The 55,363-nt window shown below is 62.6% G+C and carries 59 protein-coding genes (1 of these 59 cut by a window edge); 30 read left to right on the top strand and 29 right to left on the bottom strand.

Translation table 11 applies throughout. The annotated features are described in order from the left end of the window. A protein-coding gene (locus RBH26_RS16865) for a CocE/NonD family hydrolase (protein ID WP_306759551.1) crosses the window boundary here: on the top strand, positions 1 to 313 show its end. 1,391 nt of this gene lie to the left of the window's left edge; the window shows 313 of its 1,704 coding nt (coding positions 1,392–1,704); its start codon lies off the left edge, out of view; its stop codon occupies positions 311 to 313. 516 nt (positions 314 to 829) lie between these two features. Here the strand turns inward: RBH26_RS16865 and RBH26_RS16860 are convergent. Then, positions 830 to 1,663 (bottom strand): DUF4097 family beta strand repeat-containing protein, encoded by an 834-nt coding sequence (locus RBH26_RS16860; RefSeq protein ID WP_306759550.1) that lies wholly within the window; start codon positions 1,661 to 1,663, stop codon positions 830 to 832. Positions 1,664 to 1,952: 289 nt separating this feature from the next. Here RBH26_RS16860 and RBH26_RS16855 point away from each other — a divergent pair, with 289 nt between their 5' ends. Beyond that, complete coding sequence (locus RBH26_RS16855) at positions 1,953 to 3,107, top strand: recombinase XerD (RefSeq protein ID WP_306759549.1); 1,155 nt, start codon at positions 1,953 to 1,955, stop codon at positions 3,105 to 3,107. Between the two features lie 92 nt (positions 3,108 to 3,199). Here RBH26_RS16855 and RBH26_RS16850 read toward each other — a convergent pair whose 3' ends face one another. The 9 genes from RBH26_RS16850 to RBH26_RS16810 form a co-directional block, all read right to left on the bottom strand. After that, the gene (locus RBH26_RS16850; RefSeq protein WP_306759548.1) at positions 3,200 to 4,669 is read right to left on the bottom strand and encodes a monovalent cation/H+ antiporter subunit D family protein; all 1,470 of its coding nucleotides are present in this window, start codon (positions 4,667 to 4,669) and stop codon (positions 3,200 to 3,202) included. Positions 4,670 to 4,775: 106 nt separating this feature from the next. Continuing rightward, a complete protein-coding gene (locus RBH26_RS16845; RefSeq protein ID WP_306759547.1) occupies positions 4,776 to 6,575 on the bottom strand; it encodes a Na(+)/H(+) antiporter subunit D in 1,800 nt (599 codons plus the stop codon). Further along, a complete protein-coding gene (locus tag RBH26_RS16840) occupies positions 6,572 to 8,248 on the bottom strand; it encodes a proton-conducting transporter membrane subunit (RefSeq protein WP_306759546.1) in 1,677 nt (558 codons plus the stop codon). The genes RBH26_RS16845 and RBH26_RS16840 overlap by 4 nt, the downstream gene beginning before the upstream one ends. Then, a complete protein-coding gene (locus RBH26_RS16835; RefSeq protein WP_306759545.1) occupies positions 8,241 to 8,627 on the bottom strand; it encodes a cation:proton antiporter subunit C in 387 nt (128 codons plus the stop codon). Before RBH26_RS16835 ends, RBH26_RS16840 begins: the two co-directional genes overlap by 8 nt. Then, a complete protein-coding gene (locus RBH26_RS16830) occupies positions 8,624 to 9,247 on the bottom strand; it encodes an MnhB domain-containing protein (protein ID WP_306759544.1) in 624 nt (207 codons plus the stop codon). The genes RBH26_RS16835 and RBH26_RS16830 overlap by 4 nt, the downstream gene beginning before the upstream one ends. Beyond that, positions 9,244 to 9,837, bottom strand: coding sequence for a DUF4040 domain-containing protein (locus RBH26_RS16825; protein ID WP_306759543.1), 594 nt, complete (start codon positions 9,835 to 9,837; stop codon positions 9,244 to 9,246). Before RBH26_RS16825 ends, RBH26_RS16830 begins: the two co-directional genes overlap by 4 nt. Continuing rightward, complete coding sequence (gene mnhG, locus RBH26_RS16820; protein WP_306759542.1) at positions 9,834 to 10,160, bottom strand: monovalent cation/H(+) antiporter subunit G; 327 nt, start codon at positions 10,158 to 10,160, stop codon at positions 9,834 to 9,836. The genes RBH26_RS16825 and mnhG overlap by 4 nt, the downstream gene beginning before the upstream one ends. Further along, the gene (locus RBH26_RS16815) at positions 10,157 to 10,441 is read right to left on the bottom strand and encodes a cation:proton antiporter (RefSeq protein WP_306759541.1); all 285 of its coding nucleotides are present in this window, start codon (positions 10,439 to 10,441) and stop codon (positions 10,157 to 10,159) included. Before RBH26_RS16815 ends, mnhG begins: the two co-directional genes overlap by 4 nt. Then, a complete protein-coding gene (locus tag RBH26_RS16810; RefSeq protein WP_306759540.1) occupies positions 10,434 to 11,516 on the bottom strand; it encodes a monovalent cation/H+ antiporter subunit E in 1,083 nt (360 codons plus the stop codon). The genes RBH26_RS16815 and RBH26_RS16810 overlap by 8 nt, the downstream gene beginning before the upstream one ends. 553 nt (positions 11,517 to 12,069) lie before the next feature. On the opposite strand from RBH26_RS16810, the gene RBH26_RS16805 reads away from it, so the two are divergent. From RBH26_RS16805 to RBH26_RS16795, 3 genes are all read left to right on the top strand, one after another. Then, on the top strand, positions 12,070 to 12,417 hold the full coding sequence (locus RBH26_RS16805) for a (2Fe-2S) ferredoxin domain-containing protein (protein WP_306759539.1): 348 nt from the start codon (positions 12,070 to 12,072) through the stop codon (positions 12,415 to 12,417). Between the two features lie 837 nt (positions 12,418 to 13,254). Further along, a complete protein-coding gene (locus RBH26_RS16800) occupies positions 13,255 to 14,442 on the top strand; it encodes a thiolase family protein (protein ID WP_306759538.1) in 1,188 nt (395 codons plus the stop codon). A gap of 60 nt (positions 14,443 to 14,502) precedes the next feature. Further along, positions 14,503 to 15,573: a quinone-dependent dihydroorotate dehydrogenase gene (locus RBH26_RS16795; RefSeq protein WP_306759537.1), complete on the top strand. Its 1,071-nt coding sequence runs from the start codon at positions 14,503 to 14,505 to the stop codon at positions 15,571 to 15,573. Positions 15,574 to 15,598: 25 nt separating this feature from the next. Here the strand turns inward: RBH26_RS16795 and RBH26_RS16790 are convergent, their stop codons facing one another. Further along, complete coding sequence (locus RBH26_RS16790; RefSeq protein ID WP_306759536.1) at positions 15,599 to 15,820, bottom strand: hypothetical protein; 222 nt, start codon at positions 15,818 to 15,820, stop codon at positions 15,599 to 15,601. A 152-nt stretch (positions 15,821 to 15,972) separates the two neighbouring features. Further along, on the bottom strand, positions 15,973 to 17,340 hold the full coding sequence (gene allB / locus RBH26_RS16785) for an allantoinase AllB (protein ID WP_306759535.1): 1,368 nt from the start codon (positions 17,338 to 17,340) through the stop codon (positions 15,973 to 15,975). Positions 17,341 to 17,525: 185 nt separating this feature from the next. On the opposite strand from allB, the gene RBH26_RS16780 reads away from it, so the two are divergent. From RBH26_RS16780 to RBH26_RS16765, 4 genes are all read left to right on the top strand, one after another. Continuing rightward, the gene (locus RBH26_RS16780) at positions 17,526 to 18,515 is read left to right on the top strand and encodes an NAD-dependent epimerase/dehydratase family protein (RefSeq protein WP_306759534.1); all 990 of its coding nucleotides are present in this window, start codon (positions 17,526 to 17,528) and stop codon (positions 18,513 to 18,515) included. Between the two features lie 117 nt (positions 18,516 to 18,632). Then, the gene (locus RBH26_RS16775; protein WP_306759533.1) at positions 18,633 to 18,986 is read left to right on the top strand and encodes a hypothetical protein; all 354 of its coding nucleotides are present in this window, start codon (positions 18,633 to 18,635) and stop codon (positions 18,984 to 18,986) included. A gap of 513 nt (positions 18,987 to 19,499) precedes the next feature. Then, on the top strand, positions 19,500 to 20,000 hold the full coding sequence (locus RBH26_RS16770; RefSeq protein WP_306759532.1) for a hypothetical protein: 501 nt from the start codon (positions 19,500 to 19,502) through the stop codon (positions 19,998 to 20,000). Positions 20,001 to 20,207: 207 nt separating this feature from the next. After that, positions 20,208 to 20,999 (top strand): hypothetical protein, encoded by a 792-nt coding sequence (locus tag RBH26_RS16765; RefSeq protein WP_306759531.1) that lies wholly within the window; start codon positions 20,208 to 20,210, stop codon positions 20,997 to 20,999. A gap of 43 nt (positions 21,000 to 21,042) precedes the next feature. Here RBH26_RS16765 and RBH26_RS16760 read toward each other — a convergent pair whose 3' ends face one another. Both RBH26_RS16760 and RBH26_RS16755 read right to left on the bottom strand, forming a co-directional pair. Continuing rightward, complete coding sequence (locus RBH26_RS16760; RefSeq protein WP_306759530.1) at positions 21,043 to 21,546, bottom strand: ArsR family transcriptional regulator; 504 nt, start codon at positions 21,544 to 21,546, stop codon at positions 21,043 to 21,045. A gap of 272 nt (positions 21,547 to 21,818) precedes the next feature. Further along, positions 21,819 to 22,010: a hypothetical protein gene (locus RBH26_RS16755; protein WP_306759529.1), complete on the bottom strand. Its 192-nt coding sequence runs from the start codon at positions 22,008 to 22,010 to the stop codon at positions 21,819 to 21,821. Positions 22,011 to 22,597: 587 nt separating this feature from the next. Here RBH26_RS16755 and RBH26_RS16750 point away from each other — a divergent pair. The 3 genes from RBH26_RS16750 to RBH26_RS16740 all read left to right on the top strand — a co-directional run bounded on the left by RBH26_RS16750 (position 22,598) and on the right by RBH26_RS16740 (position 24,663). Then, positions 22,598 to 22,930: a helix-turn-helix domain-containing protein gene (locus tag RBH26_RS16750; protein ID WP_306759528.1), complete on the top strand. Its 333-nt coding sequence runs from the start codon at positions 22,598 to 22,600 to the stop codon at positions 22,928 to 22,930. A gap of 236 nt (positions 22,931 to 23,166) precedes the next feature. Then, on the top strand, positions 23,167 to 23,442 hold the full coding sequence (locus tag RBH26_RS16745; protein WP_306759527.1) for a PadR family transcriptional regulator: 276 nt from the start codon (positions 23,167 to 23,169) through the stop codon (positions 23,440 to 23,442). Between the two features lie 234 nt (positions 23,443 to 23,676). Continuing rightward, entirely contained in the window at positions 23,677 to 24,663 is a 987-nt protein-coding gene (locus tag RBH26_RS16740) for a DUF1616 domain-containing protein (RefSeq protein WP_306759526.1), read from the top strand. Between the two features lie 337 nt (positions 24,664 to 25,000). Here the strand turns inward: RBH26_RS16740 and RBH26_RS16735 are convergent, their stop codons facing one another. Beyond that, positions 25,001 to 25,534 carry a hypothetical protein gene (locus RBH26_RS16735; protein ID WP_306759525.1) on the bottom strand — a complete coding sequence of 178 codons (534 nt, stop codon included), beginning with the start codon at positions 25,532 to 25,534 and terminating at the stop codon, positions 25,001 to 25,003. A 403-nt stretch (positions 25,535 to 25,937) separates the two neighbouring features. On the opposite strand from RBH26_RS16735, the gene RBH26_RS16730 reads away from it, so the two are divergent. The 5 genes from RBH26_RS16730 to RBH26_RS16710 are packed head-to-tail and all read left to right on the top strand — an operon-like array spanning position 25,938 to position 31,302. After that, positions 25,938 to 26,516: an acyltransferase gene (locus tag RBH26_RS16730; protein ID WP_306759524.1), complete on the top strand. Its 579-nt coding sequence runs from the start codon at positions 25,938 to 25,940 to the stop codon at positions 26,514 to 26,516. Beyond that, positions 26,513 to 27,739, top strand: a complete 1,227-nt coding sequence (locus tag RBH26_RS16725) for a DegT/DnrJ/EryC1/StrS family aminotransferase (protein ID WP_306759523.1) — start codon at positions 26,513 to 26,515, stop codon at positions 27,737 to 27,739. Before RBH26_RS16730 ends, RBH26_RS16725 begins: the two co-directional genes overlap by 4 nt. Then, positions 27,736 to 28,722 (top strand): Gfo/Idh/MocA family oxidoreductase, encoded by a 987-nt coding sequence (locus RBH26_RS16720; protein ID WP_306759522.1) that lies wholly within the window; start codon positions 27,736 to 27,738, stop codon positions 28,720 to 28,722. The genes RBH26_RS16725 and RBH26_RS16720 overlap by 4 nt, the downstream gene beginning before the upstream one ends. Next, on the top strand, positions 28,719 to 30,248 hold the full coding sequence (locus tag RBH26_RS16715; RefSeq protein ID WP_306759521.1) for a nucleotide sugar dehydrogenase: 1,530 nt from the start codon (positions 28,719 to 28,721) through the stop codon (positions 30,246 to 30,248). The genes RBH26_RS16720 and RBH26_RS16715 overlap by 4 nt, the downstream gene beginning before the upstream one ends. Next, complete coding sequence (locus RBH26_RS16710) at positions 30,241 to 31,302, top strand: glycosyltransferase family 2 protein (protein WP_306759520.1); 1,062 nt, start codon at positions 30,241 to 30,243, stop codon at positions 31,300 to 31,302. The genes RBH26_RS16715 and RBH26_RS16710 overlap by 8 nt, the downstream gene beginning before the upstream one ends. Here RBH26_RS16710 and RBH26_RS16705 read toward each other — a convergent pair. Continuing rightward, positions 31,287 to 31,490, bottom strand: a complete 204-nt coding sequence (locus RBH26_RS16705; RefSeq protein ID WP_306759519.1) for a hypothetical protein — start codon at positions 31,488 to 31,490, stop codon at positions 31,287 to 31,289. The genes RBH26_RS16710 and RBH26_RS16705 overlap by 16 nt on opposite strands. A gap of 183 nt (positions 31,491 to 31,673) precedes the next feature. Between RBH26_RS16705 and RBH26_RS16700 the strand changes: the two genes are divergently transcribed. Together RBH26_RS16700 and RBH26_RS16695 are read left to right on the top strand one after the other, a co-directional pair. Beyond that, on the top strand, positions 31,674 to 32,051 hold the full coding sequence (locus RBH26_RS16700; protein WP_306759518.1) for a hypothetical protein: 378 nt from the start codon (positions 31,674 to 31,676) through the stop codon (positions 32,049 to 32,051). A 259-nt stretch (positions 32,052 to 32,310) separates the two neighbouring features. Then, complete coding sequence (locus RBH26_RS16695; RefSeq protein ID WP_306759517.1) at positions 32,311 to 32,610, top strand: hypothetical protein; 300 nt, start codon at positions 32,311 to 32,313, stop codon at positions 32,608 to 32,610. 33 nt (positions 32,611 to 32,643) lie between these two features. Here RBH26_RS16695 and RBH26_RS16690 read toward each other — a convergent pair whose 3' ends face one another. Continuing rightward, positions 32,644 to 32,991 carry a thioredoxin family protein gene (locus RBH26_RS16690; RefSeq protein WP_306759516.1) on the bottom strand — a complete coding sequence of 116 codons (348 nt, stop codon included), beginning with the start codon at positions 32,989 to 32,991 and terminating at the stop codon, positions 32,644 to 32,646. A gap of 346 nt (positions 32,992 to 33,337) precedes the next feature. Here RBH26_RS16690 and RBH26_RS16685 point away from each other — a divergent pair, with 346 nt between their 5' ends. Both RBH26_RS16685 and glnA read left to right on the top strand, forming a co-directional pair. After that, a complete protein-coding gene (locus RBH26_RS16685; protein ID WP_306759566.1) occupies positions 33,338 to 33,574 on the top strand; it encodes a hypothetical protein in 237 nt (78 codons plus the stop codon). A 303-nt stretch (positions 33,575 to 33,877) separates the two neighbouring features. Next, a complete protein-coding gene (gene glnA, locus RBH26_RS16680) occupies positions 33,878 to 35,233 on the top strand; it encodes a type I glutamate--ammonia ligase (protein WP_306759515.1) in 1,356 nt (451 codons plus the stop codon). A gap of 261 nt (positions 35,234 to 35,494) precedes the next feature. Here glnA and RBH26_RS16675 read toward each other — a convergent pair whose 3' ends face one another. Then, positions 35,495 to 35,734, bottom strand: a complete 240-nt coding sequence (locus tag RBH26_RS16675) for a MarR family transcriptional regulator (protein ID WP_306759514.1) — start codon at positions 35,732 to 35,734, stop codon at positions 35,495 to 35,497. A 264-nt stretch (positions 35,735 to 35,998) separates the two neighbouring features. Between RBH26_RS16675 and RBH26_RS16670 the strand changes: the two genes are divergently transcribed. Next, on the top strand, positions 35,999 to 36,322 hold the full coding sequence (locus RBH26_RS16670; RefSeq protein ID WP_306759513.1) for a hypothetical protein: 324 nt from the start codon (positions 35,999 to 36,001) through the stop codon (positions 36,320 to 36,322). A gap of 89 nt (positions 36,323 to 36,411) precedes the next feature. After that, positions 36,412 to 36,759, top strand: coding sequence for a hypothetical protein (locus RBH26_RS16665; protein WP_306759512.1), 348 nt, complete (start codon positions 36,412 to 36,414; stop codon positions 36,757 to 36,759). Between the two features lie 29 nt (positions 36,760 to 36,788). Here the strand turns inward: RBH26_RS16665 and RBH26_RS16660 are convergent, their stop codons facing one another. From RBH26_RS16660 to RBH26_RS16645, 4 genes are all read right to left on the bottom strand, one after another. Continuing rightward, entirely contained in the window at positions 36,789 to 37,091 is a 303-nt protein-coding gene (locus RBH26_RS16660; protein WP_306759511.1) for a hypothetical protein, read from the bottom strand. An 84-nt stretch (positions 37,092 to 37,175) separates the two neighbouring features. After that, on the bottom strand, positions 37,176 to 38,024 hold the full coding sequence (locus RBH26_RS16655; RefSeq protein WP_306759510.1) for a metallophosphoesterase: 849 nt from the start codon (positions 38,022 to 38,024) through the stop codon (positions 37,176 to 37,178). Positions 38,025 to 38,036: 12 nt separating this feature from the next. Beyond that, positions 38,037 to 39,842, bottom strand: a complete 1,806-nt coding sequence (locus RBH26_RS16650) for a hypothetical protein (RefSeq protein WP_306759509.1) — start codon at positions 39,840 to 39,842, stop codon at positions 38,037 to 38,039. Beyond that, positions 39,839 to 41,110, bottom strand: a complete 1,272-nt coding sequence (locus RBH26_RS16645; protein ID WP_306759508.1) for a Single-stranded DNA binding protein — start codon at positions 41,108 to 41,110, stop codon at positions 39,839 to 39,841. The genes RBH26_RS16650 and RBH26_RS16645 overlap by 4 nt, the downstream gene beginning before the upstream one ends. A gap of 150 nt (positions 41,111 to 41,260) precedes the next feature. Between RBH26_RS16645 and RBH26_RS16640 the strand changes: the two genes are divergently transcribed. Next, positions 41,261 to 42,115 carry a ZIP family metal transporter gene (locus RBH26_RS16640; protein ID WP_306759507.1) on the top strand — a complete coding sequence of 285 codons (855 nt, stop codon included), beginning with the start codon at positions 41,261 to 41,263 and terminating at the stop codon, positions 42,113 to 42,115. 188 nt (positions 42,116 to 42,303) lie between these two features. Continuing rightward, positions 42,304 to 42,966 (top strand): 2,5-diamino-6-(ribosylamino)-4(3H)-pyrimidinone 5'-phosphate reductase, encoded by a 663-nt coding sequence (locus RBH26_RS16635; RefSeq protein ID WP_306759506.1) that lies wholly within the window; start codon positions 42,304 to 42,306, stop codon positions 42,964 to 42,966. A 96-nt stretch (positions 42,967 to 43,062) separates the two neighbouring features. On the opposite strand, the gene RBH26_RS16630 is transcribed toward RBH26_RS16635, so the two are convergent. Continuing rightward, positions 43,063 to 43,836: an enoyl-CoA hydratase-related protein gene (locus RBH26_RS16630; protein WP_306759505.1), complete on the bottom strand. Its 774-nt coding sequence runs from the start codon at positions 43,834 to 43,836 to the stop codon at positions 43,063 to 43,065. A 255-nt stretch (positions 43,837 to 44,091) separates the two neighbouring features. Between RBH26_RS16630 and msrA the strand changes: the two genes are divergently transcribed. Beyond that, positions 44,092 to 44,616 carry a peptide-methionine (S)-S-oxide reductase MsrA gene (gene msrA / locus RBH26_RS16625; protein WP_306759504.1) on the top strand — a complete coding sequence of 175 codons (525 nt, stop codon included), beginning with the start codon at positions 44,092 to 44,094 and terminating at the stop codon, positions 44,614 to 44,616. Positions 44,617 to 45,236: 620 nt separating this feature from the next. Beyond that, positions 45,237 to 46,466: an FAD-dependent oxidoreductase gene (locus tag RBH26_RS16620; RefSeq protein WP_306759503.1), complete on the top strand. Its 1,230-nt coding sequence runs from the start codon at positions 45,237 to 45,239 to the stop codon at positions 46,464 to 46,466. A gap of 123 nt (positions 46,467 to 46,589) precedes the next feature. On the opposite strand, the gene RBH26_RS16615 is transcribed toward RBH26_RS16620, so the two are convergent. Both RBH26_RS16615 and trxA read right to left on the bottom strand, forming a co-directional pair. Continuing rightward, positions 46,590 to 47,624, bottom strand: coding sequence for an FAD-dependent oxidoreductase (locus RBH26_RS16615; RefSeq protein ID WP_306759502.1), 1,035 nt, complete (start codon positions 47,622 to 47,624; stop codon positions 46,590 to 46,592). Beyond that, positions 47,621 to 47,980, bottom strand: a complete 360-nt coding sequence (gene trxA / locus RBH26_RS16610) for a thioredoxin (RefSeq protein ID WP_306759501.1) — start codon at positions 47,978 to 47,980, stop codon at positions 47,621 to 47,623. The genes RBH26_RS16615 and trxA overlap by 4 nt, the downstream gene beginning before the upstream one ends. An 808-nt stretch (positions 47,981 to 48,788) precedes the next feature. On the opposite strand from trxA, the gene RBH26_RS16605 reads away from it, so the two are divergent. Next, on the top strand, positions 48,789 to 49,787 hold the full coding sequence (locus tag RBH26_RS16605) for a TFIIB-type zinc ribbon-containing protein (protein ID WP_306759500.1): 999 nt from the start codon (positions 48,789 to 48,791) through the stop codon (positions 49,785 to 49,787). A 158-nt stretch (positions 49,788 to 49,945) separates the two neighbouring features. After that, positions 49,946 to 50,878 (top strand): hypothetical protein, encoded by a 933-nt coding sequence (locus RBH26_RS16600; protein WP_306759499.1) that lies wholly within the window; start codon positions 49,946 to 49,948, stop codon positions 50,876 to 50,878. A 41-nt stretch (positions 50,879 to 50,919) separates the two neighbouring features. On the opposite strand, the gene RBH26_RS16595 is transcribed toward RBH26_RS16600, so the two are convergent. After that, positions 50,920 to 52,410, bottom strand: a complete 1,491-nt coding sequence (locus tag RBH26_RS16595; protein WP_306759498.1) for a dihydrolipoyl dehydrogenase — start codon at positions 52,408 to 52,410, stop codon at positions 50,920 to 50,922. Between the two features lie 376 nt (positions 52,411 to 52,786). Between RBH26_RS16595 and RBH26_RS16590 the strand changes: the two genes are divergently transcribed. After that, positions 52,787 to 53,233: a pyridoxamine 5'-phosphate oxidase family protein gene (locus RBH26_RS16590; protein ID WP_306759497.1), complete on the top strand. Its 447-nt coding sequence runs from the start codon at positions 52,787 to 52,789 to the stop codon at positions 53,231 to 53,233. A 148-nt stretch (positions 53,234 to 53,381) separates the two neighbouring features. Here the strand turns inward: RBH26_RS16590 and RBH26_RS16585 are convergent, their stop codons facing one another. From RBH26_RS16585 to RBH26_RS16575, 3 genes are all read right to left on the bottom strand, one after another. After that, a complete protein-coding gene (locus tag RBH26_RS16585; RefSeq protein ID WP_306759564.1) occupies positions 53,382 to 53,825 on the bottom strand; it encodes a helix-turn-helix domain-containing protein in 444 nt (147 codons plus the stop codon). Positions 53,826 to 54,077: 252 nt separating this feature from the next. Then, positions 54,078 to 54,500 carry a CBS domain-containing protein gene (locus RBH26_RS16580; RefSeq protein WP_306759496.1) on the bottom strand — a complete coding sequence of 141 codons (423 nt, stop codon included), beginning with the start codon at positions 54,498 to 54,500 and terminating at the stop codon, positions 54,078 to 54,080. 220 nt (positions 54,501 to 54,720) lie between these two features. Further along, positions 54,721 to 55,125 carry a helix-turn-helix domain-containing protein gene (locus RBH26_RS16575; RefSeq protein ID WP_306759495.1) on the bottom strand — a complete coding sequence of 135 codons (405 nt, stop codon included), beginning with the start codon at positions 55,123 to 55,125 and terminating at the stop codon, positions 54,721 to 54,723. Between the last annotated feature and the right edge of the window lie 238 nt (positions 55,126 to 55,363).

Below are 55,363 nucleotides of genomic sequence, written 5' to 3'. Positions count from 1 at the left end.
TTTTACACCTGGTGGCCAAACCCAAGGCGGACTCGTCCTCGAGAAATCCAACGGTCAGCCCGTCGAAGAGAGTTTTGTCGATAACCCGGATATTCATATCAATAGCCACGCCAATGCTGACGAATCCGAACACCGACTCGTCTATACGACCGATCCACTCGAAGAGGACATCCGCGTTAGTGGAAGCGTCTTCCCAGATCTAACACTTTCATTTGACGAACCAGCTGCGAACGTCACAGCACTACTGGTCGAATACGACGAAACTGGTGGGGCCGATATCGTCAACCGAGGCTGGATGAACCCACAAAACTGAAAATCGGTCAGCGAGACGTTCGCCCTGAATTCACCAGGCAGACCGTACCATGTCGGCTTCAATCTTCAGGCGACCGATCGGGTCTTTGAAGCTGGTAATCGACCCGGGATCACATTCTTATTGACTGACTCTGGCCACGGAATGTTCCAGCCACCTGAAATTCGAGTCGAGATTACAGTTAATCTCAACGATAGCTCGGTGCGGATTCCAGTTGTTGGTGGTGAGGAACGCCTAGCATCGGCACTTCCTAAGCAATCGTCAAAGTCAGGATCGAATAGCGGACAGCTGTAAGCACTGGCGCTTACAGACGGTTAAGGCGAATGCCACGGAGTCGTCCGGAAATCGGAGATTTCCGTGGTCACGAGAATCTTCGATTCTCGAGCAACTTGCCCCCGTGGCACTTCACTGGCTTCTGTTCGAATCCCCTCCCCTATACTCGATCGATGGATCACCAGTTAACTCCATGTCATTGACCGTCACTGAACTACACTAGTAGCCCGGTGTCGTTTAGAAGGATCACTGCTCTCGTCCCGTCACCATCACGTCGCCGCGTTCGGTCGTGACCTCGAGTCGATGCGTTCCGTCCCCGATGACGGCCTCGATCAACGAATCACCTGCCATCTCCGGGAGGTCCGCGACGTCGGAGACCGTTATCTCACCGGTGTCGGTCGTGAGGTCGAGCGTCAGATCGAGTCGGTCGGGCAGTCGGAGTTCGACGGCACCCGTGGTCGTCTCGATCGTCGCATCACCGTCGAGACCGGGAATCGACGCCGTGACGTCTCCAGACTCGTTCGTTAGCCGATCGATCGACGCGGGATCGGAGACGGTGATCGCTCCAGTCTCGCTCGCGACAGAGACGGTTCCGTCGACGGCGGCCAGCGTGACGTCGCCGGTCTCCGTAATCACGGTTAGGTCGCCGACGACGTCGGTCGCATCGACCGCACCTGAACCCGACTCGACGCGCTCAACGGAGAGTTCCTCCGGAACGGCGACGGACAGATCGAGGACTGGATCGGGTCGGAGACCGAACAGCGACCGTGACTCGTCGTGGTCGACCGACAGTTCGAGGACGCCGTCGTCGACGGTCGCCTCGAGTCCGACCATCTCGAGGTCGTCCCGACTGATCGCCGCCTTCTGGCCCTCGATGTCGATCCCGCCGTCAGAAGCCGTCTCGACGGCGACGTCGCCGATAGTCGTCTCGACGGCGATCGCGGTCAGTTCGTCGGCGGTGTAAGTCTCGGTAACCGTCCGCTCGACGTCCCGATCGCCGGAAAGACAGCCAGCGAGCCCACAGACACCCACGACGGCACCGCTGGCTACCATCGAACGCCGTGAGGTCGAGTAACGCATACGGTGGCGTACCTCAGGGGGCGACATAATGCCGACAGTTAGTGGAGCCAACAGTCACGTCGAACCGACTATCGACGTGTTCGTCCGAACTGTTTTTTACACGTTCTGCGTATCGAAACACAGATTTAGGGTGGTGGACCAGTACTGTACGAGTAGATGATCCGCGGCGTCGATCTCAACAGGCGTTCTCGTCGACTCGTCGACAGCCGCGAGCGACCGGGAGACGACGGCGTCCGGACCGGACAGCGGCCGAAACACGTCGAACAGTCCCGAATGGGGGTGTCAAACCGTGAGTGACTCCGAGGCGGGATCGAACGGGGAGATTACCGTCGTTGATGCGATCGATACCTACCTCCAACGCAAGGCTGTCGGCAATCCCGACGGCACGGGCGCGGGCACGTACGCCTCGAACGCAGAATCGATCCTGCGACGGTGGGCTGACTGGCTCGAGCGCGATCACGGCGTCTCCTCCCTGTTCGCTCTCGAGGTCGCGCACATGCGGGCCTACGCCGACGAGTTACGCGCCCGGGCCGACCGCGGCGAGTACACTGCCTCCACGGCTGGCACCTACTACGCGGTCGTCCGTGCGTTTCTCTCGTGGTGCGTTCGCGGCGGCATTCTCGAGTCGAATCCGGCAGCGACCGATGCAGCCGAAGCCACACTGCCGACTGCCGAGGAGCGGTCGAACGGTGACTACTGGACGACCGACCAACGCCGTCGACTCGAGGACTACGTCCGCACTCGCGCTCTCGAGGCCGCGTCGGTCGACGACCGCGACGAACGGATCTCTCGACTTCGGGAGTACGCCATGGTAGCGTTGCTCGCACACTCCGGCGTGCGCGGGTCGGAACTGTTCCGCGTCCCTGACGACGACCGGCGCACCGGTGCCACCTGGGACGACGTCGACTTCTATACGGGGACGATCCGCGTTCTCGGCAAGTCCCAGCGCCTGGAGGAAGTCGCCGTGCTCGCGCCGGCCCGGACGGCACTGCGGCGGTATCGTGTCGTGCTCGATCCGCCCGCCAACGACTGGCCGCTGTTCCCGACCCGCCATGCGCCTTCGATCGCCCGGCAAGTCCGGGAGACGCTCCGGGAACGGGGCCACGACGAGGAGGCTGTCGAGGAGTTACTCGAGTCACGGACGGCGACGGAACTCGCCCGCGAACGGGCGATCGCCCCGCCGGCGATCACGACCGAAGGCGCCCGATCAGTGCTCAAACGCCTCTGTAAGGAAGCCGGCGTCGACATCGACGGCGACTACCTGACGCCTCGTGGCGTCCGCGGCGACCGAACCGACGAGCAGACCCGACAGGAAGCGAGCCCCTCGAAACCACAACTGCGATCACCACCGTCCGAGCGAGCGATCGCCGTCCCACGAGAGCGGCCGCTCGTCGAACGACTCGACTCGACGACCGAACCCGACGACGCGACGGACTCCGAGTAACGACGACTGTTCCTCCCGCTCGAGTAACGCTGTACAATCGTTCCGGACAGCGGGTTATTGCAAGCCGTTCCAGGAAAAGAGGAGCAGCCGGATCAGGCCACCATGTCCTCGACGGCACTCTCGAGGAGGAGCTGGATCTCCGCCGAGAAGAACCCGAGGATCAACCCGAGTCCGGCACCGAGGACGATGGCGATCACCATCCCGTAGGTGATCGAGGCTCGGTCGACGTCCTCGCCGTCGAAGGGATGGAAGTAGATCCGGTTGATAAACGGTAGGATGTACCCTGCCGACAGCAGCGTGCTGCCGAGGACGAGCAGGGTGACGAGCCACATTCCCTCCTCGAAGGCACCGAGCGCGATGTACCACTTCCCGACGAACCCAACCGTCGGCGGAAGACCGATCATCGCGATCCCGAGGACGGCGAAGGCACCGGCCATCACCGGAGCACGTTTCGCGAGGCCAGCGTACTCGTCGACGGTCCGGATACCGCCAAAGCGCAACGCGAACATGCCTGCCAGGATGAACAGCGAGGCCTTGACGATGCCGTGACCGAAGATATGAAGCATCGAGCCGAAGAGCGCGGTCTCGTTCGCGACGGCGATCCCGATAAGGATGAGGCCGAACTGCGAGACCGTCGAGTACGCCAACACGAGCTTGATGTGATCCTGTAGGAGCGCAAAGAGGCTTCCGGCGAAGAGGCTCAAGAGCGCACCGACGAGCAGGAGCTGTGAGATCATCGGGTTCGCCTCGAGGAACGCGGGCGTGAAGACGGTGAAGATGATCCGCGCGAACGCATACACCGCGACCGCGGGCATCAGCGCCGAGATGACGGCACTGATCCCGTCGGGTGCCGAGGCGTGAGCGTCGGCCAGCCACGTATGGACCGGGAACAGCGCGATTTTGATCGCGAGTCCGACACCCATCAACACGAACGCAGTGACGACGACGGGTTCGGTGTAGCCGGCCGCCGCGAGCTGTTCGGGCAGCTCGTTCATCGTCAGCGTCCCCGTCGCCGCGAGCACGAGCGCGACGCCAAGCAGGTAAAACGACGCCCCGACGGTACCGACCAGCAAGTACTTGAACGCCGCGTAGGTCGACCAGCGGTACTTCGAAGACGAGACCAGGGCGTACGAGGAGATCGCCATGATCTCGAGGAAAACGTAGAGGTTGAAGATGTCGCCGGTGAGCACGACACCGAGCATTCCACCGGTCAACAGCAGGAAGCCGCCGTAGAAGGCGTTTCCACGTGGCCCGCCGATACGGGTGTAGACGAGGACGCCAAGGCAGATCAGCAAGACGAGGACGACGACGAGCATCGAGAACTCGTCGGCGAACAGTTCGATACCGAACGGAACCTCGATGCCGGCGACTTCGTAGCGGATCGATCCGTTCTGGTAGATGTTCCACGCGACCGTTACAGCGAGGGCAAACGTCGTCGAGAGGATCACCGCGGCGAAGCTCCAGCCGACGTTCTTCCAGCGGAGGCTGGCAGCGATGGGGATCGTCGCCGTCAGCAGCGGTAAGAGGACGATGGCGCCGACGAGCCAATCGAGTTCCGACATGATCAGCTCACCTCCCCCGGAACACACAGTGTGTCCGCTCCGTACTCGCTCCGGCTATCCGTCCGTGTCGTAAGGGTCGTCTCGGGAAGTGTACTCCTCGTCATTGTTAGTGGATGAACAGCGCGAATCCGAGTGCGAGCATGAGCACGCCGGTCGCGACGTAGATCGTCAGTCCGATACCGAGTTTCCCGCCAGTCTTTCCGGGAGTTCGCTCCAACCGCTGGTCGTACCGGTCACGCCAGCCGGTCGGAACGGCCGTTCGGATCGTCCGACTCGGGTCGTGGGCGGTCCGGACCAGGGCCCAGCCGGTGTCGACGACGGCGTCGTTGACCCGGTTGTACGTGCCGCCGATGCCACCGGACAGCCCCTTCGCGCCGTAGAACGCGAGCGGATCGTGACCCCGGTTGACGTCGATACCGCCGTGGAGCCGATCGAACAGCGGCTTTCCGACGACGAAGACTAACAGGCCGCCGGCCGCGAGGAGGGACGTTTTCGTGAACTGATAGAGGGTGTACGGTTCGGCCCCCCACGCGTCGCTGAATGGAACGATCGCGTACAGCGCCGGATAGTAGAGCCCGAAGCCGATACAGCCAGCGGCGACGCCGCCGGTAACCAGCCCGTGGCCCCAGTCAGCATCGGGCATATCGATCGGCTTGCCATCGAGGAAGGCGTAGTAGCCGAACTTGATGAACGAAGCGAAGGTACCGACGCTGCCTAGATAGAGCATCCACTCGAGGACCCCGAGCTCCCGGGCGATGACCGCGTCGGTCAACATCCCCTTGCTGACGAAGCCATTGAAGCCAGGAACGCCGGAAATCGACAGCGCACCGACGAGGAAGGCGCCAAGCGCGATCGGCGCGGTCGTACCGATGGCACCGAACTGATCGAGACCCTCCTTGCCGATCTTGAGGATGATGATCCCCGCGGCCATGAACAACAGCCCCTTGTAGAGGATGTGGTTGAACAGGTGGGCGAAGCCGCCGGCGATGCCGAGTTGCGTCCCGACGCCGATGCCGACGAGCATGAACCCGACCTGTCCCTGGATGTGATAGGAGAGGAGTCGGCGCATGTCCTTCTGGGCCAGCGCGAACGCCGCCCCGTAGATCGCCATCGCGCCGCCCATGTACGCGAGGTAGAGGTTCCCTTCGGGGAACGCGCGGTAAGCGGCGTAGACGGCAGTCTTGGTGGTATAGCAGGCAAGGAACACCGACGTCGCGACGTGTGGGCTCGGATAGGTGTCGGGCAGCCAGGCGTGGAAGCCGATGATCGCCGCGTTCAGCCCGATCCCGACGCCAGCCAACAGCGCCGGCACCGAGACATCGAGGCCGAAGATCGGAACCTCCATCCCACCGATTCCGGTGCCGTCGAAGTGGAGTGCGGTCGGACCCGGATCGAGCGTGAACAGATAGAGGACGATCCCGGCCAGCAGGAGACTACCACCGATGGCATGAGCCAGCGCGTATCGGAACCCGGTCCGAATCGCACGGCCGCCGGTGTGCCAGATGAAGATCGTGCTGGCGATGGCCATAGCTTCCCAGCCGACCAGCAGGCCGAGCCAGTCGCCGACCATGACCGTCCACAGCGAGGCGGTGACGTAGCCGAGCCCCCACATGAGGTGACGGTTGTTCGTCTCGGCGAAGTAGGCATAGGCGACCGCGAAGGCACCGAACCCACCGAAGATGATCGCCATCAGCCGCGAGAACTGATCGACCTCGAGGACGATGATCTCGAATCCCATGAACGTCGCCGTCGGGCCGACACCCTCGGGTGCGAGCAGCCCCCAGGCGACGACCGCGATCAACGAGAGCGTGGCGACGCCGTGGGCCAACCGCCGCGATAGCAGCGGGACGAGAGCGATTGCGACGGCGACGATCAACGCCGGGGGAACGGTGAGTAGTTCGTTCATTCAGCACTCACCTCCCCAGCACCGTCGACGATTCCCTGGATCAGGTCGAAGAAGACCATGTGATCCGGCACGATTCCGAACAGTAGTACGAGCGTCGCAGTCGTCATCAGTGGTACGAGCATCAGCAGCGTCGTTTCGGAGAAGCGGCCGTCCGGATGGCTCCAGCCGTCACTCGGCGGGAGTTCGACGTGGCCGTGACCGTGACCGTGATCGTCGTCGTGGTCGTCGCCACCGTCGGTACGGAACTCCTGGGATTCGGCCGGCGTGCCGCCGAACGGGCTCTCGAGCACCGGCTTCTCGCCGTGGTACGTCGCCGTCTCGAAGAACGCAGTGTAGATGATCGGCCAGAAGTACGCGACGTTCAGCGCACCCGACGTGACGAGCACGGCTGCAACCAGCAGGTTGCCGGCCTCGGCACCACCCCAGATGAGGTGCCACTTGCTGACGAAGCCAGCGAGAATCGGGATCCCGGCCATACTCAAGCTCCCGATCGTGAACGCCGACATGGTGATCGGCATCCGTTTCGCGACGCCGGGCATCTCGCTGATGTACTTGATGTCGAGTTGGACGTACAACGCACCGGCACAGAGGAACAGGGTAAGCTTCGCGAACGCGTGTGCGGGAATGTGCAGTAAGCCGCCGGTCAGCGCCATCGGATACAGCAGCGCCATCCCGAGGACGATGTACGACAGCTGTGCAATCGTCGAGTAGGCGAGTCTGGCCTTGAGGTTGTCCTGACGGAGCGCGAACAGACTCGAGATGACGATCGTCGCACCGGCGAGGATCGCCAGCGGCGTTCCCATCCCGATCGCGTAGACCGTCTCCGGTCCGAAGACGTCGATCACGGTCCGGGCGACGCCGAAGGCGCCGGCCTTGACGACCGCGACAGCGTGGAGCAGTCCCGAGACGGGCGTCGGCGCGACCATCGCGCTCGGTAGCCAGGCGTGGACCGGCATGACACCGGCCTTCACGGCGAAGCCACCCGCCAGCAGTGCGAACGCGGCTCGTGCGGCCCACGGATCGTCTTCGGCGAGCGTCGCGAGTCCTTCGATCCCGCCGCGGGTAAAGGAGATGTCGCCAGCGAGCCAGAACACTGCGACCAGTCCGCCGAAGACGGCGAGACCGCCGGAGAGCGCGTACGCGAGGTACTTATAGCCCGAGACGCGGGCTTCGGTCGACTCGTCGTGAGCGACCAGCGGGTAGGTCGCAAGCGTCAGGACCTCGTAGAAGACGAGCAACACGAAGATGTTCGCGGCAAAGGCAACGCCGAGTGCGGCGCCGACGCTGGCACACAGCATCGCGAAGAACCGCGTCTGATACGGCTCGTGGTGACCGCGCATGTAGCCGATGCTGTACAGCGCCGTAACCACGTAGAGGCCACTCGAGACGAGTGCGAACACCATGCCGAGCGCGTCGGCACGGAGGGCCAGTTCGATCCCTTCGACGAACATCCCGAACTCGGTCACGTGGACGCGACCATCGAGGACGTCCGGGACCATACTGGCGACGATGGTAAACATCGAGATGGCCGCGAGCAACGACCACGCCTCACGGACGTTTGGCCGACTCTTCGAGAGGAAGATCAGGGCCATCGCCAGGATCGGGATGACCAGGACTGCAGCCGGCCGGAGCGACGAGACTTCCGTCGTACTCGCGAGAACGGCCTCAGTCATCGCTTCCACCCCCGTTGTTCGACGACGTGGTATCGTCGGCGGCGATCGCCGCCTCGATCTCGCGGGCGTCTAACGTGCCGAACTCGGCGTAGAGCCGGATCGTCAGCGCCAGTGCCAGCGCCGTTAGCGCGACACCCACGACAATCGCGGTCAACACGAGCACGTGAACCAGTGGGTTCGCATGGGGTTCTTCCATACCGATGATCGGCGGCGTAGCCCCGTCGACGTAGCCGATGGTGACGAGCATCAGGTAGACCGCGATCTGGGCGAAATTGAGTCCGATTACCTTCTTGATCAGGTTCGGATTGTCGATCATCATGTACAGCCCGATCAGGAACAGGGCGAACGACGTGAAGTAGTAGTGATAGGCTTCGATCATATGGATTCACCTCCGTCCTCGAATCCCGAGGCAAGCCAGACGATGAGGCCGATGATGACGCCAGCGACGAGCGCGGCGATAGCGACCTCGACGAGTTTGACCATGTCTTCGACCGTCAGCGGGAAGACGAACAACTCGAGGACGTCGCCACCGAGCACGATGGCACCGAACGCGACACCACCGAAGATACCGGCACCGAGCAGGAACAGGCCGGCGAGCGCTCGTGCGTCGAGCCACTTCTGTGTCGGCTCGAAGCCGAATGCCATCGCGACCAGGACGACCGACGTAGCCATCACCACACCACCCTGGAACGCGCCACCGGGGAGGCTGGTACCGAACAGCGTCAGGTAGATCCCGAACGCGACGACGAACGGCGTGATCGTCCGCGCGGCCGTCTTGACGACGGGACTCTCGACGACGTCGGTCGTCTGCTTCAACTGATCGGCGCCCTGTTCGGGACCGATCGGCGCTGCGTCCTCGGCGGTATCGTGTGCAGCAGCTCCTGGATCCTCGTGGGATTCGTCCTCGACGGGGTAGCCGTGGATCTCGTCGGAGGAGTTTGGATTCCGTCCCCCGTCGGACTCGACGTCGTTGTCGGCGTCGTAGTCGTCTCCCGTCATAGGATATCCTCCCGTTCGAGTACGATGAGGATGCTCACCGCCGCGGCGAAGGCGACGATGAGTTCACCGAGCGTGTCCAGTCCACGATACACGACCAGCACTGCGACGACTGCGTTGGGGAAGCCGGTCTCCTCGAGCGTCTCCGCGACGTAGTAGCCATACGGCGTCTGGTCTCCGTTCGCGTAGGTCTCTGCGACAGCGGGAGCGGTCTCCGTGCCGATCTCCGGCAGCGACAGGAACGTGTAGGCGAGCGGAATCGCGAGTGCGCCGATGACCATCATCGCGGGAACGTTCGGGGATCGGAACGATCGGAGACGGCTTCCGTCCGCTTCATCCTCATCCTCATCCTCGTCGCCGGACATGCCGACCGTCCGGACGACGGCGATGAGAAACAGCACCGAGGTGACCCCGGCGCCGACAGCAGCCTCGATCAGCGCTACGTCCGGCGCAGCCAGCAGGACCCAGATCACCGCGATCCCGAGCGTAAGGGCGGCGAACGTAACGATTGCACCGACGACGTCGTTCGCGAAGGCGACGAACAACGCGCCGATGATAACGAAGGCAATCAGTGCGAGTTCGAGCCAGATCATCGTGATCCCTCCTGTGAGCTATCGTCAGTCGTCCAGACATCGACACCGCGGCTGTATGCGGCCCGGGTGATCGCGTGGGCCGCCGTCGGATTCGTGTAGTAGATGAACACGAGCAAGAGCGCCGCTCGAAGCACCTCGCCGACCGTTCCGAAGTAGATGGCGACGGCGAGGATCGCGAAGCCGGCACCGAGCGTGTCCGCCTTCGTTGCCGCGTGCGATCGCGAGTAGACGTCGGGAAGTCGGATCATCCCCACGGCGGCGACGAAGGTGAAAAAGACTCCGAGGGCGACGAGGAGCACGATGAGTGCGGTTACGAGTGTCATCGCCACTCCACCCCCTCGCTACTGTACGTAAACCGGCCGACGACCAGGCTCAACACGAAGTTGAGCAGGGAATAGACGATCGCGATGTCGAGATACTCCGGTCGATCGGTACCGGCAGCGATCAACGCGAGCACGATGACGATACTCGTTCCGATCACGTTGACGGCAACGACGCGATCGTGGGTCGTCGGTCCGGCGACGACCCGGTAGAGGACGATCGCTGCAAGGACCACGACGATCGCAGCCCCAGCCAGCAAGGCAGTGTTTGCGAGTTCACTCATCGTCATCACCTCCCGTAGACGGTTCGGCGGCGACGGCGCCGCCGTCCTCGGACTCCGGAGCGTCCGGGCCGATGATGGGACTGGCGTCGCCTCGTTCGGCTGGTCCCGGTAACTCGAGGCCCTCGCGGCCATAGAAAAGGTACCGGACGGCGCGTTCGTGGACGCCGTCGAAGAGGTCCTCCTGTGCGCTCGCGTTGAGCGAGTGAACGAGCAGGCAATGACCGTCGGCGTCGACGGTCAGCGTCCCCGGCGTCAGCGTGATGCTGTTTGCAAACGCCGTCACCGACATGCCGCTACCGACGGCGGCGTCGACGCGATCCAATCGCGGATCGATCGGGAGTTTCGGGTGTAACACGACGTAGGCAAACAGGACGTTCGCCTTCGTGATCTCCCACAGCAGGTACGGAACGAACACGATGCCGCGCCCGATCGTCGAAAGAAGCGGGCCGGCAGTCGGTGTCGTCTCGAACGCGACGTTTCGCAACAGCCCCGCGGCGATGAGCGCGGTGACCACGGCCGAGCCGAGCACGAAGGGATCGAGCAGTCCGTAGACCGTTCCGCCGAGTGCGAGGTAGAAGCCGAAGGCGACGATACCGACCACGCCACCACGGACCAGTTCGTCCCACGTCGGCCGCACGCTCGGTTCCGCGACCGGCGCCCGTTCGTACTCGATAGCCGCGTCGTCTAGCAGTGACTCGAGTGACTGCAGTGTCGGTGCCGTCGCATCGATCGAGTAATCCGGATCGACGACGATTCGATCCAGCGCGTGCCGATAGGCGTACTCGAGAAACAGTTCGACGTGCTCGGCTGGGCCGGCGATATACTGGTCTGCCCCGAGCAGTGCCGACGTCACCGGAAACTCATCCGGTGCAGCCTCTCGAGCGCGGCGTTCGGCCCGCTCTAGGACCCGTTCGTCGGTTTCGAGTGTGCCCCTGTCGACGTGGTGGCCCGGAACGGTCCGGACGAGATGAATACCGCCGTCGGTCTCCCGCGCGACGTCGACGGCGTACGACACCGTCTCCTCGAGCGTCGACGACGGTGCGACCGGAACGAGGATCCCGCCACGGTCGCTCATCTCGGCCACCTCCGGTTCGGTGTGGCACACAGAACGGGTTCTGCGAGCCGTATGACTGCTGATCGCCGGTCGAGCACGTCACACGACTCGAGCGTGTCCGCGGCGGCGGCCCGAACCGACTGCTGGACGCGACCGTCGTCCAGCAGCGGTGCGAGCGGTCGATCAACCGCCACGGTCTCCCCCTCCAGGTGACCGTTGTTTACTACTCATGACTCACTTCTCGTTAGTCGACCCAAGCGTTACCCGTAGGAAAACTATTTCGTTATCCGCCAGTTAGCCCGTAGGATCGATAAATTGCCGTCTCGCATTCATGTATCTTTGTATACGTTTTAGTTTTCGGCAATAGTCGAAACACACGTTCAATACCGGACCTCGATTACGGGGGAGCACCATCGGGATTATGGCGAGAGGCGGCAGAATCGGGCCATGAGTCGACACAGACCACAACGTTTACAATCTAATTTTCAGTAGAAAAAGTAGAGTTTATGGCGACGAACGAAACCGTCGAAACTGCTGAGACACACGACGAACTCCTCGCGAGCCCCTGACGCAGATGAAACGACGAACCGAACAACAGCGCGATCGACTCGCGGCCCACGTCTTCGTCTGTACGAACGACCGCGACTCAGAGTACGCCTGCTGTGGCGACGCTGGTGCGGACGAGACCGTCGACGCCGTCAAATCCTGGCTCCGGGAGCGTAACGCCTTCTGGTCGCCGATCGGCGTCTCGACGACCGACTGTCTCGCCCTCTGTAGCGAGGGTGGTACCGCGATCACGATCCAGCCCCGAAACGAGTGGTTCTCCGATGTCCGACCCGAGGACGTCCCGGACCTACTCGAGGCCGAGTTCGGACCGAACGCCCAGCGACTCGCCGGCGACACCGGACAGACACGCGACTGACCGACGGTAGAGAACCGAGAACGGCCGCGTGATCCACCGGTTCTCGGATATCGCGTGTGCCGATACGTTCGTGACCGTCACCTCGGCGAGTCGACGAGAGACACGACTCACCAAACTAGTGATTTTCTAACGCCCGCGTGTGTAAAGCGGAGTCGTATAGGACAGCAGTGGAATCAACTGACGAGCAACTCACAGCCGGTCGCGGTATGTCGGTGCTGACGGACAGAGTCCACACGGCGGATACTCCGTCAACAGTCACACTGCAACCGAGTCCACGAGATATCAGAGGGAAATTGTCACGATGTCGCACGATCCACAGGACGGACAGGTCGTCTCGGCCCCCGAGACCGTCGTCCCACAGCGGCGACACTCGTGGTGAACCCGTGCTCCAGACGTCTCACTACGAGCGCCGGAAACCCAGTCGGATAGTTTCTCCAGTATTGTCATTCGTAATCGTGACTATCGTTGAAACCTGATTATCGAACCCATAAATACTTTCCGCCTATTCCTGGAATTTATAGACTAGTTCTAGTTATTTACTTCCTAGTAACAATATCTGTCGTGTAATTACTATCACTACCATCGAAACAACCATTCAACTGACAAGCCACGGGCCACCGCGCCCGTGGCAGTTGACACACGACCTCGACGAACACGGCTGCCCACCGTAACCGGTCGAATTTTCATCCCTGTACGTCGGGTGATACGGACTGCTGTACCGAGTGACCGCAGATCGCCGACCCCGTCCTGGTGATCGGCGGGACGTGACGACAGTAGACTGTATGAGTAGCTAATCCATCACAAACTTTCATCCTGTTCCACGTAGGCGGCTTACACATGTCAAGTGCAGATACTGACACTGACGTGGTGTTCGTCGACGGGGCACGCACGCCACACGGAACGCTTCTCGGATCGCTCGCGGGCGTCGACCCGGTCGAACTCGGCCGGACGGCGATGGACGGACTCCTCGAGCGCGTCGATATCGACGAAACCGCAGTCGACTGGGTCGGACTCGGTAACGCGATCCAGGCCGGTATCGGCCAGGTGCCGGGACGGCAGGTCGTCGTGGAGTCGACGCTCCCAAACGAGACGCGGGCGACGACGATCAACGAGGCCTCGGGGTCAGGTATGAGCGCGATCTCCCTCGCAGCGGATCGGATCGCGACCGGGCGCGCCGAACTGGCGATCGCAGGCGGCTTCGAGTCGATGACGAACGCACCGTGGGTCCTCCCCGACTACCGGAAAGGAAAACGCCACGGCGACGTCAAACTCAAAGACTCGATGCTGTTGGACTCGCTGTGGGACGTCAACCTCGATCTCCACATGGGCGAGATCACCGAGCGGATGGTCGGCCGCGAAGACATCAGCCGGGAGGAACAGGACGAGTATGCACTCGAGAGTCACCAGCGAGCGGCCGACGCCATCGAGTCGGGCGCGTTCGACGAGGAGATCGTCCCCGTCGAAACCAGTGACGGGACGGTCGACACCGACCAGGGACCCCGACCCGACTCGACGCTGTCCGATCTGGCCGCGCTCCCGACACCGTTTCGCGAAGACGGCACTATCACGCCCGGCAACGCCTCGAAGCTCAGCGACGGCGCCGGAACCGTCCTGCTGGCCGACGAAGCGACGGCCGTCGACCGCGGCCTCGAGCCGATGGCACGACTCGTCGACTACGCCACCGCCTACCGTGATCCCGCGGCGTTCAACGAAGTCGTCGTCGACGCCGTCGAGGCAGTCCTTGAGGCGAACGATCTCGCGGTCGACGACGTCGACGCCTGCTGGATCAACGAGGCCTTCGCGGCCCAGTCGGTGTACGTCATGGACCAGCTCGGAATTCCACGCGAGAAGATGAACCCCAGCGGCGGTGCAATCGCGTTCGGTCATCCGATCGGCGCCTCCGGCGGCATGCTCGCGGCGAGTCTCGCCTCCCAACTCCGGGACGACCCTGACGTCGATCGCGGGCTGGTCGGCATGAGTATCGGCGGTGGCGGAGCGATCATGGGGCTGCTCGAGGCGCCCTAACAGGGGAAGCTGGCTCGTCCTTCGAGACGTTTAGGTAGCAGCCGTTACGAGGTGTGTCAAATGACGCTGTATTCGCGAGTTCGCCCCCTCGCATTCAGACTGCCGGCCGAGACGGCCCACGACCTCGGCAAACGGACGCTCCGAGCGACTCAGTCGACGTGCCCGACCCGGAAAGCGCTCGCTGCTGCGTATCGGTACGAGCATCCAGCCCTCGAAGTCGACCTGTTCGATACGACGTTTCCGAACCCTGTCGGCATCGCGGCTGGCTTCGACAAGAACGCCGAAGTGACCCACGCTCTCGAGGCGCTTGGCTTTGGCTTCGTCGAGATTGGCACCGTCACCCCGTACCCACAGGAGGGCAACGACCGACCGCGACTCTTCCGACTGCGGGAGGACGAAGCGATGATCAATCGAATGGGGTTCAACGGCCAGGGCATGGAACGAGTCAAGGAGCGACTCGAGGCCGACGGGACGCCCGCGTTCCCGCTGGGCGTCAACATCGGCAAGATGAACTCCTCGACGAAGGAGGAAGCGATCGAGGACTACCGCCGCGTTTTCGATCGGCTCTCACCGTTTGCCGACTACGTCGTCGTCAACGTCTCCTGTCCGAACACGCCCGACGAGTTCGACGAAGCCTCGCCCGACCATCTCCGGACGATTTTCGAGACTCTCGAAGCCGAAAACGACGCGGACGTCCCGATGCTGGTGAAGATCGGGCCGGACGAACCAACGGACTCGATCCTCGATCTCGTCGACATCGTCCAGGAGTTCGGCCTCGACGGCATCGTCGCGACGAACACCTCGACGAGCCGCGAGGGACTCGAGTCACCAAACCGCGAGGAGTGGGGCGGACTCAGCGGGAAACCGGTCGAGGACCGATCGACCGACGTTATCCGAACGATCGCCGACTATACCGACGGCGAGTTGCCCATCATCGGCGTCGGTGGCGTCGACTCACCGGGCAGTGCCTACGCGAAGATCCGTGCCGGTGCCTCGCTCGTCCAGTTGTATACCGGGTTCGTCTATCGGGGACCATCGACGGCAAAACGGATCAACCGAGGCCTCGTGGCGCTGCTCGAGCGCGACGGGTTCGAATCGATCGAAGACGCGGTCGGGGCCGACCTCGAGTAACCGCGATAAGCGAGGTCAGCGGGAGTCAGCCCGGTTCGTGGTCGTCGATCGCGTCGTCGAGACCGTGATGTTCGGCCGGACCGACGACGTCGGAGGGTGTATCGTCCGGGATCTCACGAGTGTTCGAATCAGGTTCCTGTCTCTCTACCACCGGCTCCGTCTCGCCGCCGGTAACTGAGAGATACACCGATTTGAGTCGTTCCGTCTCGTTCGGCTCGGTATCGAGTTCGGTTCCAGTTTCGGACATGTGACAACCCGCATCGGTCTCGACGGATGACGAGAATATATACTCTCTCACGAATTTCAGAATTTGTAACTGGTCGGTGGAACGGAGATGGTCAGCCGGCACGACCGCAGCCGGATCGTGGTCGCGTCGGCACTGACGGACAGCAGTCCGGCTCAGTTGACGTCGACTCGAGTCCCGTATCCCGACTCGCCGACGACGTCGCCGTCCTCGTAGACGACCTCGCCGCGAACGACCGTCGTGACTGCCGTCCCGGTAAAGGACTCGCCGACGAACGGTGTCACGCAGTTTTTCGAGTGGAGTTCGTCGCCGTCCTCGAGGGTCCACTCGACGTCGGGGTCGACGATCGTGAAGTCGGCGTCGGTACCGATCTGCAGCGATCCCTTCTGGGGGTACATCCCCCACACCTGGGCGGGCCGGGTCGAGTGGCGACGGACCCACTCCTCCAGCGTGAGTCGCCCGTCGTCGACGAACGTAAGCATGGCTGGCACCTCGGTCTCGAGGCCGACGAAACCCGAGATCGCGTCCCAGGTGTTCCCGAACGGATCGTCGACTTTCTTCTCCTCGGGTGTATGGGGTGCGTGGTCGGTCGCGATGCAGTCGATCGTGCCCTCGTCGATCCCGACGTCCCAGAGTTTCTCGCGCTCGTCGGCGTCCCGAATCGGGGGCTGGATACGAGCCGGATTACCCTTCTCACGCATCACCTCCTCAGTAAACCAGAGGTAGTGGGGGGTCGTCTCGGCGGTGACGTCGACACCCCGTTCTTTCCCGCGGGCGACGGCCTCGGCGGCCGAGCCAGAGGAGACGTGGAACATATGGATCTTCGCGCCGGTCTCCTCGGCGAACGTGATCATGCGCTCGACGGCCTCCCGTTCGGCGACGACGGGCCGCGAGTGGGAGTGATCGATGGGGTCGTTTCGTCCTTCGGCCTTGAACTGCGCCGTGTAATGGTCGATGATCTCGCCGTTCTCCTCGTGGAAGCCGAGCCGTTTGCCCGTCTCGCGGATCCGCTCCATCGCCTCTATGATCTCGCCGTCGTTCGGCGGCGGAACGTCACCGACCGTCGACCCGAGGAAGATCTTATAGCCGAGTGCACCGGCCTCGTCGAGGTCGGGGATCAACTCGAGGTTCTCGCTCGTGACGACGACGTAGCTCTGGAAGTCGACGTGAGCCGAGGCCTCACCGCGTTCGAACTTCAACTCGAGGTTCGCCGGGCGGTCGATGACCGGATCCGTATTCGGCATCCCGACGACGGTCGTCACGCCGCCGGCGGCCGCGGCCCGCGTGGCCGACTCCCAGTCCTCCTTGTACTCGAGGCCGGGTTCGCGGTTGTGGATGTGACAGTCGACGATTCCGGGAACCAGAACCTTTCCGTCACCGTCGACGATTCGGTCAGCGTCCGGAAGCCGGTCACTGCGTCCGACGGCGACGATGTCCCCGTCTTCGACGGCGACGCCGGCGTCGGGCGTCCGTCCGGCAGGGGTGACGACGGTACAGTTGTGCACGACGAGATCGACAGTCATTGGCGGGAATTGCCGAGGGGCCGGCATATAGCTTCTGTTGGGCGACCAGCACGTGTCCTGTCGTAGCCACCGCAACGGTGCTCTCTCGAGGGAGGGACGGTCAGCCAACGGTCATAGCTCTAGGGGCGGGATACGACGGGGTACGAATGCTATACTAAACGGCAAAGAGGTGGTTCGGCGAGTAAATGGATTCGCAAGCGATCCGCGACAAGACGGTGCTCGTGACCGGTGGCGCGGGCTTTATCGGGAGTCACCTCGTCGAAGCGCTGGCCCCCCACAACGAGGTCCGGGTCCTCGATAACTTCTCCTCGGGTGATCGATCGCACCTCCCCGACGACGTGACGATCGTCGAGGGGGACGTCGGCGATCCGATCGCACTCCAGGAAGCCGCCCGCGGCGTGGACGTCATCTTCCACCACGCCGCGGTCGTCAGCGTCTCCCGTAGCGTCGACGCCCCACGCCGGAGCAACGAGACGAATCTCGAGGCGAGTCTCCTCCTGCTCGAACAGGCGCGACAAGAGGACGCTCGGGTCGTCGTCGCCTCGAGTGCGGCAGTCTACGGGCATCCCGACGAACTCCCGATCTCGGAGAGCGCCTCGACCGAACCGACCTCCCCCTACGGCATCCAGAAGCTCGCCGTCGATCAGTACACCCGTCGCTACGCGGAACTGTACGATCTGGAGACGGTCGCACTCCGCTACTTCAACGCCTACGGCCCACGTCAGCAGGGCCCCTACAGCGGTGTCATCTCGACGTTTCTCGAGCAGGCCCGTGCGGACGAACCGATCACGATCGAAGGCGACGGCGAGCAGACGCGGGACTTCGTCCACGTCAGCGACATCGTCCGGGCGAACCTGCAGGCGGCGACGACCGAGGCGACCGGCGAGGCGTTCAACATCGGGACCGGTAGCCGAACGTCGATTCGATCGCTAGCAGAGACGATCAAAGCGGCGACCGACTCCTCGTCGCCGATCGTCCACCGCGATCCTCGACCCGGGGACATCAGACACAGCGGTGCGGACATCTCCAAAGCCAATCGGAGGCTCGGGTTCGAGTCGCGAGTGAGTCTCGAGAGCGGCATTCAGTCGCTCGTCGACGGGACCCGACTATCACCGATGGAAGCGAACGCCGAACCGGCCAGCGATTCGATGCGCGAAGGGAATCCTGCGCGTTGAGGCCTGAACATTAGAACCCGATGAATCTCTCGTAAACCGACGTCTGAGGCCCTATACGGGACTTCTATGAGTGTAGGTGAGAGATAACTAACGGTATGCGGAGGCTCACAGAGCCACATGATCGAAAGCCTCATCGTCTTCGCCGTTAGCCTCCTGATCGGCGCAGCAGGGATCTACGTCGGTGCGAAAGTCGTCGTCGACACCGAAGACTACACGTACGCGATTATCACGGCGTTACTCGGAGCGATCGTCTGGGGAGTCGTCGGATTCTTCTTCGGTTGGGTCCCGCTTTTGGGTCCGCTACTCGTCTTCATCGCCTATCTCGCAGTCATCAACGCCCGGTACCCCGGTGGCTGGATCGATGCAGCCGCGATCACGATCGTCGCCTGGCTATCGGTGCTGATCGTCCTGTATGTCCTCGCGCTCATCGGTGTCACCGGATACGAGGCCGCCGGCGTGCCGGGCGTCTAGTGGCTCGCTGTCGGTCCCGACGGGTGACGGCCGCGAGTTCGCCGGACAGGAACGACGACAGCTCACACTCGTTTTGTCCGGTAGTGTATTATTCTCCTCGATCAAGACGGTCACAGAATAGATCGATTACCGACTGAATCGGCCCGAATCCGTGCTAACCGTATCGAACGTCCGACCGAGTTTATTCGAACTCTCGAGCAACGGTCCGCTGTACCACCCCCTGACAGGTTTCGGCGACGGCAACAGTCAACGAGGTGGCCGAAGTATCCGTCCACACGTCCGGGGACCGGACCGATAGCACTCACCGACGCTGCGTCTGCAGGGTACGGATACGAAACGGTAGGCGTCGACTGACCGTACTGCCGTCTCCGACCTTCCGACAGTCAGAATCAGTGAAATACATCATATCAAGAACAATGATACAAGAAAAGCAAGATGTTGATAAAAAACACTTTGTGGAGCCGTCACGACGCTACAGAGAGACGTGAGTGAGTCCAGCCTACTCCAGCCGACATGAGCACTCGAGTCCACATCACGATGCGCGTCGCTCCCGACTCGCCCGCCGAAATCGCAGTGTCGACAGCCGAGAGCATCGAGCCACTCATTCCGATCATCCCACCGGGCCACGTCCGACCGTTCCAACTCGACTGGAGTCCGCATCTGGCGGCCCTGGTCGGCATTCTGGCACTCGTGTTTCTCGGCGGCGTGCTCGTCGCACGGAATCGGATCGACGAACAAAACGCGTTCGTTGCCGATCCGGAACCACACCACGAGGAGTTTCTGACCGATCGGGAACGCGTCCAGCAACTCATCCGCGAGAACGGCGGCCGGATGAAACAGTCGGCGATCGTCGACTCGGTCGACTGGTCGAAGGCGAAAGTCAGCCGGCTGCTCGCCGAACTCGAGGAGGAGGACCGAATCACGAAACTACGACTCGGTCGGGAGAACCTGATCTGTCTGCCAGGTCACGAACCGACCGCGTCTCAATCCCCCGAACAGCCGAAAAACGAGTGATACGGTCCCCTGTCGTCACGTCCCGTCGCTCGCCAGAACGGGTCAGGGGGCACTCGGGACAGCAGTCCGTATAACAGTTGTTTTCCGACGGCGACCGACGGTCGTGGTCGGCTGTGTGCCGCCATAGTTGTCCGTTACGGGTCGAAATAGTTCCGCTGGTTTATCTACCGAACTGGTGAGTAGCCGTTGCCTTTCGAGGGCAGAGACATGAACGCACGCAATCAGCTACTCGTGGTACTCACCGCGTTGATGATGGCCTGTGCAAGCGGTGCGATGGTCGCCGGCGCAGCCCCGGCGGCCGCAGACGACACGGAAGCCGTACCAGACGACCACGACACGGAACCGAACGATACTGCCGACGGGCCACCGGAGAACGTAACGGACGAGGAAGAACCGATCGATGACGAGCCGATGAACGAGGAGACCGCCGAAACGGCCCCACCCGAAGCGGCCGAGTTCGACGCAGCCATCACGTTCAGCGACCAATCCATCGAGGACGACACCGTCGTCGTCGACGACGTCGAACTCGAGGACGGCGGCTTCGTCGTGATCCACGACAGTAGCCTGCTCGTGGGCAACGTCATCGGAAGCGTCATCGGCGTCTCGGAGTATCTCGAGCCGGGTGAGCACGAGAACGTCGAAGTGGCTCTCGACGAACCGCTCGAGGAGGACGAGACACTGATCGCGATGGCTCACCTGGACACGAACGACGACGAGGCGTTCGACTTCGTCGAGACCGACGGTGAAGAGGACGGCCCGTATCTAACTCCCGAGGACGAACCGGTAACTGACCGCGCCGTCGTCACTGCCGATCCCGAAGCGGAACCGATCGAGGAAGAGCCGGTCGATGAACCCGACGCTCTCGAGGATGACGTAATCGAGGTCGGTATCGAGCAGGCGACCGTTTTCGTGTTCGTCGAGCCACCGGACGAAGCCATCGACGAATCGGACGACGGGACCGAAAACGAGTACGGAGAAGACGCTACCGACGGTCGATAGCGAGCAGTGGAACAGTTCCGACAGACGAAACCGTTCGATGTTTTCAACTCAACAGCTGATAGAGGCTACTCGCGGCAACGATCGACAGGACGAGGACGCTCGAGAGCACGGGATCGAGATCTGAGAGCAGCGGAATCCCGAGGCCGGTGAGCGCGATGACCGCGAGTCCAAGGATACAGAGCCCCAGATGCAACTGGAGGATCGTCGACTGCGCCTCGTTGTGGCCGTCGATATACTGTAAGACGTCATCGAAGTGCTCACCCGGCTGGATCGTCTTCGCGTCCGAATCGTACTCGATGACGGCGTCTTCCTGTAACTGTGGCAGATGTGTCTGTTGGAGGGAAACGTAGACGCTTTTGTAGAGATTGTTCGGAACGGGCGTGGTATCGGTTTCACTGGCGGCGATCTCCGAAGCGATATCCGAAACGTCGACCTGGCCGGACTCCTCGGCGAGCAGTTGCACGATAGCCCGTCGCCTGTCGTTGCCGAGGATGTGAAACACCTCACTTTCCTCGAGAGAATCGGTACGATTCGTTTGGACGGACATCGGTCAGACGGCGTGTGCATTAGCGACGGACAGTCCACCACCAGTTACCATACACGACGGCGTTTCGCAGACCACTGACTTTAACTTTTGCAGGCTAGGCCAGAGTCGGATGGACGACGAGGCGGCCGAGGAACGATCCCGTGGCGTAAGGGCAGGATACAATCGGCACCGACGTTCATACTGTCGGACAGCAGTATCAGTGGCGACTACAGTACGGGAACGACAGCAAGGGCAAAAGTAATCGGAAGCAGGAGCGATCCCAATGGCGGGTACTATTCACCCGGCAGGTGTCCACCGGACTGCATCTCGCGATAGGTCGTGCAGGCCGGACAACCATGGACGACGTCACCGTTATCACCGAAGACGCGTGCGAACTGCTGGGTAACGTGTGTCCCGCAGTTTCGACAGCGAGCGCCTGCTGACGACGATTCCATGGGTTTCCAGTCTTGTTGCGTGGATTTCATGGTTGAGGGGGTGTACGCGGACAGTCCTGGAGACCACAGCGTCTCGCGTGGACGGGTCGACCGGTCGGTCGTAGCAAACCGAGACGAGCCATCCACGACGAACGTGGTCGCGTGTTCTCCGAAGACGTCCAGGCGTCATCCTACCGAGGGGGTCTGACGTGAATAAAGGACGGAGACCGTTCAGCCGGCGACGGGCCGTGAGAACCGCGAAATACGCAGTTTCCGGGCGTTAGCAACTGGTATTCCCCGGTGAAACGGCCAGTAACGGAATTTCGTCCCTTCGAGAACGACACCGGATTCAGGCGGCTTTGCCAGTATTCGGCTTCCAAACGAGGACTTGACACCGTTCGCGTGGTCGGAAAGGTATCATTTATTACCCGAAACGAGATGTTTAGCCACCGAATTATCTTATTTCCGTTGTATAAGGTACATCGTTATAAAATACCACTATCGCTTACCGATCGTCGTGCTGGAATGTACAAGCGGTGCTCGCGGCAGCGGTGGACCGTGCTCCCGGCCGACCCCCCTCGTCTCCGCTCCCGCGAGAGCGACTCGAGTCGACCTCCCCGAACCCGGTGAATACGACGATGTCAATGCAAGCAAGTAACACGCGATCGGAATCGACGGCTGACCCGTCCGCCCAACTCGACGTTCTCGGCGATGAGTGTGCGCGGACGATCCTCGTCGCCACGAGCGACGGTCCGAAGACGGCAAAGGAACTAACCAAGCGAACGGACAGCTCGTCCGCGACGGTGTACCGCCGGATCAACAATCTCCTCGAGAGCGATCTCCTGTCGGAGTGCGTTCGGTTCGACGACGATGGATCACACACGACCGCCTACGAGGCGACGATCGAATCGCTTCACGTGCAGATCCAGTCGGACGGTATCGACGTCTCGATGTCGACGGCTGACGAGTAAGCGAGCCGGTAGGATCGGTCCCGATCGACTCGATCGGACTGGCGAGAGACTACTACGGTGACGTATACCGCTCGTACTGTCCTCCTGGCGTCGCGGTGGGCTTCGTTCTCACGTGAAAGAGAATCTCCGGAACGTGCACTTTAGTTCCGTGAACATATATTGAAAGAAGGGCTAACAATGCTGTATGATACGGATAACAAATATCTACTCAATGGAATGGTCACTGTGATTGAGCAATGCACGATCTGACCGGCTTCCAACGGGACCTCCTGTACGTGATCGCAGGCGCCGATCAACCGTCGGGACAGACCGTCAAAGACGAAGTCGAGAAGTACTATAGTTCGGAAATCAATCACGGTCGCCTCTATCCGAATCTCGACACGCTCGTCAACAAGGAGCTGGTCGAGAAAGGGCAACTCGACAGACGAACGAACTACTACGCGATCACGGAGACTGGTCGGGAGCGAATCGATGAACGTCGCGAGTGGGAGGAGCAGTACGTCGATTTTTAGGGTCGCGTTCGAGGCCGCGCAGTCGAAAACTGTCCTACCGATCGTTCGGAGCGGTGTCGCCGGCCACGCGATCGACGGTCGGTCGCGGTGGGACCGTCGTCTCTCGAACGATCAGATCCGATAACCCGGCCATAACAAAGCGGTACAGCGTGCACTGAGCCAACATCCGAGAATGCTCTGCGTGTCGTCTCCAGTTAGGTCGGTTACTACCACACAACGTCCGGTGTCCAAGCGATGAGTCACGAAACGAGTACGCTGACACGATTCAGTGTCGTTCGCCAGTATCCGTTCGATCTCGCTGTCGTTTCCGTCGGCGCGATACTGGCCTACGGAGCCGTAACGTCCCTTCAGGAGGGAAGCGTGGCGCGACTGCTAGCGACCTTCCCGTTAGCGCTTTTTCTTCCGGGATATGCGCTCGTTTCCGTTCTGTTTCCGGCAGGCAACAGGAGTGCTCGAGAGGCGACGGCAACCACGATCGAACGAGAGCCACGCGGTATCGACGTTGTCGAGCGCCTGGGGTTGTCGGTCGCACTCTCACTGGCGGTCGTGCCGGTCGTCGGGCTCGTCCTGCCGCTGACACAGTGGGGTCTGGCAACCGTCCCGGCTGCAGCAACACTCACCGTACTCACGGTGGTGCTCGCACAACTCGGCGTCGTTCGCCGACTCAAAACGCCGACCGCCGAGCGGTTTACTGTCTCCCCACTGCAGGCAATACGGAGACTTCGGCGCGAGGAAAATGCCGTCGCGACGGCTTCGTCGATCGTACTCGTTCTCGCGATCGGGCTGGCGGCCGGTGCGTTACTCGTGGGCTTTCTCGCCCCGGTATCGACGGGCGGATTCACCGAACTGGCACTCTACACTGAAGACGAAGACGGTGAACTGATCGCCGACAACATCGATGGCGAGATCGGCCCGAACGAATCCATCCCAGTCACCGTCTCGATCGATAACCAGGAAGGCGAGGAGACCGACTACACGGTCGTCGTCCAGGAGCAATCCCTCGAGGACGACGAGATCGTCGAGCAGACGGAACTCGAGGAACTCGAGACGACACTCGACGATGAAACGACGGGATACGACGACCTGAACGTCGCACCGACCGCAACGGAGGGCGAAACCGTCCGTATCAGCGTTCTGCTGTTCGAGGGAGAGGCACCGTCGGAGCCGACAAACGAGAACGCGGATGAAGACACGTACTTCTGGGTGACAGTCGAGGGCTGATACTGGCGGACAGAACTATTCACCATCGGTCGCACTACTGCGGCCGTCGCCGGCGGTGACAACCGCGAATTCGCGACCGACGGTTCACTGACTGCTGTCCGCCAGTATGACCGTCTGCACTGACGATCGCAGTTCGGTTCCTGTACCGACACACCCGCGACGGCGTCTCGAGTGCGATCGGTGTGTACAGTATGTTGTCCGGCAGTGATACGGACTGCTGTAATGACGACAGGAGACCGTATGAGAGAGCAGTTCTCGGCGAAGCGGGAACAGTGAGGCGGCGAGAATCAGTGCTCGAACACGGCGAGTCTCGTACGGTCCGTACGGACTCTACGCATCAACTCGCGAGTCCGAACGGCAACTCGAGATCGGGTCGGCGCGAGACGTGCTGGACGATCGAGACGACGAGGACGAGTAGACAGAGTCCCAGCGCAACGGCCGGCGCGACCGTCGCCGTCAACGGGCCAATCGAGAACCACGAGAGTGCAAGCGCCAGGACACCGACGCCGGTCATCGCGACGTATATCTGGTCCCACTGCCGATCGTTCTCGAGTCGCTGATCGAGATACGGATCGAAGACGTCCTCGCGGGGCAGCAGTTCGATCGCGTGATCGTCGGGATCCCAGTCGACGATCCCGTGATCTTCGAGCATCGGCAAGTGGGTCTGGTACAGAGAGATGTACACTCGCCGACGTTGCGTGCGCGTTACGTCGTCCGTGTCGGTGTCGTTCTCCCAGGCAGCGACCTGTTCGACGAGCGGGGCGAGATCACAGCTCCCGCCCTGTTGTTTGAGGTACTGGACGGCCCGTCGCCGACGAGCGTTGCTAAAAACGTCGAACAGTTCGGCCTGTGTTAGTTCGTGGTCAGACATAAGCGTCCTCGCGCTCCCAAATCCGATCTACAGGGGTGTTCGGATACCTCACGCCACCGAATGCCAGACTCTGACACTTTACTATCACTCGGCTACCCACTCGAAATGGAATTGTACCAGTTGACGGCCGTAACTGACATCTATACTGATATGTATCGAAGAGGAAGCAGTGATATCCGACTAATCGCGGACTCTAACGGCTGTATCGCCGTTTCACATAACGCGATCGAACGACCACGGTATAGTTCCTGACTACGAGCCCGTCAGGTCGGGGATAACAAAGCCGTGTTACCGGCTGTAACAGCACGATTGCCCACGCGGGTGTCGAGTAATCGATGATGCATCAACGAAAACGAACGTTCGGATCCGACGGTACGGACTCGAGCAACGGAGGTGTCGCTCGATGAATGGATTCGTTCACGGCGACGACTGTACAGTCGACGACGACGCGACGGTCGGACACGGCGAGTTCGACGAGCCGACCCGTATCGGCGATGGAGCGACGATCAGGGCCGGTTCGATCGTCTACGGCGACGTCACCATCGGTGACGAGTTCACCACGGGCCACGACGTCTTGGTCCGGGAAGGAACGACGATCGGTGACGACGTCCTCGTCGGGACGAAGACGGTCATCGATGGCCAGACGACGATCGGCTCGCACGTCAGTCTCCAGACGAACGTCTACATCCCGACAGAGACGACTATCGAGGACAACGTCTTCATCGGGCCGAGTGCGGCACTGACCAACGACGAGTATCCGATTCGGACGGACAACGGCCTCGAAGGGCCGACGATCGAGGAAGGCGCATCGATCGGCGCCAACGCCACGCTGTTGCCCGGCGTCACGGTCGGTGAGAACGCCTTCGTTGCGGCCGGGTCGGTCGTCACGGAAGACGTTCCGCCGAACACGCTCGCCGTCGGGACACCGGCGACGACCCAGGCGTTGCCCGAACCGCTCGAGGGAGCAAACCAGATCGCATGACGGTCGACGACACCAATACGGAGACCGCGTCCGACACGGAACCGGCCGAGACGGACGGCGGTGTCTCGGAGGCGGAGTCGTCGAGCACCGGCTCAACCGAAGCGACGGGAACGACGACCGACGTCTCGATCGCGGCTCCCGAGCTCGGTGCCGGTGCCGTCGAGCGCGTCGAGTCGGTCCTCGAGAGCGGCATGCTCGCCGACGGACCCGAAGTTCGGAGCTTCGAGGACGAGTTCGCCGCCTACTGCGGGACCGATCGAGCCGTCGCGACCTCGAACGGGACGACCGCCCTCCACGCCGCGCTCGAAGCACTCGGTCTCGAGGAGGGACAGGCCGTAATCACGTCACCGTTTTCTTTCGTCGCCAGCGCGAACGCGATCAGGCTCGCCGGCGGCAAACCTGTCTTCGCCGATATCGATCCCGAGACGTACACACTCGATCCGAACGATGTCGAGCGGACGCTCGAGGAACGCGACGACGTCGTCGGCCTGCTCCCGGTCCACCTCTACGGGCTGGCAGCCGAGATGGATCGACTCCGTGCGATCGCCGACGCCCACGACCTGTTCGTCCTCGAGGATGCCTGTCAGGCACACGGTGCGACGATCAACGGCGACCGCGTCGGCTCACTCGGTGACGCCGCCTGCTTCTCGTTTTACCCGACGAAGAACATGACAACCGGCGAAGGCGGGATCATCACGACCGACCGCGACGACGTCGCCGACCGGGCCGCAGGCTACGTCAACCACGGCCGAGACGTCGGCAACGGCGGCAGCTACGAACACGTCGACCTCGGGCACAACTTCCGCATGACGAGTCTCGCCGCCGCGATCGGTCGAGCGCAACTCGAGCGGCTCCCCGAATTCAACCGGAACCGGCGAGAAACCGCCGCCTACTACGACGAGCAACTGGCGGAACTCCCCGTCGAGACACCGACCGAACCCGACGGGTATCGGCACGTCTACCATCAGTATACGATCCGGACCGACGACCGAAAAACGCTCGCAGCGACGCTCGACGACCACGGCGTCGATACCGGTGTTTACTACGGCACACCGATCCACCGTCAGCCGGCCTACGAGACGGTGAGTTCCGCGGCAGCGTCGCTGCCAAACGCCGAACGGGCTGCCGAGACGGTCCTCTCGCTTCCCGTCCATCCGAATCTCTCCGAAGCGGGTCGACGAACCGTCGTCGAAGCAGTGCAGGGTCACTTCAACTCCCAATGAACGAAACACCTTCACGACCGATTCGAGCCGGCGTCATCGGCGTCGGCTCGATGGGTGAGAATCATGCGCGCGTGTATAGTGAACTCTCCGACGTCGAACTCACCTGTGTTACGGACCACGACGGCGACATCGCCCGACGGGTCGCCGTCGAGTACGGAACCGAGGCCGTCGGGTTCGAAACCGCTCTCGGGCGCTGTGACGTCGTCACGGTCGCGGTGCCGACGGCGGCCCACTACGACGTCGTGTCGGACTGTCTCGACGCCGGCGTCCACGTCCTCGTCGAGAAACCGATCGCCGAGACGATCGAACAGGGTCGGGACTTAGCCCAGCAGGCCGCGGCAAACGATCTCGTCTTGCAAGTCGGTCACATCGAGCGGTTCAACCCGGCCGTCCGGACCGTCACCGAGTTGATCGACGACGTAGACGTCATCAGTCTCGAGGCCGAACGGCTCGGGCCACCGCTCGATCGTGACGCGCTTGGCAACGTCGTCTCGGACCTGATGGTCCACGACATCGACATCGTCGGCGCATTACTCGACGACCAGCCCGATTCGGTGACCGCGATGGGTACCGAATCCGGCCAGTACGCGACGGCGACGATGGAGTTCGACGACGTCGTCGCCTCGCTGACGGCGAGTCGCGTGACCCAGAAGAAGGTTCGAAAGCTCACCATCACCGCCCGCGAGTGTCTCCTCGAGGTCGACTACCTCGAGCAGTCCGTCCTGATCCACCGCAACTCCTACCCCGAGTACGTCGTCGACGACGGAAAGCGCCGGTATCGACACGAAAGCGTCATCGAGCGCCCGCGGGTCGACAACGGCGAACCGTTGCGCCACGAACTCGAGGCCTTCCTCGAGGCTGTCCGGACCGACTCCGAGCCCGTCGTCACTGCGGAAGACGGTATCGAAGCCCTCGAGACGGTCACGACGGTCGAATCGCTCATCGGAGAGGGAACACAGCGACGGGAGGTGGAAGCCCGATGAGCAGCGAGACGAACGAAACGGAGACACCGAGTCGCGACGGCTCGAGCGTCGGGCTCTACGGCTCGAGCGAGTCGCTCGCTCGTCAGCGCGAACTGCTCACGGCGGGCGAGCTTCCAGTCGCCGTCTACGGCCTCGGGAAGATGGGGCTCCCGCTTGCCGGTGTCTACGCGGAGACGACGGGCAACGTGACCGGCGTCGACGTCGACCCCGACGTCGTCGAGACGATCAACGACGGCGAGAGCCACGTCGTCGGCGAACCGGGACTGGACGGCCTCGTCGCCGAACAGGTCGCTGACGGACGGCTCGAGGCGACGACCGACGGCCCGGCGGCGGCCACTGACGCAGCGATCCACGTCATCATCGTGCCGACGCTGCTCGACGACGAGAACGAGCCCAACCTGGCAACGGTCGAATCTGTCGTCGACGACATCGCAGCCGGACTGGCTCCGGGCGATCTGGTGATCGCCGAGTCGACGCTGCCGCCGACGAGCTGTCGTGACGTCCTCGAGCCCCACCTCGAGCAAGAGAGCGGCCTCGCAGCCGACGAGTTCGGGCTCGCGTTTTGTCCCGAGCGGACCTCGAGCGGCCGCGCACTCGAGGATATCCGCGGTGCGTATCCGAAGGTCGTCGGCGGCGTCGACGACGAGAGCACGCGCGCCGCCGCGGTCGTCTACGACGAACTCTCGGACAACGAGGTCCATCCGGTCTCGGACGCGACGACGGCGGAAGCCGTCAAGGTGTTCGAGGGCGTCTACCGCGACGTCAACATCGGATTGGCCAACGAACTCGGTCGGCTGGCCGACGAACTCGGTATTTCGGTCCGCGAAGCGATCGAGACGGCCAACGATCTGCCGATGTGTCAGCTCCACGATCCTGGCCCGGGCGTCGGGGGCCATTGCATTCCCTACTATCCACACTTCCTGCTCTCGCAGAACGAAGCGCCGATGGATCTGACACGGACCGCCCGACGGATCAACGACGAAATGCCGGCGGTCGTCGTCGATCGCCTCGAGAGCGAACTGTCGACGACCGGAACCGAACTCGAGGGCGCGTCGGTGGTCGTCCTCGGCATTACCTATCGACCGGGCGTCGAGGAAACGCGTGCCTCGCCCGCGATCGGCGTCATCGACGAGTTAAACGACCGCGGCGCGGACGTCGCGGGTGTCGACCCACTCGTCGATCCGGCCGAGTACGGCGCTCGAGCCGTCGACGTCGACGACCTCACCGAGATGGCGTTCGACGCCGCAGTGATCGTCACGCCCCACGAAGCGTTCGAGGAAATCCCGTGGGCCGACCTCGAGCCGATGGTCGTCGTCGACGGCCGAGACGCAGTCGACCTCTCAGAGACGCCACATCGGGAGTACACCCTCGCGGGGACCGTGGACGGTCGATCACCGACCGAAGCCGACGGCGGAAGCGAACGGATCCCCCCGGACGATCGGTCGGTGACTGCGGACGGCGGCGTCGTCGGGCAAGCGACCGATTCAGACAGCAACGACGAGACGACCGACGGAAACGATGTATAAGGACAACCGAATCGGCGTCGTAATCACGGCCTACGACGAGGCGGCGTTCGTCGGCGAGGTCATCGAGACGGTTCCCGACTTCGTCGACCGGATCTACGCCGTCGACGACGCCTCGCCGGACGACAGCTGGGCCGTGATCCAGCAGGTCGCATCGCGGGTCAACGAACACGCCGAACCGGAGCCGGAGCTTACGGTCACCGACGGCGGTGACGCGCGTCGTGTCGTCCCGATCCGTCACGAAGAAAACCGTGGCTACGGCGCGGCGGTCAAAACGGGGTACAGACACGCCGCCGACGACGGAATGGACGTCGTGGCCGTGATGAACGGCGACGGACAGATGGATCCCGACATCCTGGATCGGATCATCGACCCGATCGTCGAAGGTGAGGCCGACTACGCGAAGGGGAACCGCCTGCTTCACCCCGACGACCGCGAGGGGATGTCGACGTTCCGATTCGTTGGCAACTCCCTGCTCACTGGTCTCTCGAAGTTCGCTTCGGGCTACTGGACGATCAGCGACCCACAGAACGGCTATACGGCTATCTCACGGGAGGCGATCGAGGAGCTCGACCTCGAGTCGATCACCGACCAGTACGGCTTCCTCAATCATCTCCTTACACACCTCAACGTCAACGACTGTCGGGTCGCCGACGTCGCGATGTCGGCCGTCTACGGCGACGAGACCTCCAGTATTCGATACGTCCCGTTCGTCCGGTACGTCTCCCTGCTGTTGCTCCGGAGTTTCCTCTGGCGACTGAAACAGCGGTACGTCGTCCAGCGGTTCCACCCAGCCGTCGTCTTCTACGGCGCCGGCAGCGCCGGACTGGTCGGTGGCAGCGCCGGCCTCGGTGCCTCGCTGGCCCGGTCACTTCGCGGGAAAGACGGCTTTTCCGGTGCGATCGCTTCGTTCGTGGCCCTCGTCGTTGGACTGGTCGCGCTCGGTATCGCGATCTACTTCGACGCCGAGGAGAACGAGGAACTCGAAGTGACCAGATACGAGTACAGCGGGGTCGGTTCCAACGTCGAACGATCGCCGAGTCAATCGATCGAGTAGCGAACGATATCCTCGCCCTCACAGGCCGGACACCGGGTCGTATCGGCCGAGACAGTCGTCCCGCAGTTGCGACACTCGTAGATGACCGTCACGTGATCGTTCTCGCCATCGTCTGCTGTCGCCGCCGGCGAGTCGGTGTCGGGTTCCGATCCAGCGAAGAGGCCGGACAACAGGCGAGAGAGACTCATAGAACTCGGATACTGGCAGTTATTGCGATTCACTGATAAGTGTTTCGCGATCGGTCACAATCGAGTAACGACTCCTAACACCAAAAATCCGTTCTGATCGGCACGAGATCGTATATTTCACCGAATTCAACCATTAGTTGAGTGAGAAGGTTTACGTTTGCATACTGGACTTCATCTCAGTATATGGAATACGAAGCGACGGACCACGACGCGGAACCGGACGAGGGACGTACAGCGACGGCGACGATCACAGCGACACGGACGCGACGGGACGGCACTGCCGAACCGGCAAACGTGGTGACGATCATCGGACACGAGACGCCCTCGAGTTTCGAGATCACCGTCGACGGCGAAATCGACGTCCTCGAGGCGGAGCGTTCCGCCACCTCGACCGTCGTATCGGGGTCGACGGTCGAAGGAACGATCGAAAGCGACACGATCCGCTTTGCGTTTACCGGCGAACTCACGGACATCACGTTCGTCGATCGGCAGATCACGGGCGTCTCGCCGGCGACCGCACCGAACGTCCACGTCGACTACGCCGCCCCCGAGCAGTCCTGATCGTAACAGTATCGGAGACGTCGATACCGGGTCGAACGCGAGTTCGTGGCCGCCACCGTCGGAGACGATCCGTTCATACTGTTGGACAGCACGATTCGACGATCGGTCGCGCGACTGCGGCCGTCCCGACGGTGATGGCCGCGCGTTCGCGACCGACGGCTCACTGACTGCTGTCCGACAGTATCAGGTAGGAGACAACAGTATCTTGTAGCGTGCGCGGTATCTATCGGACGACCGTTCCGAACGAAACGAGCAAACTATGACCGATACGAATCCGGACGAACGCGACGACGAACCGGACGACAGCTGGATGGAGCCCGTCGACGACGAGATCCTCGAATTGATGCAAGATCCGGACGTCTTCGAGCCGTCCCACATCGACGACGCGGGGATCTGTCGCGGCCCGGACGCGGCCAACCGGTGTCGGGCGCTCGCAAAACACGGGCTACTCGAGCGGCTAGCCATCGGAATGTACGACATCACTGAAACCGGCGAGCGATACCTCGAGGGCGAGGTCGACCCCGACGAACTCGAGAAAACCGCCTTCGAAGACCTCTAAGTTGGAACCGTCTAGCCCACGAGGGCGTCACCGTTATCCGTCGACGGCGTTCGGGACGTGTGTCTCGAGCATCTCGGTGACGTCGTCGGCACTGACGAACCCCTCGGCACGGCGATCGATCACCTCGCCGTCGGCAAACAGGAGCAGTGTCGGGACCGAACTGATATCGAACCGTTCGACGAGCCCGATATCGTCACCGGGGTTGAGCAGGCCGACCGGCACGTCAGTCGCCCGGGCGACGTTTCCCAACACCGGTTCCATCGCCTGACACTTCGAGCAGCCGTTGGTGTAGAACTCGACGAGAGCGACCTCGTGTCGTTCGAGGAACGTCTCGAGTTCATCACTGTCTGTGAGTCGTGTCGGTTTGGCTGTGTCTTCCATACGATACGTAGTGGCTGTACGCTGATACGGATTGCTGTACCCACCCCTCATACGGACTGCTGTGCCGCTGTCCCGCCGATCACCAGAGAGGGGTCGGATCGACCGCGATGAACGAACTCGGCGTCGATCCACTGGAATGAATTCACCTGAAGCGATCGAGAACGGGGAGCGAACACCTCTCAGCCGATACGCCGTCGAATCGACGGTCGATGCGCCACTAGCCGACGGTGTGACCGGTTTTCGTCGATCGGTATCTCACTGTTTCGACCGAAACCATCCGTATAATCGATCGGCTGAAACGAACCGTCGAGGGGGGCTTTATGTTCCATCCACATACGACGGTCCGATGACTGTACCGACTCTCGATGGACACACATCGCGACGGAAATCGACCCTGTTCTGCTGGGAGTGTGACCACTCGAGCCCGATCGACGGCGACTGGGTCCTACGAACCCGTGATCGTCACATCGAGTACGTCTGTCCCGACTGTGAGACGACGCTCACGAGACGGCCGCGTCGCGAAAACGCCGACCGCGACGGAACTGGCGACGATCGATCGACGGCCCGATCGGCCACACCGTAGCGACGAGTGCCTCTCGCGATGCCGTGAGTCCGATGTGAGCAGCGACGTCCGACGACAGCGAGGGGCTCGAAAACCGCCAGTAATGTCACGCCGACCACCGTCGGTCCGGACGACTCATGTCGAGGTTCGAATATATTCCAGACAGCCATACAGTTTTTCCCGGTGTTTTTCTATCGTTGTCATTCACACCCATGATATTCGATTTATTAAACCACATATGGCCAATTCTGAGCCCCTATAGGTATATTCGCCCACAACAGTAGAGCTTTAGTAGTAGAATCCAATGTCTTACTCGAGCAAAAGATGACAAGCGGAAAACTGACCTCCGCGGAACAGGCCGTGTTGGACGAGATCGAAGAGCAGGACGTCGACTTCCTGCGCTTGCAGTTTACCGACATCCTCGGAACGGTGAAGAACGTCTCCGTTCCGGCCCGCCAGGCCGAGAAGGCCTTCACCGAAGGGATCTACTTCGATGGCTCCTCGATCGAGGGCTTCGTCCGGATCCAGGAGTCGGACATGCGTCTGGTTCCGGACCCGGAGACGTTCGCGGTCCTCCCATGGCGCCAGAAGGAAGACAGCGCCGCGGCCCGGATGATCTGTGACGTCTACGACACCTCCACGGGCGAGCCGTTCGAGGGAGACCCACGATACGTGCTCAGGCAGGCGATCGAGCGCGCCGAGGAGATGGGGTACGAGGTCAACTTCGCGCCCGAGCCCGAGTTCTTCATGTTCGAGGAAGACGAGGACGGTCGCGCGACGACCGAGACCGCCGACCACGGCGGCTACTTCGACGTCGCGCCGAAGGACCTCGCCTCGGACGTCCGCCGTGACATCATCTACGGGCTCGAGGACATGGGCTTCGAGATCGAAGCCAGCCACCACGAGGTCGCCCGCGGCCAGTACGAGATCAACTTCGAGTACGACGATGCGCTGTCGACGGCTGACAACGTCGCGACCTTCCGGACGGTCGTCCGCGCCATCGCCGCCGAACACGACCTTCACGCGACGTTCATGCCCAAGCCGATCCCGAAGATCAACGGCTCGGGGATGCACACGCACATGTCGCTGATGACCGAGGACGGCGAGAACGCCTTCCACGACGAGGACGACGAGTTCAACCTCAGCGATACCGCCCACTCCTACCTCGCCGGCATTCTCGAGCACGCACCGGCGATCACGGCCGTCGCGAACCCGACGGTCAACAGCTACAAGCGCCTGGTGCCCGGCTACGAGGCGCCCGTCTACGTCGCCTGGTCGGACCGCAACCGCTCGGCGCTGGTCCGCAAACCCGCGGCTCGCGTCCCCGCGGCCTCACGCGTCGAGTTGCGCTCGCCGGACCCCTCGTGTAACCCATACCTCGCCTTCGCCGTCATGATCCACGCTGGTCTCGACGGCATCGAACAGGATCTGGACTGTCCGGATCCGATCCGCGAGAACATCTACGAGTTCGACGAACAGAAACGCGAGGCGTACGGTATCGACACGCTGCCGTCGAACCTCGGCGAAGCCGTCGAGGCCCTCGAGGAAGACGAAGCCATCTACAGCGCACTCGGCGAACACGTCGCTCCCAAGTTCGTCGAAGCCAAGACTCAGGAGTTCGAGGAGTACCTCGTCGACGTCTCCCAGTGGGAACTCGACCGCTACCTCGAGACGTTCTGAGGACGGCTCCCGGCTGAGACGCTGATCGGTTTTTCGTTTACCGATATCGAGAGCCAATAGCAGTTGCTGGTCGAGCGCGATAGTGGCCAACCGTCCGTCAGACTGTCGGACAGCAGTCACTGCAGCGGGGTCGCCGGACGGAAGCGGCGACTGCTCACGATAGTGCTGTCCGGCAGTATCAGCTTCGGCACAACCGCGAGTGTTCTGCGATCGAAGTGGCAAACAGTGACGGCGATCCGTCTCAGTGCAGCCAACCGAGTACTATCGAACTCTCGTGACGACGTACTCCTCGCCGCGCTGCTCGATCAAGCCGGCATTCGAGAGCGTCTGCAACAGCGTCAGGACCGAGAGCTTCTCCATCGCCAGGAACTCACCCAAGTCGTCGACCGTCGCACCACCCGTGGCCTCGAGACAGAGGTAGACGAGTTTGGCCTGGGCGGACTCGAGTTCGTCTGGAACCGGTTCGACGTCGGAACTGAGTCGATACTCCTGTGAACTCATTGTCACCACGACCGTCCACCGTTTTCGTATATAAATCTGTACGTATATTGAGTATATATCCATATGAGGGAATTAGTATAATCCTTCGTTATAGTTAGTATACATTATACGATGTGGCGCTCGTACAGTCTTTTGTTCGCCAATATCGGCGAGATCTCGGAGAGGTCGTGATTTCGCCTGGACAGCAATACAGTCTCCCAAGACCGGTCGTCTCCGTCTCGAGACCGGCAGGCATTTTGGCTCCGTGTCGTGACTCTCGACTCGATGACGACGACCGATCGCGATCGGCCGACACCACCGACCGAGCTGGACGACGACGCTCGAGCGGCGCTTTCGACCCTCGAAGAGCGGGACGTCGACCAGCTCCGAGCCGCCGGAGAGTATCTCAAAACGCTCGCAGCATGGAAGGTAGCGACAAACGGCGAGCAAGATGACGGAGACGAGACGGACGAAAGCGACCGCGAGTATCCCCCCGGCGTTCCAGAGCGGGCGAGTGTCACGATCAAAGAGATCGCCGGCACGACCTACACCTACTACCAGTGGCGCGACGGGGATCGGATCGAGTCGAAGACGGTCAAACGCGAGTGAGTCGTCGACGGTAGTTGTTCGGATTTGGGTGTCTCGTTCGATCCGTTCCCGTCGCAATACCTAACTGATATCGTGAGAGACAATCCCCCATGCTACGCGTTTTTTACGGTATCATCGCACTTGTAGCCGCCTTCGGTGGCGTCTTCGTCGTATACGAGGCAGTATCGTATACCGACGAACAACGGGCTCGCGCACCACGATACTGGCTAGCCTTCGCCGGCAGCGGGGCGGCTCTCTGTCTCGTCGGCGTCGGAACCATCGCGTGGCTACTGGTCGGTGGCGACGTCCCGTCGGCCGTTGGTGTGTTGGTTCTGGCCACAGCGCTCCCGAGCCTCGTTCAGGCGCTTTTGCACCGCTGGCTCGATGCCGAGCGAAGCCCGCTGCTCGAGCGACTCAGTCGCGTCGCGGCGCGGCGATTCGGCGACTCTCAAGATTGATACTGGCGGACGGCACTATTGGCACACCGTTACTGGAGATCCCACTCCTCGTCGTCGACCCGAACACGCGTCAGTTCGTCGCGATCACCGAGCAAGCGAAACTCGAAGCCACCGTCGTCGCGTTCGTACTGCAAGGACAGCGTCGTCACGTCGGCGGTAACTTCCGCCGTATGAGACGGCTGTTCGTCCCGTGATTCGGGCGGCTCGAGATCGTAATCCGTGTAGGAGACGCGAGTCGATGCCTCGATAACGTCGTCGGAACCGTAGACGTCGGCGTCGATTCCCTCCGTTTCCGTCTCTCGTACCTCGAAGTGGTACGTTTCCATCGGCATACGACCCCTTGACTCGAGTGAGGGATGGCGGTTCGGCCTACATACGCTTGCGGCTGGCGCGTGCAGATGGCCGAAGAATCACCGCTACACCGACTCGTATGGCCCGAGTCGCGTTCCGTCCAGCAGATACGCCTCAGCGTCGACCAGTCCTCCGGGCAGAAACGGCGCCAGAAACGACTGCTCCGGAACGTTCACCCACGTCCCGCCGACGAGGTCGTTGAACGCGGGCACGACGACGACTCGCGGTGATTCGCCGCCGCTCTCGAGCCACGACACGTCTTCGTACTCGGGTCGCTCGAGAAACGGCGCCGGATCGAGCCGGCCGCGGAGCCACGCTCGTTCGACGCGGCTGCCGCCGATCTCGTCCTCGAGGCGGACACAGGGATGTTCGTGGCCCAGACAGACGACGTCGCACTCGAGAACTGCCGGCGCGGGCCAGGTGTGGCCGTGACAGACGCCGACGGCGCCGTCGCCGAGGGCGACACCCCGTCCAGGAGCCACGGTCACCGTGTCCGGATCGAACTCGAGGGCCGCGGCCTCGCGCTCGTCGTCGGGCGTGAGCCAGGACTCGATCCCGCCGTCGTGGTTACCCTTCACGACTGTTATCTCGAGCGATCGCGGAATCGCGTCGAACAGGACCTCGAGTTCGCCGCGTTCGGCGCCGCCGGGGTCACCGATCGAGTGCATCAGATCGCCCAGCACGACGAGGCGGTCGGGATCGGTTCGCTCGAGCAGTGCGAGCAGTCGCTCCCGGCGGTCGGGGGCCTGGCTAGGGACGTCGACGCCGCGTTCGTACCGCAGTCCGGCCTCGTAGCCGGCGTGGTAGTCGGCGACGAGCAGCGCACGTTCGGCACCGAACGTGGCGGTCGCGGCCGGCTCGCCGGGAACCGGTTCGACGCGAGCGGGGGACACACGACGGGACACGGGCGACATCGGTCGACCGCGTTAGATCGCTTTCAGCGTCTCGTCGTCGGGTTCGTAACACTGGCCGCCCATCAGCGCGTCCTCGATCGCGTCCTCGATCGCCGATTCGTCCGCGCCGGTGTCGGCGGCGACTGTCTCGACGAGTTCCGTCCGGTCGGCACCGCTGCCGTCGTCTAGCGCCTCCATCGTCTCGATAACGCAGGACTGGAGGTCGACGTCAGCGGCGAGTTCGTCGCCTTCGTCGTCTTCCGAGTCCGCGGCCTCGTCCGATTCCGGCTCGGGAGCCTCGGTACTCTCGTCGACACCGGCCTCCTCGTCCTCGACGTTCGACGGTTCTGCTTCGAGGTCGGGCGTGGCTTCCGGCTCGGCGTCGGTCGGTTCGAACTCGGTGTCGGCCTCGAGACCCGACTCCGGCGGCGCACCGAGATCGTCGTCGACTGCGTCGACCGTGCCAGTGTCGTCGGCGCCGGCGGGATCGTCGGTCGCCGCGGCGTCGGCGGCCGCCTCGCTTTCGGTCTCGAAGTCGTCGGCAGCAGGCGTTTCGTCGGGTTCGGGCACGTCGATGTCAGCCCCGCCGGGCTCCTCGACCTCCGTCCCCGTCGTGAACTCGGCGCCGAACTCCGCCTCGAGTTGCTCGCGCTCCTCGTCGTCCATCTCGTACATACCGGTGTCGTCGAAGTCGCCGAGATCGTCCGGCTCCTCGTCGACGGAATCGGACGGCTCGGCCTCGGAGACGTCGGACGACTCCGAGGACTCGTCGAACGTCGCCGTCGGTTCGTCCGGCTCCGGATCGGACTGGGTTTCGACGGTCGAACCGGCGTCTTCGGACGTCGATTCAGCCGATGGGGCCGTCTCAAGCGTCGCCTCGGCGACCTCGGTGTCGGCCGCAGTGGCGGACTCGCGATCCGTTCCCGTCGCCGTACCGGTGGCCGAATCGGTCTCGAGTGATTCGGTCTCGGTACCGGTGTCTACGGCCGCTTCCCTTTCGCGTTCTCCGGCGCCCGAGACGGCAGCCTGTGCCGGCTGTGTGTCAGGTTCGTCCGAGACGGACGACTCGGGGCCGGCGAGATCGACGTCGGTGACGGCAGCCAGTGAGTCGAACGTCGCGTCGCTGTCGGGAGCGGACGCGTCGGGGGCAAGCGAGAGGCCGCTGACCTGATCGCGCTCGTCGGCGACGACCTCGACCGCCTCGATGGCAACGTCACGCAGAGCCTCGAGGTAGGCCGGCGTCGTGCCGTAGTGGTCCTGTGCGAGCGCCACTCCGGCGGCGAGGCCGGATTCGACGCCGGCCTCGCAAAGCGCATCGGTCAGTTCCTCGCCGCTTGCGTCGCTCGTGGCAGCTTCGGCGTACGTCCCGACGCGCTCGAGGGTCTGTTCGGCCGCGCTGACGACCCAGCGGTCGCGGGTGTCGGCGTCGACCGTCGCGATGCTTTCCGGACGAATAGAGGTGTAGACCTGCTCGGCGTCCTCGGGCTGGAACGTCCGGGCTTTCCCCGTGACCGCGACGAACGCGGGCGGCTCGAGTCCCTCCAGGGTCGCCAGTTCGTCGGGTTGGTACTGGCCGGCGTAGACGACGAACGCGCCTGTCGGATCGACCACGCGAGCCCGGACCATCTCGTCGTTGACCGACGTAACTTCGGTGAGCGTCCCGACCACGAACAGCCGGTTGAGTCGCGCACCGGTCGGCGAGATGACGTAGTTGGGCGCACGCTCCTCGTCACTCTCGGCGTAGGACAGTGAGGCGTCGTCGTACTCGGCGGCGAACAGCCGATAGGCGATTTCACGTCCCGGAACCGCCTCGTCCTCGCCGTCGTCGGTCGCGCTCATGCGTTCACCTCCTCGAGGAAGGCAGTTGCACGCGCTTCGGGATCCTCGGCGCTCTCTTCGAACTGTTCGGCGTCGAGATTAGCACCGTATTCGTCGACCGAGAGGTGCCCACGCACGCGGAACTCGCGGCCGACGATCTGCTCACGGATCGTGTCGGCGACGACTTCCTGATCCATCGCCTCGCGGGCTTGCTCTAAGGCGTCCTCGAGAGTGCCGCCGTAGACCTGTTCGGTCAGTTCATCGTCGAGGACGACCGTGAGCGCGCCGGTGCCGTCGTCGAGGATCGCCTTCACGCGCAGATCGTCGATGCCGTCGACGTCGCCGTGGGTCCGGCACTGTCCTTTCTGGATGACACGGTAACACTCCGGACAGCGCTGGATGAGTCCCGAGCCGTCGCGTACGGCGAGGACGTTACCGACGAGTTCGACGTCGTAGATGCCGCCAGTGCCGACGGCCTCGCCGACGTCCATCGTCGTCGTGTCGGCCCCAACCTCGATCTCTCGGTCGATGGGCGTCACCGTCGAGAACTCCGAGACGTTCACTTCGGGGACGCCACGGAACTCCTGGACGTAGGCGTTCTCGATCCGGACTGGACCGCCGTCCTCGATCGCGGGCGCGGGATCCCAGTTCGTAAACGGAAGGCGGCCGCTCTCGTCGCCGAAGACGCCGCTCAGAATTTCGGTCTCGCCGTCGCGGCCGTCGATCGTCCGACGTTCACACTCGATGACGTCGACCTCGACGTTTACCGCACGGTCACCCGTCTGGAGGTCGGCAAGCTCCGCGTCGCCGCCGATTTCGGCGGCGATTTCGAGCGAGTCCTCCTCGAGTGACAGCGACGTGCTCTCGCCGAGGTTGAGTTCGGGCTCGCCGTCCCACTCGCGGACGCCCGCGTTGCCCGCGGTGATCGTATCGCCCGGCGTGAGACCGAAGTCCTCCCAGGCGGTGTAATCGATCGTTCCGCTCTCGTCAGCGAGTCGCCCCTCGACGATGACGTGATCGGAGCCCTGATATCGGATCGATCGCTTGCCCGCGGTGAGGACGACACCGGTTACGGTGACCGATCCGTCCTCGGGCGTGATCTCGGCGATCTCCTTGCTCGAGGGCGCGGCGCTGCCGCCACCCCCGTCGCCGTACTTCCGGCGAAGGCTCCCTTTGGCCTCGTCGATAGGAACGCTGTACTCTACCAGATTCTGCAGGTCGGATTTGACCTCCTCTTTGTCGACACCGAGGTCGGAGGCGAGATCCTCGGCATGGTCGTCGAGTTCCATCACCGGCCTTTCGAGCGGAGGCTTAAAAAGCGTTCCCGAGAGAACCGAACGAAGAAAAGACGACGTCGTCCGAGTGGTCGTCCGATTGCGGTACGTTCATGTCGATTTCGTGCGAACGCTTTTCACGACCGCCCGAAAACCGGAATCGCAGTGGTCTCGATCGGCGAAGTCGTCGTGATCGCGGGGTTGGCCGGCGCGGCGACCGGACTGGGTGCACTCCCGATATACGTCACCGATCGAATCAGCCACCGGCTCTACGATGCCGCAGTCGGTCTCGCGGCGGGGATCATGTTCGGCGCGGCCGTCTTCGCGCTCGTCGTCCCGGGACTCGAGGTCGGTTCGCTCCTGGAGGTCGTCCTCGGCGTCCTTCTCGGCGCGGTGTTTCTGCTCGCCGTGAATCGATTGCTCCCGCACGTCCACCTGCTCATCGCCGACGAAGCCGACCGGACCTATCCGTCGACGACTGCCGAGGAGACCGTCGAAGCCGACGAACTCACGGTCGCGTCGGACGGTGTCGAGACCGAGGATGCAGACGATACCGACGATCCCGCCGAAAACCGACGGCGAGCGATACTGGTCGGGAGCGCCATCACGATCCACAACGTCCCCGAGGGGCTGGCGGTCGGGATCGCCTTCGCGGGCGGCCTCGAGGGCGTCGGAATCGCACTCGCGATCGCCATCGCGATCCAGAACGTCCCCGACGGGTTCGCGATGGCCGTTCCGGCGAGTCGAACGGGACTTTCGAACGCGAAGACGACCCTGTATACGACCCTCTCCGGTGCAGTCCCCGAGCCGATCGCCGCAGCCGCCGGATTCGGACTCGTCGTCCTCGTTACTGGGATTTTTCCGATAGCTGCTGGGTTCGCCGCCGGGACGATGATGGCCGTCATCTTCCGGGAACTGATTCCGGCCAGTCACGGCCACGGGTACGCGGACGACGCGACGCTTACGTTCGTGCTCGGCTTCGTCGTGATGGTGATCGTCGACGTCGGGCTCGCGGTGTGATACTACCGGACAACAGTCAGTAAACACCCGATCGCGTCTCGACGTCTGTCGCGTTCCGCGACAGCGTCTCGAGTGCGATCGGTGTGTGCATCGTTTTGTCCGGAAGTATGAGATGGACTCCTGTCGATCCGGCCGACGCTCGAGTCGCCGACGGGTGTTTTCTTTAGGGTTGGCCACACAGCAGGCGTATGCACGTCGTCGTCAACGCCGCCACGAGCGCGGACGGGAAACTCTCTTCGCGCCGTCGCGAACAGATCGCGATCAGCGGCGAGGAGGACTTCGCTCGCGTCGATCGACTCCGGGCCGACAGCGACGCCGTCGTCGTCGGCGTCGGCACCGTCCTCGCCGACGATCCCCATCTCACCGTCAAAGACGAGTCGCTGTGTGAACGGCGACTCGAGCGCGGCGAGTCGGAACATCCCGCACGCGTCGTGATCGATTCGAAGGGACGGACGCCGACCGACGCCGCGATCCTCGACGACGCGGCGACGACCTACGTCTGTCTGAGTGAGGCCGCCCCCGTCAGCACGCGGATGGATCTCGCCGATCACGCACAGCTCGTGACCGCCGGCGACGATCGCGTCGACCTCCTGCGGGCGTTCGCGGCGCTACAGGAACAGGGCATAGAGCGACTCATGGTCGAGGGCGGCGGCGAACTCATCTTCTCGCTGTTCGAGGCCAGGCTGGTCGACGAACTACGTGTCTACGTCGGGGCGAAGATCATCGGCGGCCGCGACGCACCCACGCTTGCCGACGGCGACGGGTTCGTCGACGAGTTTCCGCTGTTGAGTCTCGAGCGCGTGGAACGACTGGACGATGGGGCGTTGTTGTGCTGGTCGGTCGATAGCTGACTCGAACGAAGACGCTGGTTCGACAGGGCTCTACAGTCCTGTCGATCGTCTCAGCGATGTTCTCCGTCCGCGAACGGATCGGTAAGCAGTGCCGAGCTACTCGAACTCCGGCTCTCGATCCTCGAGGAACGCCGCCATTCCCTCGCGCTGGTCCGCCGTTCCGAACAGGCTGCCGAACGTCCGCTTCTCGAAGGCGAGTCCGCTGGTCAGGGAGCCCTCGTGGCGCTGGTTGAGCGTCTGTTTGGCTGCACGCATCGCGACGGCCGGCTTCGCGGCGAGTCGATCGGCCAGTTCGTCGACGGTTGCCTCGAGTTCGTCGTCCGGGACGACGTCGCCGAACAGGCCGGCCTCGGCGGCCGACTGGGCGTCGAGGCGCTCGCCTAAGAAGATCATCCGGCGTGCGGTCTCGTCGCCGACGAGTTCCGGCAAGCGCTGGGTGCCGCCCCAGCCCGGAATGATACCGAGATCGATCTCCGTGTTACCGATGAGTGCCGACTCGCTTGCGACTCGCAGGTCACAGGCCAGTGCCATCTCGCAGCCGCCGCCGAACGCGTAGCCGTTGACCGCCGCGATCGTCGGTGCCGGAAACTCAGCCAGCGCGTCCGCGACGTCGTGACCGAGTTCGCCCCACTCCTGGGCCTCGGGTGTGTCGAGATCCTGCATATACGCGATATCGGCGCCGGCGATAAACGCATCGTCGCCCGCACCGGTAACTACGAGCACGCGGGCGTCCTCGGCTGCGGCCTCAGTGATCGCCTCGCCCATCACCTCGAGGGTCTCGACGTTCAGCGCGTTCATCGCCTCGGGACGGTCGACGGTCAGCGTTGCGACGTCACCATCCCACTCGAGTTCGACGGTATTCCATGACATACCCCGGCGTTCGAGCCCTGCCATGAAATACCTTCGGAAAGTGTCAGGTCCGGCCGGACTCGAGCGATCGAATCGAGTGGTGTATCCCGGACGGACCGAACGAACGAACCCGTCGGTTCGACGAGCGGACGAGTTCGAGCGCGAGGGTCCGGGGCGAGCAGTGGCGGACGTCGGCAACCGCTGTCGACGAAGCCACGCCGAGCGAGGCCGACACGTCCCGTCACACCTTTCCTCGAGCGAGGTCTACACTTGAGTATGGAACGCGCAACGTTTGGCGGTGGCTGTTTCTGGTGTGTCGAGGCCGCTTTCAAGGAACTCGATGGCGTCGAATCGGTCACGTCGGGGTACGCCGGCGGTCATACGGACGACCCCACCTACAAGGAAGTCTGCTCGGGCCAGACGGGACACGCAGAGGTCGTCCAACTCGAGTACGATCCCGACGTGATCGCATACGAGGATCTCCTCGAAGTCTTCTTTACGATCCACGATCCGACCACGAAAGATCGCGAGGGCCCCGACGTCGGCTCGCAGTATCGATCGGCGATCTACGCCCACGACGACACGCAACTCGAGACTGCCGAGGCGTTCGCGGCGGAACTCGAGGAGGAAGGGCTCTACGAAGGGATCGTCACCGAGATCGAGCCGCTGGAGACGTTCTACGAGGCCGAAGAGCATCATCAGGACTACTTCGAAAAGAACCCAAACGACGCCTACTGTACGATGCACGCGGCACCGAAAGTCGAGAAGGTCCGCGAGAAGTTCGCAGCGAAACCGGACTAGTGGCGTTCCAAGCCTGAACTGCAGAGTCGAATCCGGTGGTGTGGAGCGATTCGATCCTGCGGCCGACGGTCTGGAGGGACGAGTTTTCTCCGACGGAGTTTCGGAAATCGGTCGCTCGTGTCCGGAGAGCGAAAATAGTCGGCTGTGCCAACGGGTATCGGTCACCCACAGACGCTCGCCGGAACGTCCAAACGTCCACGGAACCGATACTGGACCGCGAATATTACCACTATTTCAAAGTCAATCATCTATAGCTGGACGTATAGATAATATCTCGGCCAGGAAAGCAGTGTTTACCCGAGAAGTAAGCTTTATTATTGGACAGACAATATGTGATGATGAGGTGGTGATGATAACAAACCACACGAAACGACACTAACCCGGAGACGATCCCTGTGGCCTGTGATGTTCACCCACTGTGCCGATACCATACACGGCGGAAGCCCCAGATCATCATGCCCTAATCCTCGGCGACCCTTTTTCGAGGATTTCGTACGGTTGAGGTGCGCTAACCGAAGACCAGTGACGATATCCGTCGTTCTCGTGTGCACACTTGCATCGACTCGAGTTCGCTCGCACGAGCTGGAAAGATACGTCCGTCCGGCACCCATCGATACTGTATGGCCACTCGAACGGACGTCCTCATCATCGGTGGCGGTGCGACCGGTGTCGGGATCGCCAGAGACCTCGCACTGCGGAACATCGACGTGACACTGGTCGACCGTGACGGACTTTCAGCCGGCACATCCGGCCGCTCACACGGGTTACTACACAGCGGGGCCCGCTACGCCGAAAGCGATCCGGAAGGCGCACGCGAGTGTCTCGAGGAGAATCGAATCCTGAGATCCATCGCAGGGGAGTGTATCCGGGAGACGAAGGGGCTGTTCGTCCAGCGACGCGAGGACGATCCAGCCTACTTCGAGGAGAAACGTGTGGCCTGTGAGGACGTCGGGATCCCGGTCGACGTGATCGACGGCGAGACGGCTCGAACAGCAGTTCCGGACCTCGCGGACGCGGTCGAGCGCGCGATGTGGGTCCCCGACGCCGTCGTCGTCCCCTCGAGACTCGTCGCAGCAAACGCGGCCGACGCTCGCGACCACGGCGCTCGAATCCGTCCCCATGCGCCGGTGACGTCGATGAGCGTTGCGGACGGCCGCATCGAGACGGTCACCCTCGAGCGCGACGGTGGCGTCGAGACGATCGAGCCGACGATCGTCGTGAACGCGGCCGGTGCCCACGCCGGTCAGGTCGCCGCGATGGCAGGCGTCTCCGTCGAGATGCGACCGACGCGGGGCGTCATGATCTCGGTCGAGTACGAGAATCTCGAGCCGGTGCTCAACCGCTGTCGCGATCCTGCCGACGGGGATATCGTCGTCCCACACGACGACCAGGTCGTTCTCGGCACCACGAGCGTCCCGGTCGACGATCTCGACGACTACGAGACCGCCGACTGGGAGATCGACACGACGGTCGCCGAGTGTGCGGCGATGCTACCGCCGGTCGAAGACGCCGCCCACGTCCGGACGTGGTGGGGCGTTCGACCGCTGTACGAGCCCGAGGAGGCCGAGCACGGCGGTCGCGGCATCTCCCGCGGGTTCCACGTGCTCGAGCACGCAGACGACGGCGTCGAGAACGCCATCACTGTCGTCGGCGGGAAGCTGACGACCTACCGACGGATGGCCGAGACGACGGCCGATCTCGTCTCGGAGCGCCTCGGCGTCGACACTGCATGTCAAACTGCGGAGACCGACCTGCCGGGAGCGTCGGATCCGGCGGCGCTAGACGCGTTCGTCCGAGAGTTCGACGGGCAGGGGCCCACGGACGCGGACCTCGTCGAAGGAAACGAGTGACGTACCGACCACCGCCGTTTTCGACGCGAGACGGACGAAACGACGGCGAGAACAGAACGGGGAGTGCTGGAAGTACGATGCCTGCGATCTACAGGCGTGGGTAGCGATCGAACGAGTCCCAGATCAGTCGTTCGCTTCGATCTCTGGGGCCGGCGTCGCGTCGGACTCGAGTGCCTGTTCGTCCAGCCACTCCTCGGCATCGAGGGCGGCCATGCTTCCGGTTCCGGCGGACGTGATCGCCTGTCGGTAGTCGGGATCCATGACGTCACCCGCACCGAAGACCCCCTCGACGGCGGTTGCCGTCGTCATTCCCTCGAGCGTCTCGAGGTGACCCGAATCGGCGAGTTCGACGGGCGTGTCCTCGAGGAAGTCGGTGTTGGGGACGTGACCGACGCCGTAGAAGATCCCACCGACGTCGACTTCCTCGCGGTCGACCTCGTGACCCGACTCGAGTTTCTCCGTCGGATAGCCGTCGGGGTGGGAGACCAGCGTCGCACCGGTGACACCGTCGTCCTGTGAGCCGTGGATCTCGAGCAGTTCCGTGTTCCAGCGGATCTCGATTTTCTCGTGGTCGTGGGCGCGTTGGGCCATGACCTCGGAGGCCCGCAGTTCGTCGCGGCGGTGGACGATCGTGACGCTGTCGGCGAACTTCGTGAGGAACAGCGCTTCTTCCATCGCGCTATCCCCGCCGCCGATGACGAGGACGTCGTCGCCACGGTGGAACGCGCCGTCACACGTCGCACACGTCGAGACGCCATAGCCCATCAGCTCGTCTTCGTTCTCGGCACCGACCCAGCGGGCGCTGGCGCCGCTCGCGACGATCAACGCCGTCGTCCGGAGCGTGTCGCCGTTTGAAAGCCCGAGTTCGAACGGTCGATCCTCGAGGGTCGCTTCCTCGACAGTGCCGTGGACGAACTCGGCGCCGAACGACTCGGCCTGTTCTTTCCCGCGCTGGATCAGTTCCATGCCGCCGACGCCCTCGGGGAATCCGAGGAAGTTCTCGACGTCGGTGGTCAGCGTCAGCTGACCGCCGGGCTCCGGGCCTTCGAGGACGATCGGCTCGAGGTCGGCTCGTGCAGCGTAGACCGCAGCCGAGAGACCGGCGACGCCGGAGCCGACGATCACCACGTCGTGAACGGTGTCGGTCGCCTCGTTCATTCAGTGTATCCCTCGATCAGGTCACGGAGTCGGTCTGCCGGCAGAGCGCCGGTGTGCTGTTCGACCTGTTCGCCGTCGGCAAAGAGCACGAGCGTCGGCACGCCGCGAACCCCGTAGGCGCCCGCAAGCTGCTGGTTGGCGTCGACGTCGACTTTCGCGATTACGCCGTCGGTCTCGCCAGCCAGACGTTCGAGAACCGGCTCGAGCATCTTACATGGGCCACACCAGTCGGCGTAGAAGTCGACGAGGACGACGTCGTATTCGTCGACGATCTCGTCGAGGTGGTCACTACCGTCGACTGAGAGTGGTTCGTCGACCGCCGCTCCGTCCGATCCGCTGTGGGAATCAGTTGCCATCACTCCTCCGTAGGGCCCAGTAGCGTTTAAAGGTTTTGTGTGTATCGCGCAATACAGTGTGCGACGACTCACGTCACGTCGGCGAATGAAAACGAATCGATCGGGCACATCATACAAGCTATCTCACAATACCGGTGGTGATCAAGTTTTAGCCGCGGCTGGAACTGAGAGCCGTCCGACGTAGCCGAGCCACGAGCCGGTTTTACCGTCGAATCGGAACCCCTGTCGTTTGGCACGTCGTGGATCCGTTCCCGGGTGATGACCGGCCGCGGGAGTTCAAGCCAGTGGCGCTGCGAGTAGGGACACGGAGACGGGTTTCGGCGTGCGTACACCGCGCCGGCGATGGCGGCGAGTGCACCGACTGAAACGAGCGCTCCGATCGTCCGTCGAGAGAGCATACGTCGTGTGTTTTCGACGACGGGCAAAGTCCTTGAGACGGTCTCCTGTCGCCACGTGCCGCCGATCGCCACACGGGTCGGCGATCGCCAAGAACTCGGGACAGCAGTCCGTATGAGCTGTCTCGAGTCCGTTCCGGCGATCGAGCGATACGGCAACACCGTCGAGAACCGACGATGCAGAACGCGGCGAGTTACAAGCGAAACGACTCGTCGCCGAGTACTGGAGGTGTGTCTCGGTTGCCACCTGATCCAGTCCGATCGTTATAAACCAATAGAAAAGGATATCACCAAGGCCGGCGAAATATTTAAGTATCTTTCGTCCTAACTCTACGTTAGTAAGAGCGACTTCCGGGTTTTTTACTCCGTCCGGTAGTCCTCGCGAACCTGCCCTCCATTCGCAGGTGAGAGACATGACAGAGGCACGTATCCGAACCTACGACGAACAGACGCACGGATCGAACACGGAACCAACGAGCGCAACGACGCCGGAACGAGAACGCAAACGAGACGACGAGAACCACAGCTGTCCGGAGTGTAGCGGCCGCCTCGTCAGCGACGACGAACACGGGGAGACGGTCTGTGAGGCGTGTGGCCTCGTCGTCGAGGAAGACGAGATCGATCGTGGGCCGGAATGGCGCGCGTTCGACAGCGCCGAGCAAGACGAGAAGAGCCGCGTCGGATCGCCGACGACGAAGCTGATGCACGACGACGGGCTGTCGACGAACATCGGCTGGCAGGACAAAGACGCCTACGGCAAGTCGCTCTCGAGCCGCCAGCGCCAGAAGATGCAGCGCCTGCGCACCTGGAACGAGCGGTTCCGGACGCGCGACTCGAAAGAGCGCAACCTCAAACAGGCGCTCGGTGAAATCGAACGGATGGGAAGCGCACTCGGTCTCGGCGAGTCGGTCCGCGAGACCGCGAGCGTGATCTATCGCCGAGCGCTCGAGGAGGATCTGCTCCCCGGCCGCTCGATCGAGGGCGTCGCGTCGGCAGCCACCTACGCTGCGGCCCGACAGGCCGAGACGCCCCGCAGTATCGACGAGGTCGTCGCCGTCAGCCGCGTCGGCGAGATGGAGTTCAAGCGAACGTATCGCTACATCGTCCGCGAACTCGGCCTCGAGATCGAGCCAGCCGACCCCGAAAGCTACGTCGGCCGGTTCGTCTCGGAGCTCGACCTCTCGGGCGAGGTCGAACGCCGCGCTCGCGAGCTCCTCCGGACCGGCAAGGAGGAAACCGTCCACGTCGGGAAGAGTCCGGTCGGGCTCGCGGCAGCTGCCGTCTACGCGGCGACGCTGGACACCGACGAGAAGATCACGCAGTCGGCCGTCAGCGAGGTGTCGGAGATCAGTGAAGTGACCATCCGGAACCGCTACCAGGAGCTGCTCGAGGCCGAGGAAACGGCTGCGTAAGCCGACGGTTTACCGGTGGTACTGTCCGACAGTCTGCGTTTTCCACCCGATCGATACGGGTATCGATCGATTACGATTCGGCGAACGTACTCGAGATCGTACGTTCGCGCCAAACGAGGATGGGATTTCTTATGCCTACTGCGTGTACGGCGGACGGCATGAGCGACGGATACGACTCGAGACGGCCGAGAACGGACAGGCGGTCGATGCTCGTCGCAGCCGGCACCACGCTGGCTGGACTGGGGGCGCTATCGACAGTTCAGGACGTGAACGCACAGGAAGACGAGTGGCCCATCGGCGGGCCCGAAGACGGAGCAGAAGCAGACGAGTGGGACGAAACGGTACCCGACGACTACGACGAGGTACAGACGATCACCGACGACACTGGGTCGATCGAAATCACGGTTCCAAGCGTCTGGAGCGACGTGGATAGTACACCGGCCGGGATCGGACCCTCGATCTGGGCTGCTCCCGATCTAGCCGGGTTTGCCACCACCTGGGACGTTCCCGGCCTCGAGGTTTACACGACGACACAACTGGGTTCGGATCTGGAGCCAGTTTTGGATCTGTACCTCGAGGAACTCGGTTTCGCCGACGACTGTACCCCAACACAGCGGACGTTGTTCCGAAGCGACGGGTACGCGTTTCTGACACAGCCGTTGTATCAGTGTGCCGGAACTGAAACGATGTTTCTGGCAATGGCCGGGGCACCGATAGACGAGCCGGAAAACGGGCCACCAACGGACGACCAGCCCGAAGACGAAATGCCCGGACCTGGACCAGGACCCGGCCCTGAAGACGAAATTCCCGGACCCGGACCTGGGCCCGGCCCTGAAGACGAAATGCCCGGACCCGGACCAGGACCCGGCCCTGAAGACGAAATGCCCGGACCTGGACCTGGGCCCGGCCCTGAAGACGAAATGCCCGGACCCGGACCAGGACCCGGACCGGGTCCAGGAGACGATATTCTAACGGATGCACCGTATATTATCATCTTCGGCGCTCAAATCGTCACCGAGCAAGACTGGGACGCGGTTATCGAGGCCATCGAGTCGCTCGCGACTCGCTCGCCGGACGCTCGAGACGCTTGATACGGATACGTCAGTAACGTTCGAGAGCGATCGTCACGCGGTCAGTCGTGATCGTGGTCGCTGTGGCTGTGGTCGTGGTCATGATCGTGATGTTGGTGTTCGTGTGCGCCGGCCCCACGACGTGTGAACTGACCGCTGAAGGCCCGATCGACGACCTCCGAGAGCGCAGGATGGACGTGAACCGACTCCCGGATGTCCCAGACGGTACCCGTGCCCGCCTTCATCGCGACGACGACTTCCTCGATGAGGTTCGACGCCTCCGGACCGACGATGTGACAGCCGAGAATCTCGCCGTCCGGTTCGATGATCACTTTGACCAACCCTTCGGTCTGCATCGCCTGACCGCGAGCGGTGTCCTCGTAGCGGTACGTCCGCGTCGCGTACTCGCGGGACTCCTCGTCGAGGTCCTGCTCGCGGAGGCCGACGCCCGCAACCTCGGGTGAAGCGAACACCGCAAACGGCATCGCGGTGTAGTCGACCGGCTCGAGTTCATCTCCGAACAGATTCCGTGCGACGGCACGCGCCTCGTGGTTCGCGTTGTGTTTCAGCAGGTACTCGCCGACGATGTCGCCGAGCGCCCAGATTCCGTCGGCCGTCGTCCGCAGGTACTCGTCGGTCTCGACGAACCCGCGTTCGTCGGTTTCGACGCCCGTGGCCTCGAGGTTCAACAGGTCCGAATTGGGCCGCCGTCCCGCCGCGACGAGTAGCGTATCGCCGGTGACGGTCACGTCTTCGTGGTCGTCCGCGTCGTCCCACGCGGGCGGATACGGTCGTGCCTCGACGGTCACCTCACCGTCGGACTCCGAAACAGCGACGGCTTCGTAGCCGGTGTAGACGTCGAACCGATCGGCGTAGCGCTCGGTGAACGCGGCACCGACGGCCTCGTCTGCCTGTGGGAGCAGGTGAGGACGGCGTCCGACGATCGCCACGTCGCTCCCGAAAGTTCCGAAGAAATGTGCGAGTTCGGCACCGATGTAGCCGCCACCGACGATCACGAGCTGCTCCGGCGGCGTCTCCAACTGGAGCGCCTCCTTGCTTGTGAGGGAGTCGACGTCCTCGATACCATCGATTGGGGGGATCGCCGGCCGAGTACCGGCCGCGACGAGGACGGTGTCGGCCCCGACGCGTCGGCCCTCGTCTCGCCCGTCGACGATTTCGATCGTCCGCTCGTCGACAAACTGGCCTTCGCCCTCGAGCAGGTCGTGTTGCTCGGACGACCGCAGCCCGCGTCGGATCGAGTCGGCGCTCGCGGAGACGTCGTCAGTGACCTCGCGAACGATATCGGCGAACTCGACGTCGGTGACGTCGACGTGGATCCCGAACTCGTCGGCCCGATCGACCGTCTCCATCACCTCCGCGTGGTACAGCAGCTTCTTCGAGGGTATACACCCACGGTTGAGACAGGTTCCGCCGAGTGGTCCTTTCTCGACGACTGCGACCGACTGACCGCGATTGGCCGCCGCGTTCGCGACGTCAAGTCCGGACCCCGAACCGATAACCAGGAAGTCGAAGGCGTCGCCGTCCATCTCCATGTGGATATCGCCACCGTCAGGTCACTTAAACCAGTCCGCAAAAACACCGATCCGACGCCAGAGTTGATACTGCCGGACAGCAGTCAGTAAAACGTCGGTCGCGAACTCGCGGCCGTCCCCGCGGGTGACGGCCGCAGTAGCGCGACCGGTCGATGAATCGTGCTGTCCGACAGTATGAGACGGGCGACTCGAGTCGGGTTCGCCACCGGAACGGACGTATCCTGCTCTGATACGGTCTACTGTAGTCAATTACCGCCGATCGCCGACCCCGTCCTGGCGATCGGCGGTAAATAGGTACAGCAGTCCGTATGAGACAGTCACGTCGATCGAAAACGTCCCTGGCGGCTTCATGCTGGTCGCGGTCGTTCGTCGACCTATGGACCGAATCGAGTACGTCTACACGGTCGGGATGAAAGACGAAGAGGTCGAAGGCTATCTCGAGAGCGTCGACACCGGTGTCCTCGCGCTCGCTTCGGCAGGGGACGCGTACGCAATCCCGGTGGCACATCATTACGACGACGAGGGATCGATCTACATCCGTCTGTCAGCCGACAAATCGAGCACAAAGCTGTCGTACCTCGAGGATACGGACACCGCGTGTCTCACCCTGTACGACGTCGACGAATCGGGAGACTCCTGGAGCATCATCGCTACCGGACCGCTACGGAAACTCAGCGGTGACGAGCGAGAGACGTTTGACGCGACGGCGGTCAACGAATCGTTTCTCCAGTTGCGAGTCTTCGACGAGGACATCGAAGCGATCGATCTCGAGATATACGAACTCGAGATCGAAACGCTCACTGGGCGAAAAACGGGGAACTAGCATGGCCACTGATAGTTAGTTCGTACCCACTCATACGGACTGCTGTACCGATCTGTCATCTACCGCCGATCCCGTGTGGCGATCGGTCACACGTGACGACAGTGGACCGTCGCACACGACGGCCGTCGCTGCCGACCGAAAAACTGCACTATTCGACGGTGGTGGCGTCGCCACTGGCGGCGGTCCTGTCGTCGGTCTCGGGTGTGTCGACAGTTTCGGCCTGGTCGTATTTGTCTTCGAACGCCTGGATCAACTGACTCATCTTCGCGTACCAGTCGTTGATCGTCCGTTGCATGTCGTTTGCGATCTGGGTCGGATCGGTCGGGTAGTAGACGTGGTAGTAGCCGCCCTGGTCGTAGTTGATCTGCTCTTTCTGGAGGAGTCCGCTCTCGAGCAGTCGCTGGATCGACCGATAGGCAGTCGAGCGCTCGCGGTCGACGCGGTCGGCGACCGCATCGATCGTCAGCGGTTCGTCGCTCTCGACCAGCACCCTGTAACACTCCTTGTCGAGTCGTTTGAGGCCGTGGATACACTCCAACAGTCCTTCACACACCATCTCCTGCTGGAGTTGTTCGGCCATCGAGTCCGCCATTGTCATATCAAGTATTGGTTCCGCGTGCTCATAAGGGTTTTGTGAATATCATACAATACCAAATGGGAGAAAAGCGTACCACGTCCGCCGTGGCCGATCCGTCTCGGCGGCGACGACGATCGTCGCTGTGCTCGAAAGCACCCCCGGTCCCGGTCGCTCACAACACGTACTCGGACGGATCGCTGTCCGTCAGTTCCGGCGCGACTGCGACCTGTCGTGCTGTCGTCCGGTAAATCGGTACAGCGGACCGAATCAGTAGGGTGGCCGCTGTGCCTGAATAACCGATGCGAGCTGCTGGTGTTCGTCGGCGAGCAGTTCGTTTAGGTCGTCGACAGTGATGATCCCCGTCAGCTCGCCGTCGGAATCGACGACCGGCAGTCGCCGGACGCCGTGTTCGCTCATCAGTTCGGTCGCTTCGTAGAAGCCGCTGTTTTGCTCGATCGTACACAGGTCCGTCGACATGACGTCCTCAGCGGTGAGTCCGTCGGGGCTCTCGCCCTCGGCGATCACCTGTGTCGTCAGATCGCGATCGGTCACGATTCCGGCGGGTTCGCCGCCGTCGGTGATCACGATGCTGCCAACGCTCTCGTCGTCCATCGTGGATGCGATTTCTTGGATCGAGTCGTCCGTGCTTGCCGTAACGACGTCACTCCGTGCGAGGTTTTCGACTGGCATCGGTCCGGGTTATCCTCGCCACGCTCGAGACCATAATACTGCGTGGCGTCGGTTCGACCGCGTTACAGTCACGACCGCAAACAGTTCTCGAGTGCGTCTCGAATCGATGTCAGTACACGTCTCGAGGAGGAAGAAAACACGTCGGCGAAGCGAAATCGGTCAGGTCTGATGAACGCCGGTCGACGAATGTATGGACGATGGCGAGCCGACAGTGCGACGGTCAGCTCTCGGCGGGCACCGGGCCGTCCTCGACGTGTTCGTACTTGTCCTCGAACTCCTGGATGAGTTGACCCATCTTCGCGTACCAGTCGTTGAGCATCCGCTGCATGTCGTTTGCGATCTGGGACGGGTCAGTCGGATAGTAGACGTGGTAGTAGCCGCCCTGATCGTAGTTGACCTGTTCTTTCTGGATGAAGCCACTCTGGAGCAGTCGCTGGATCGACCGATAGGCGGTCGAGCGCTCGCGGTCGACGCGGTCGGCGACCTCGTCGATCGTCAGCGGTTCGTCGCTCTCGACCAGTACGCGAAAGCATTCCTTGTCCAGTTGCTTGAGACCGTGGATACACTCCAGCAACCCCTCACACTCCATATCCTGCTGGAGTTGTTCTGCCATCGAATTAGCCATGACGTACTGAGCGATAGGGAGTGCACTGGTAAAAGGATTGTGTGAGTATTGTACAATCTCACTGACCGGCAGTGACGACACGACAGAAACCACAACAGGAGACCGTATCATACGGCCTCCTGTCGTCACTGCCCGCCGATCACCGACCCCGCCCTGGCGAGCGGCGGGAGACCGGGACAGCAGTCCGTATCAGTCGTGTGGGTGAAACCGCTTGACGGCTCGGTCGACCGCCTCAGCT

This window comes from Natronolimnohabitans sp. A-GB9 (assembly GCF_030848565.1).
GTDB lineage: Archaea > Halobacteriota > Halobacteria > Halobacteriales > Natrialbaceae > Natronolimnohabitans.
Note: the sequence above shows the minus strand (reverse complement) of the source record. Positions and strands in the feature narration are given on the sequence as shown.

Coding starts and splice junctions, on each gene's coding strand:
- RBH26_RS16590 (WP_306759497.1), top strand. CDS start 52,787: ATGGACCGAATCGAGTACGTCTACACGGTCGGGATGAAAGACGAAGAG.
- RBH26_RS16615 (WP_306759502.1), bottom strand. CDS start 47,624: ATGAACGAGGCGACCGACACCGTTCACGACGTGGTGATCGTCGGCTCC.
- RBH26_RS16720 (WP_306759522.1), top strand. CDS start 27,736: ATGAACGAAACACCTTCACGACCGATTCGAGCCGGCGTCATCGGCGTC.
- RBH26_RS16750 (WP_306759528.1), top strand. CDS start 22,598: ATGTCAATGCAAGCAAGTAACACGCGATCGGAATCGACGGCTGACCCG.
- RBH26_RS16705 (WP_306759519.1), bottom strand. CDS start 31,490: ATGAGTCTCTCTCGCCTGTTGTCCGGCCTCTTCGCTGGATCGGAACCC.
- RBH26_RS16660 (WP_306759511.1), bottom strand. CDS start 37,091: ATGCCGATGGAAACGTACCACTTCGAGGTACGAGAGACGGAAACGGAG.
- trxA (WP_306759501.1), bottom strand. CDS start 47,980: ATGGCAACTGATTCCCACAGCGGATCGGACGGAGCGGCGGTCGACGAA.
- RBH26_RS16815 (WP_306759541.1), bottom strand. CDS start 10,441: ATGAGTGAACTCGCAAACACTGCCTTGCTGGCTGGGGCTGCGATCGTC.
- msrA (WP_306759504.1), top strand. CDS start 44,092: ATGGAACGCGCAACGTTTGGCGGTGGCTGTTTCTGGTGTGTCGAGGCC.
- RBH26_RS16580 (WP_306759496.1), bottom strand. CDS start 54,500: ATGCCAGTCGAAAACCTCGCACGGAGTGACGTCGTTACGGCAAGCACG.
- allB (WP_306759535.1), bottom strand. CDS start 17,340: ATGACTGTCGATCTCGTCGTGCACAACTGTACCGTCGTCACCCCTGCC.
- RBH26_RS16635 (WP_306759506.1), top strand. CDS start 42,304: ATGCACGTCGTCGTCAACGCCGCCACGAGCGCGGACGGGAAACTCTCT.
- RBH26_RS16645 (WP_306759508.1), bottom strand. CDS start 41,110: ATGGAACTCGACGACCATGCCGAGGATCTCGCCTCCGACCTCGGTGTC.
- RBH26_RS16585 (WP_306759564.1), bottom strand. CDS start 53,825: ATGGCGGACTCGATGGCCGAACAACTCCAGCAGGAGATGGTGTGTGAA.
- RBH26_RS16595 (WP_306759498.1), bottom strand. CDS start 52,410: ATGGAGATGGACGGCGACGCCTTCGACTTCCTGGTTATCGGTTCGGGG.
- RBH26_RS16725 (WP_306759523.1), top strand. CDS start 26,513: ATGACGGTCGACGACACCAATACGGAGACCGCGTCCGACACGGAACCG.
- RBH26_RS16765 (WP_306759531.1), top strand. CDS start 20,208: ATGAACGCACGCAATCAGCTACTCGTGGTACTCACCGCGTTGATGATG.
- RBH26_RS16805 (WP_306759539.1), top strand. CDS start 12,070: ATGAAACGACGAACCGAACAACAGCGCGATCGACTCGCGGCCCACGTC.
- RBH26_RS16795 (WP_306759537.1), top strand. CDS start 14,503: ATGACGCTGTATTCGCGAGTTCGCCCCCTCGCATTCAGACTGCCGGCC.
- RBH26_RS16790 (WP_306759536.1), bottom strand. CDS start 15,820: ATGTCCGAAACTGGAACCGAACTCGATACCGAGCCGAACGAGACGGAA.
- RBH26_RS16600 (WP_306759499.1), top strand. CDS start 49,946: ATGAGCGACGGATACGACTCGAGACGGCCGAGAACGGACAGGCGGTCG.
- RBH26_RS16850 (WP_306759548.1), bottom strand. CDS start 4,669: ATGTCGGAACTCGATTGGCTCGTCGGCGCCATCGTCCTCTTACCGCTG.
- RBH26_RS16770 (WP_306759532.1), top strand. CDS start 19,500: ATGAGCACTCGAGTCCACATCACGATGCGCGTCGCTCCCGACTCGCCC.
- RBH26_RS16740 (WP_306759526.1), top strand. CDS start 23,677: ATGAGTCACGAAACGAGTACGCTGACACGATTCAGTGTCGTTCGCCAG.
- RBH26_RS16860 (WP_306759550.1), bottom strand. CDS start 1,663: ATGCGTTACTCGACCTCACGGCGTTCGATGGTAGCCAGCGGTGCCGTC.
- RBH26_RS16685 (WP_306759566.1), top strand. CDS start 33,338: ATGACTGTACCGACTCTCGATGGACACACATCGCGACGGAAATCGACC.
- RBH26_RS16730 (WP_306759524.1), top strand. CDS start 25,938: ATGAATGGATTCGTTCACGGCGACGACTGTACAGTCGACGACGACGCG.
- RBH26_RS16700 (WP_306759518.1), top strand. CDS start 31,674: ATGGAATACGAAGCGACGGACCACGACGCGGAACCGGACGAGGGACGT.
- RBH26_RS16800 (WP_306759538.1), top strand. CDS start 13,255: ATGTCAAGTGCAGATACTGACACTGACGTGGTGTTCGTCGACGGGGCA.
- RBH26_RS16670 (WP_306759513.1), top strand. CDS start 35,999: ATGACGACGACCGATCGCGATCGGCCGACACCACCGACCGAGCTGGAC.
- RBH26_RS16695 (WP_306759517.1), top strand. CDS start 32,311: ATGACCGATACGAATCCGGACGAACGCGACGACGAACCGGACGACAGC.
- RBH26_RS16810 (WP_306759540.1), bottom strand. CDS start 11,516: ATGAGCGACCGTGGCGGGATCCTCGTTCCGGTCGCACCGTCGTCGACG.
- RBH26_RS16675 (WP_306759514.1), bottom strand. CDS start 35,734: ATGAGTTCACAGGAGTATCGACTCAGTTCCGACGTCGAACCGGTTCCA.
- glnA (WP_306759515.1), top strand. CDS start 33,878: ATGACAAGCGGAAAACTGACCTCCGCGGAACAGGCCGTGTTGGACGAG.
- RBH26_RS16715 (WP_306759521.1), top strand. CDS start 28,719: ATGAGCAGCGAGACGAACGAAACGGAGACACCGAGTCGCGACGGCTCG.
- RBH26_RS16665 (WP_306759512.1), top strand. CDS start 36,412: ATGCTACGCGTTTTTTACGGTATCATCGCACTTGTAGCCGCCTTCGGT.
- RBH26_RS16830 (WP_306759544.1), bottom strand. CDS start 9,247: ATGACGGGAGACGACTACGACGCCGACAACGACGTCGAGTCCGACGGG.
- RBH26_RS16835 (WP_306759545.1), bottom strand. CDS start 8,627: ATGATCGAAGCCTATCACTACTACTTCACGTCGTTCGCCCTGTTCCTG.
- RBH26_RS16840 (WP_306759546.1), bottom strand. CDS start 8,248: ATGACTGAGGCCGTTCTCGCGAGTACGACGGAAGTCTCGTCGCTCCGG.
- RBH26_RS16690 (WP_306759516.1), bottom strand. CDS start 32,991: ATGGAAGACACAGCCAAACCGACACGACTCACAGACAGTGATGAACTC.
- RBH26_RS16710 (WP_306759520.1), top strand. CDS start 30,241: ATGTATAAGGACAACCGAATCGGCGTCGTAATCACGGCCTACGACGAG.
- RBH26_RS16630 (WP_306759505.1), bottom strand. CDS start 43,836: ATGTCATGGAATACCGTCGAACTCGAGTGGGATGGTGACGTCGCAACG.
- RBH26_RS16760 (WP_306759530.1), bottom strand. CDS start 21,546: ATGTCCGTCCAAACGAATCGTACCGATTCTCTCGAGGAAAGTGAGGTG.
- RBH26_RS16650 (WP_306759509.1), bottom strand. CDS start 39,842: ATGAGCGCGACCGACGACGGCGAGGACGAGGCGGTTCCGGGACGTGAA.
- RBH26_RS16780 (WP_306759534.1), top strand. CDS start 17,526: ATGGATTCGCAAGCGATCCGCGACAAGACGGTGCTCGTGACCGGTGGC.
- RBH26_RS16605 (WP_306759500.1), top strand. CDS start 48,789: ATGACAGAGGCACGTATCCGAACCTACGACGAACAGACGCACGGATCG.
- RBH26_RS16735 (WP_306759525.1), bottom strand. CDS start 25,534: ATGTCTGACCACGAACTAACACAGGCCGAACTGTTCGACGTTTTTAGC.
- RBH26_RS16755 (WP_306759529.1), bottom strand. CDS start 22,010: ATGAAATCCACGCAACAAGACTGGAAACCCATGGAATCGTCGTCAGCA.
- RBH26_RS16655 (WP_306759510.1), bottom strand. CDS start 38,024: ATGTCGCCCGTGTCCCGTCGTGTGTCCCCCGCTCGCGTCGAACCGGTT.
- RBH26_RS16825 (WP_306759543.1), bottom strand. CDS start 9,837: ATGATCTGGCTCGAACTCGCACTGATTGCCTTCGTTATCATCGGCGCG.
- RBH26_RS16845 (WP_306759547.1), bottom strand. CDS start 6,575: ATGAACGAACTACTCACCGTTCCCCCGGCGTTGATCGTCGCCGTCGCA.
- RBH26_RS16745 (WP_306759527.1), top strand. CDS start 23,167: ATGCACGATCTGACCGGCTTCCAACGGGACCTCCTGTACGTGATCGCA.
- RBH26_RS16620 (WP_306759503.1), top strand. CDS start 45,237: ATGGCCACTCGAACGGACGTCCTCATCATCGGTGGCGGTGCGACCGGT.
- mnhG (WP_306759542.1), bottom strand. CDS start 10,160: ATGACACTCGTAACCGCACTCATCGTGCTCCTCGTCGCCCTCGGAGTC.
- RBH26_RS16775 (WP_306759533.1), top strand. CDS start 18,633: ATGATCGAAAGCCTCATCGTCTTCGCCGTTAGCCTCCTGATCGGCGCA.
- RBH26_RS16575 (WP_306759495.1), bottom strand. CDS start 55,125: ATGGCTAATTCGATGGCAGAACAACTCCAGCAGGATATGGAGTGTGAG.